Below are 55,475 nucleotides of genomic sequence, written 5' to 3'. Positions count from 1 at the left end.
GTCACAGATTCTCCTAGCCGAAAGGTGCCGGACACCTGGTCTGTGTCCGGCACATTCCGGGATGTTGCACGACGTCGTACGCCCGACGGGCCGGGAGGCCGGCGCGCCCACCTGGGACGCCGGGGTTTTCCCGTTGCTCCCGCCCTCTCACCAGGGCGGGAAGTACGATCGGGTAATGACCGAAATGACCGAAACCGCGCCCGGCTGGCTTTCTCCTGAGGAGCTGGAGTCCACCCGTGCGCGGATGCCGATCCTCTACGTCGACGCCGTGCCGGTGCGTGTCGACGACACGGGAGTGGTCACGCATGTCGGCCTGCTGCTGCGCATCGGATCGGACGGGACGGTCAGCCGCGCCCTCGTGTCCGGCAGGGTGCTTCACCACGAGCGGGTGCGTGACGCGCTGATGCGCCATCTGGAGAAGGACCTCGGCCCGACCGCGCTGCCGCGGGTTCCCGCCTCGCCGCAGCCGTTCACCATCGCGGAGTACTTCCCGACCCACGGGATCACGCCGTACCACGATCCTCGGCAGCACGCGGTGTCGCTGGCCTACGTCGTGCCGGTCGCGGGCGACTGCCGGCCCCGGCAGGACGCCCTGGACCTCGTCTGGTTCACTCCCGAGGAGGCGGCGTCGCCGTTGGTGCAGCAGGAGATGACGGGCGGTCAGGGTGTCCTGCTGAAGCAGGCCCTCGCCCACGTCGGTTGTCTGACCTGACTCGGAGAAGCGCGGCCGACCGGGGACGTCTCCGCTGATCGGCCGCGCGGGTGTGCGGCGGGTCAGGAACGGGCGCGCCGCCGGGAGAGGCGCCACCCGGCGAAGACGAGCGCGACGCCGGCCCCGGCCGCTCCGGTGTAGATCCCGGCGACGGAGCCGCGGCTGTCGTCCGTGGCGCCGGGGGTGACCGTGACGGCGGGCGACGGGGCGGTGGTCGCCGGCGCCCGCGTCGGCTTGCCGAGGGCGGTGAGGAGTGCCTTGTCCAGGCGTGCCCCGCTCAGGCCGTTCTCGTCGCGTACGACGCCGTCCCTCGGGCGGAGCGGGCGGGTGCCGGGACGGACCATCACGTCCCCGGAGCACAGGGAGGTGTGCAGCGACACCCCCGGGTCGGTGTCGAACAGGCCGCTCTCTCCCGCGGAGGCGAACACCAGGTAGCGCGAGCCGACCGTGAAGTTCACGCCGCAGGCGGCGCTGTCGGCGTTCGTGGCGACCTCGTACGTCGCGCTCGGCGCGCCCTTGTAGATCTGGTCGGCGCGGAACGTATAGACGAGTGGGGGCGGCGGCCCGAGCGGGTCGCCGCCCTCGACGCGGCGCACAGCCGCGACCGTTCCGGTGAACACGGCGGCCGCGCCCTTCATCAGCTCAGATGGAGGGCGCGGGGCGCAGGAGCAGGCGCACGCGGCCGAAGGCGTGAACGCGACCGTCCCGATGACCAGCAGCAGGACGGCGAGCAGTCGGTGTGTCATGCCCCTACCACGTACACGCTCACCCGCCGGTTCGGCGGTCGCCACGCGGTCGCCGCGGCGCGGCGGCTACGGCTTGCGCCCGACGCCGCCGAACTGGAACACGTCGCGGTCCTGGAAGCCGGTCTCCGGCTCGGGGCGCCACTTGGGCAGCGACACCAGGCCGGGCGACAGCAGCTCCATGCCCGTGAAGAACTCCTCCAACTGCTCGGGCGTACGCAGGGTGAGCGGGGAGGCGGAGCTGGCGTTCCACTTGGCGGCGGCGTCGTCCATGGACACGCTGCGCACGCTGTGCGCGATCGCCATGTAGCTGCCGGAGGGCAGGGCGTCCCGCAGCGTGCCCACCGCGGCGTGCGCGAGCTCGGCGTCCGGCACGAACTCCAGCACGCCCATCAGCATCAGCGCGATGGGGCGCGAGAAGTCGAGCGTGCGCGCCGCCTCCTCCAGGATGGGCTCGGGCTTGCGCAGGTCGGCGTCGATGTACGCGGTGGCGCCGTCGGGGGTGCTCTGCAGCAGCGCCCGGGCGTGGACCAGCACGATCGGGTCGTTGTCGACGTAGACGATGCGGGACTTGGGGTTGACCCGCTGGGCGACCTCGTGCGTGTTGTCGGCGGACGGGATGCCGGTGCCGACGTCGAGGAACTGGTCGATCCCGGCCTCGCCGGCGAGGTGGCGGACGACGCGCCCGATGAACTGGCGTTCCGCGCGGGCGTTGACCGGCAGGTCGGGCATGACCTTCACGATCTCGTCGCCGACCTCGCGGTCGGGGGCGTAGTTGTCCTTGCCGCCCAGCCAGTAGTCCCAGACCCGAGCCGAGTGCGGCACCGAGGTGTTGATGCGCGCCAGCACCTCGTTGTCGATCTCGCGGGATTCTCCACCCATCACTGCCTCCTCAACGGCGCCGAACTCGACCACGCCTTGGAGATCAACTTAGACGATCGATGCCGACTGGCGGGGCAAATTACGACATTTCACCGCATTGCCGTCAAGTTGTACGACCGGGTGCTGTCGAGAGCCGCGGGTTCCGAGTAAAGGAATCCGAAATGTGAGCATGGCGGTACGCAGGGTGAAGCGGGGAAGACGCCGGGGTACAGGTGACCTATCTTCCACAACTCGGTTGGAGGGACCATGGGTCGCTTCGGGGTTGTCCGTATCGGGGTGGCGTGTGCAGGTCTGGTGGCACTCGCCGCCTGCCAGTCCAATGAGACCAACACGGCGGCGAAGGCGACGCCGAATGCCAAAGCGGCGGCGGCGTCCGCCGAAATGACGCGGAAGGCGAACATGGCCGCCGCCGCCAAGGTGAGAGCGAACGAGCTGGGCAAGATCCCAGTGATCATGTATCACCGGATCACCGACAAACCCGGTGGCACCGACGACCGCACGCCCGCGCAGTTCCGGGCCGAGCTGGAGCGTCTCGCCTCGGAGAACTATGTACCGATCACGGCCGCCGAGTACGTCACAGGAAAGATCGCGATCCCCGCGGGCACGCACCCGGTCGTGCTGACCTTCGACGACTCCTCGCCGTCCCAGCTCACCCTGGACGAGATGGGCACCCCCAAGCCGGACACCGCGGTCGGCATCCTGCTCGACGTGTCCAAGAAGCACCCGGGGTTCCGGCCGGTCGCCACCTTCTACGTGATCCGCGACATGTTCGGGAAGTTCACCCCCGAGGAGCGCGCCCAGGTCCTCGGCTGGCTGAACGACAACGGGTTCGACATCGGCAACCACACCCGCGACCACCTGAACCTGCTCGGGAAGTCGGAGAAGGAGGTCACCGAGCAGATCGCCGCCGGCCAGAAGCTCATCTCCGATCTGGACAAGAAGGTCCAGGTCCACACGCTGGCCCTGCCGTACGGCAACCAGCCGCGGGACAAGAAGTGGGCGCTGCACGGCTCCGGGAACGGCGTGCGGTACGACTACCAGGGCGTCTTCCTGGCCGGGTACACCCCCGCGCCCTCGCCCTTCACCAAGGAGTTCGACCCGGTCGGCATCCCGCGGATCCGGTCGATGGACAAGAAGGGCGACTGCGTCAAGTTCTGCTCCACCGCGTGGCTGGACGAGCTCAAGGCCCACCCGGACGAGCGCTACACCTCGGACGGCAACGTCGCGACGGTGGCGTTCCCGAAGTTCAAGGCGCCGTTCGTGGCGAAGGGCTCCGCCGGCAACGCACTGCCGTACTAGTAGTCGTGGGCCTGGCGGCGGCCCTCCTCCAGGAACGCGGTGACCGCGTCGGCGCCTCCCAGCTCGGAGATCGGGCGGGCCGCGCCGAAGGGCATGTTCCAGAACGCGCCCTGCCTGGCCCGCCAGGGGCCCACGTAGGCGTACGGCTGCTCGATCGCGTCGTCGCCGAGGGACACGCCGTAGTTGACCTCGTCGCTGGTGACGGCCAGGTCGAAGTGCTCGGGCCACAGTACGGGGATCAGCTCGGGTTCGAGGCGGCGCAGCGCCGTCTCGCCGATGGCCAGGCAGTCCGCGATGTACTCGGCGGCGACCGGATCGACCTCCACCGGCTCGTCGGGCTCGACGCCGGACCCGTCGCGGTACAACCCCTCGGGGGCGCCCGGCCGGACCCCGGCCGCCTCCGCGAGGGCGGCGTACGTGACGTCTCGGAGGGGGAGGGTGCGGCCGCCGCCCGTCACCAGCGTGTCGCACTCGATGCGCAGCTCGGGCGCGGTGATCGTGGCGAAGCCGCCGGGGACCGGCCGGAGCCTGATGGTGCCGCTCAGCCGGTACTGCGGGCCGGCCAGCACGAGCTCGGCCACCCCGTGCAGCGCGCGCCGCGTTCGCGGAAGGTCGTGGACATGCATCTTCGGCCTCCTCCAGAGAGCGACCGGGGGAGCGTTTTCGCAGGGAGTAAGCTGAGTGGACGTCCGCGCACTCGTCCGCTCTCCGGGAGAGCGGCTCCTCGATTCCCTGGCCCTAACGAAAAACCATAACAGGGAAGTGATTCTCTGCCGGGTGAACCCGGCAGTCCCCTCGCCACACATGATGGGGGCGGGCCGATGGCGACCACTGAGCCCACGTGCGAGCTTCATCTCCGGATGGTCGGGCAGCTCCACGACCTCGTGCTGCGGGTGCACAAACCGCCGCTGACCGAGGACGAGGTGGCCCGCTGGATGCAGTCGGGCGCGGTCGTCCGGCTGGAGGTCTCCGAGATGGGCACCCAGGTCGCGCACAGCATGCTGGTGAACTTCGGGAACGTCGGGTTCGCCTGGCTGCTCCCCTATCGTGCGGGCCGCGGCCTGAACTTCTGACGGCTCACTCGCCCGCCCGGCCTGAACTTCTGACGGCTCACTCGCTCGCCCCCTTCCCGAGGTGCGCCTGTCCATGCGGGTCGGCGCAGTGCTCGGGATGCGTGTCCGCCGTACGGCCGATGGCCAAAACGTCGGGCGAGGCGTGGTCGACCTGGAGCGTCGTGTGCTCGATGCCGTACTCCTCGCGCACGAGGCGCTCGGCGGCCAGCCGTACGGCATGGCAGTCGGCGCCGGGGGCGACGAGGATGTGCGCGGACAGCGCGGGATAGCCGGAGGTCACCTCCCAGACGTGCAGGTCGTGCACCTCGACCACGGTGTCGAGCGCGGCCGTCCTGCGTCCGATCTCGGCGGGGTTGACGCCGGCGGGCGCCGCCTCCATGAACACCCGCGCGGACGCGCGGACCAGGCCCCAGCCCGCTTTCAGCATCAGCCCGGCGACGACCAGCGCGGCGACGGCGTCGGCCCGGGCCCATCCGGTCAGCCACACGATCAGGCCGGCGACCGTGGTCGCGATGAACGCGTAGAGGTCGTTGAGTATGTGCTGGAAGGCGCCCTCGACGTTGAGACTGGCCCGGTTCGCGCGGGCGAGCAGCCAGGTCGCGGCGATGTTGACCGCGATCCCGGCCAGGCCGGTGACGACGACGTAGACGCCCTCGACCTCGGGCGGCGAGATCAGCCGCCGGGCGGCCTCGTAGACGAAGTACGCGCTGAGCAGCAGCAGCGTGATGCCGTTGATCTGGGCGGAGATGATCTCCGCCCGCTTGAGGCCGTAGGTGAACCCGCCCTGGGGCGGACGCGCGGCGATCCGCATGGCGACCAGCGCGAGCATGATGGCGATGGCGTCGGTGAGCATGTGCCCGGCGTCGGTGACGAGCGCGAGCGACCCGGCCACCACGCCGACGGCCACCTCGGCGGCCATGAACCCGACGATCAGAAGGAGTGCCGCCGTCAGGAGGCGCCGGTCGGCCGTCGCGCTGACGCCGTGACCGTGCCCATGACCGTGACCGTGACCGTGCCCATGACCGTGAACCTGTCCATGTCCATGACCGTGGCCGTGGTCCGCCATCCTCCGGTCCCTCTCGTTTTGTCCGTTATGCGAGCGTAGCGCGCGAGCGGGGAAATAATCGAGCCGTTGTCAACGATATGTAAGTGACCGACTACTGAACGTGAGCATCATAGGTTGTATGGCACTCCCCAACGCGCTCGGGACCGCACTCCTGGTGATCACGATGCTGGACCCGGCGGCGGGCCGCACCCATCTGGCCACCTCGTCGTCCTGTCCCGCCCCCAGGGTGGTGTCCCATCGGGGATACGGGACGGAGAACACGCTCGCCGCCTTCGCGGACGCGCTGGACGCGGGCTCTGACCGCATCGAGCTGGACGTCCACTTCACCCGCGACCACCACCCCGTGGTGATGCACGACGCCACCGTCGACCGTACGACCACGGGGACGGGACGGGTCGCGGACATGACGCTGGCGCGGTTCCGCGCGCTGCGCACCGCCGGAGGCGAGCGGCCCCCGACCCTCGCGGACGCGCTGCGGCTGGTCCGCGACCGGGGCGGCCGCGCGCTGGTGGAGCTCAAGCAGGTGCCGGACGCGCGGGACCTGCGCGCCCTGCGCGACATCTACACCGACCTGGACGCGCGCCGGTGGGCGAGCCTGATGTCGTTCTCCGGCGCCGCCCTGCGGGCCGCCCGCTCCCTCCCGGCCGCGCGCGGGCTGCTGACGTCGTCGGCGCCCAGCCCCTCGGCCGCCGAGGGGCTCTCCTTCGTCGGCGTACGGTACGACCGGCTGACCCGGGAGCGGGTCCGCGAGTACCGCGCGGCCGGCCTCTCCGTGTACGCGTGGACCGCCAACGACCGGGACGCCTGGCGGCGCCTGGCCGGGTACGGCGTGAACGGTGTCGTGACCGACCGGACGCCCGCCTACCTCGACTGGGCGAGATCGGCGTGCGTCACGGGTTGAGCAGGACCTTGATCGCGCCGTCCTTCTTCTTCTGGAAGATCTCGTAGCCGTGCGGCGCCTGGTCCAGCGGCAGCCGGTGCGTCGCCAGGTCCATCACGCCCAGCGGGTCCGCGTCGTCGCTGATCAGCGGCATCAGCGTGTCGATCCAGCGCTTGACGTGCGCCTGGCCCATCCGCAGCGTGACGCCGCGGTCGAACATCCGCAACATCGGCATCGGGTCGGCCATGCCGCCGTACACGCCGATGATCGATATGGTGCCGCCGCGCCGCACCGTCTCGATCGCGTGGTGGAGCGCGGAGAGCCGGTCGACGCCCGCGTTCTCCATCAGCGGCGCGGCGACCCGGTCCGGCAACATTCCGGTGATGCTCTGGGCGAGCTTGGCGAACGGCGACCCGTGCGCCTCCATGCCGACCGCGTCGATCACCGAGTCGGGGCCGCGGCCGCCGGTCATGTCGCGCACGGCCTCGGTGACGTGGGTGTGGCTGCCCGCGTCCACGGTCTCGACGCCGTGCCTGCGGGCCATCGCGAGCCGCTCGGGGACGCTGTCCACCCCGATGACCCGGTGGCCGAGATGCCGGGCGATGCGGCAGCACATCTGACCGATGGGGCCGAGGCCGAAGACCGCGACGCTGCCGCCCTCGGGGATGTCGGCCCAGTCGACGGCCTGCCAGGCGGTGGGCAGCACGTCGGAGAGGTAGACGTACCGCTCGTCGGGTGGCCCCTCGGGCACCTTGATCGGGCCGAAGTGCGCCTGCGGGACGCGCAGGTACTCCGCCTGCCCGCCGGGCACCTCGCCGTACAGCTTGGTGTAGCCGAACAGGGCGGCCCCCATCCCGTGGTCGCGGACCTGGGTCGTCTCGCACTGCGCGTAGAGCTGCCGGTCGCACATGAAGCAGTGCCCGCAGGAGATGTTGAACGGGATGACCACCCGGTCGCCGGGCTTGATGTTCTTGACGTCGGCGCCGACCTCCTCGACGATGCCCATCGACTCGTGGCCGAGGATGTCGCCCTCCATCATGAACGGCCCGAACAGCTCGTACAGGTGCAGGTCGGAGCCGCAGATCCCGCTCGTCGTGACCTTGATGATCGCGTCGGTCGATTCCTTGATCGCCGGGTCGGAGACCTCCTCGACCCGTACGTCGCGCTTCCCGTGCCAGGTGAGTGCCTTCATGGGGCCCGCGCCTACCCCCGCTGTCGCCGCCAAACGGGACGCGGCGGGTTCTTTGCGAGACCCGGGCTCAGCGGTCCGCGGACGACGCGGGCTCGCCGAGCGGCGTCAGCCGGAAGCCGGTGACGACCTCGGGGCGGATCCGGATCACGTGGTCCATGTTCCCGAAGACCCACGGCCGCAACATCGCGCTGTACCGCTCGATCTCCGCCCGGTCCCTGACCAGGCGGGCGGTGCCGACCACGATCACGCTCCAGCCGAGGTGGTCGTGCGGGTCGATCGCGTCCGCCTCGTACGCGACCACGGTGCCGTCGCCGTCGGCGGCCGAGGTGATGGCCGCGCCCAGGTGGGTGCGGATGATGATGTCGCCGTCGTCGAGGATGTGGTTGACCGGTCGGATCGCGGGGAGCGCGTGCAGCGTGAAGACCACGCGGCCCATCGCCACCGAGGCGAGCAGCCGCAGAGACTCGTCCCGGGGGAGTTCCCGGAGCTCTCGTTCGTTCATGCCGGTTCGCCACGCTTCACATTCCCACCATGCCATTGGTAACGCCATGTCCCGCTAGGGACCAAAGTCCCGGAGAAGGGGGCGTTCCTCCCTGAGCGGCACGGCCGGGCCGAAGGTCCCTCGAGCGGGGGACCTCGGGTCCGCCGAGCCCGAGCCGTACGGCACTGCCGCCGATCCCGCGGAACGGATGGACTTGTGGCATCACCGAGGAACGGGAAAGGGGCTCACGATGGCGATCATGGAGCGGAGCGGCCGGCAGGAGGCGCGCGTGGTCCCGGGGCCCGGCGCGCACGCCGCGACGCAGAGGGCGCGCAGGCCGGTGGACTACGTCTGGGGGGTCGCCCGGCTGGCGATCGGATGGGTCTTCCTCTGGGCCTTCGTCGACAAACTGCTCGGCCTGGGCCTCGCCACCCCCGAGAACAAGGCGTGGATCAACGGCGGCAGCCCGACCACCGGGTTCCTCAAGGGGACGGCCGAGAACGCGCTCGGCGGCTTCTTCTCCGGGCTCGCCGGGCAGGGCTGGGCCGACTGGCTCTTCATGATCGGTCTGGCCGGGATCGGCACCGCGCTGATCCTCGGCGCGGGCGTCCGCGTCGCCGCGGTCACCGGCGGCCTGCTCCTCATGCTCATGTGGGCGGCCGAGCTGCCCCTCGCCAACAACCCCTTCCTGGACGAGCACGTGATCTACACGATCGTCCTCGCGGGGCTCGCCCTGGCGAACGCCGGCGACACCGTGGGCATCGGCCGCTGGTGGGGCGGCACCGCGCTCGTCAGGCGGTTCCCCGTCCTCAAGTGACGCGCTCGCGTGAGGTCCTCACGTGACCGAGAGCACGTCCCCCTCCGCCGCCCGTCCTCGCGAAGAGGGCGGGCGGTGTGCTATGCCCGAGTGGTATCACTTTGAGAGGGACGAGATGACGGACACCGAATCGGGATCATTCCTCCCGCGGATGCGGCTGGATGATCTCCTGGCCGAGCTGCAGAGCCGGTTGGAGGCCGTGCTCGCCACGCGTGACCGCGTCCACTCGCTGCTTGAGGCGGTCGTCTCCGTCGGCAGCGAGCTCGACCTGGAGACCGTGCTGCACCGCATCGTCGAGTCCGCCACCGCCCTGGTCAACGCCTCGTACGGCGCGCTCGGCGTGATCGGCGAGGAGAGCACGCTGGTCCAGTTCGTCCCGGTCGGCCTGAGCGAGGAGGAGATCGCCAGGATCGAGCACTGGCCGCACGGACTCGGCCTCCTCGGCCTGCTGATCAAGGAGCCGCAGTCGCTCCGGCTGCGCGACATCGCCGACCACCCCGACTCGTACGGCTTCCCGGCCGGCCATCCGCCGATGCGCTCCTTCCTCGGCGTCCCCATCCGCGTACGCGACGAGATCTTCGGCAACCTCTACCTGACCGAGAAGCGCAACGGCGAGTTCGACGAGGAGGACGAGGCCATCGTCACCGCGCTCGCCACGGCGGCGGGCGTCGCCATCGAGAACGCCCGCCTGTACGAGGAGACCCGGCGCAGGGAGGCGTGGCTGGAGGTCTCCTCCGAGGTGACGACGAGCCTGCTGTCCGGCGCCGACCCGCACGACGTGCTGGTGTCCCTGGCCAGGCGCACCCGGGAGATGACCGACGCCGACGTGGTGACGATCTCCTTCGGCGCCTCCCCCGAGACGCTGCGGGTCGAGATCGCCGAGGGGCTCGGCGCGGAGGAACTGCTCGGCATCGAGCTGTCCGCGGGGGAGACGGTGGCGGGACGGGTGCTGCGCACGGCCGAGCCGCAGATCGCGGACATCAGGGCGTGCCCGGACACCCCGTCCGGCCTGCCGAAGTCGGGCCCGTCGTTGTCGGTCCCCCTCGGCAAGGGGCGGCTCGTACGCGGCGTGCTCGGCCTGGGCAAGCGGACCGGGCGCCTGCCGTTCAGCTCCGCCGACCTGCGGATGGTCCAGGCCCTCGCCGGCCAGGCCGCGGTCGCGCTCGAACTGGCCGAGGCCAGGAAGGACGCCGAGCGCCTCGGCCTGCTCGAAGACCGCGACCGCATCGCCAAGGACCTGCACGACGTGGTGATCCAGCGGTTGTTCGCGGCGGCGATGACGCTGATGAGCGTCGTCAAGCTGGTGGAGAAACCGGAGGTCACCGGGCGCGTCCAGCACGTCGTGGACGAGCTCGACGCGACGATCAGGCAGATCCGCTCCACCATCTTCGCGCTGCACACGCCGCGAGAGGAGAAGGCCACCACGGTGCGCGGCCAGCTCATGGACCTGGTGGAGTCGGCGCGCGGCCATCTCGGGTTCATGCCGGGCGTACGCCTGGAGGGGGCGCTGGACACGCTCGTCACGCCCAAGCTCGCCGACCAGCTCCTCGCCGTCCTGCGCGAGGCCCTGTCCAACGTCGTACGGCACGCCCACGCGACCGAGGTGAGCGTGACCGTGGACGCCCGCGACGCCGTCCTCCTGCTGGAGGTGGCGGACAACGGGGTCGGCGTGCCCGAGGAGGGACGGCGCAGCGGCCTGCGGAACCTGGCGGAGCGGGCGGAGCTCCTCGGCGGCACGTTCGAGGTGCTGCCGCACGAGCCGCGGGGCACCTGCCTGTCCTGGCGGGTCCCTCTCGCCTGAACGGCCCCCTCAGCTCAGCCGCCGCCCGGTGACCAGCTCCGCGCGGATGGTGATGAGCTGGTCGCGGTGGCCCGGCGCCCACGGGACCAGCGGCAGCCGGGCCAGCCGTACGACCTCGCCGGGCTCCTCGACCACCCGCGCCGGGCCCACGGCGGTCACGGACCAGCCTTTGTGGCTGTCCGTGTCGAAATGGTCCGCCTCGAAGGCGACGATCGCGCCGCGCGCGGCGTCCGAGAGGCGTGAGCCCGCGGCGGTGCGGAACACCACGTCCTCGCCGTCCAGCATGTAGTTGACGACCTGTACGGCGGGCAGCGCGCGTTCGGTGAACACGACGCGGCCGATCGGTGTCGTGGACAACAGCGAGAGGCACTCGGCCCGCGAGAGCTTCTGGAGCCCGGCCTTGTCGAGGTTCATGCGTCCAGCGTCGCCGACGCGGTGTGCCCGCACGCAGGGACGAAGGTCCCGGAGGTGGCGGCGTTCGGCTCGTGGGCGGCCGTTCCGGCCATCAACCCCCGGCTCCCGGGTACAGGCACGGTCATGGATGAAATCGCGCAGATCGATGCATTCTGGCGTGCCGCGAACTACCTGTCGGTCGGGCAGATCTACCTGCTCGACAACCCGCTGCTCAAGGAGCCGCTGGCTCCGGCGGACATCAAGCCGCGCCTGCTCGGCCACTGGGGGACCACCCCCGGACTGAACTTCTGCTTCGCGCATCTCAACCGGGTCATCCGGCAGCGCGACCAGGACATGATCTACATCGCGGGCCCCGGGCACGGCGGCCCCGCCGCTGTCGCGCTCGCCTGGCTGGAGGGCACGTACAGCGAGGTGTACCCCTCGGTGTCGCAGGACGCCGACGGCATGCGCCGGCTGTTCCGGCAGTTCTCCTTCCCCGGCGGCATCCCGAGCCACGTCGCGCCGGAGACGCCCGGATCCATCCACGAGGGCGGCGAGCTGGGCTACGCCCTCGCGCACGCGTACGGCGCGGCGTTCGACAACCCGGACCTGGTCGTGGCGTGCGTCATCGGCGACGGTGAGGCGGAGACGGGACCCCTCGCCGCGAGCTGGCACTCGAACAAGTTCCTCGCCCCGGCCCGGGACGGCGTCGTCCTGCCGATCCTCCACCTGAACGGCTACAAGATCGCCAACCCGACGGTCCTCGCCCGCATCCCCGAGAGCGATCTGGTCAAGCTCATGGAGGGGTACGGCTACCGCCCGTACATCGTCTCCGGCGACGACCCGGCGGTCATGCACACCCTGATGGCGGGCACGCTGGACGAGGCCTTCGACCGGATCGCGGCGATCAAGGCGGGGGCGGACGAGCCGCTGCCGATGATCATCCTGCGTACGCCCAAGGGCTGGACCGGCCCCCGCGAGGTGGACGGCCTGCCGGTGGAGGGCACCTGGCGGGCCCACCAGGTGCCGCTCACCGACGTTCGGGACCGCCCCGACCGGCTGGCCGCCCTGGCGAAGTGGATGCGCTCCTACCGGCCGCAGGAGCTGTTCGACCTCGACGGCCGCCCCGTGCCCGAGGTCACCGCCGGAGTGCCGCGCGGTCCCCGCCGGATGAGCGCGAACCCGCACGCCAACGGCGGCGAGCTGCTGCGCCCGCTGGTGTTGCCGGACTTCCGCGACTACGGGGTCGAGGTGAAGTCGCCGGCCACCGCCACCAGCGAGCCCACCCGCATCTTCGGCACGTTCCTGCGCGACGTGATCGCCGCCAACCCGCACGACTTCCGGCTGATGGGGCCGGACGAGACGGCGTCCAACCGGCTGCAGGCGGTGTTCGAGGTGACCGACCGGGCGTGGGACGCCGAGCGGCTGCCCACCGACGAGCACCTCGCGCCGGGCGGCCGGGTCATGGAGGTGTTGTCGGAGCACCTGTGCCAGGGCTGGCTGGAGGGCTACCTGCTGACCGGACGGCACGGCCTGTTCAACTGCTACGAGGCGTTCATCCACATCGTGGACGCGATGTTCAACCAGCACGCCAAGTGGCTGGAGTCGTCGCGCAAGATCCCGTGGCGGCGTCCGGTGGCGTCGCTCAACTACCTGCTGTCCTCGCACGTATGGCGCCAGGACCACAACGGCTTCAGCCACCAGGACCCCGGGTTCCTGGACGTGGTCATGAACAAGAAGGCCTCGGTCGTCCGCGTCTACCTGCCGCCGGACGCGAACACGCTGCTCTCGGTGGGGGACCACTGCCTCCGGTCGCGCGACTACGTGAACGTCGTGGTCGCGGGCAAGCAGCCGACGCTCGACCTGTTCACCATGCCGGAGGCGGTGGCGCACTGCACGCGGGGCCTCGGCATCATCGAGTGGGCCTCGAACGACGACGGCCTCCAACCCGACGTCGTCCTCGCCTGCGCCGGCGACGTGCCCACCATGGAGACCCTCGCCGCCGCGGCGCTGCTGCGCGAGTTCCTGCCCGAGCTGCGCGTCCGCGTGGTCAACGTCGTCGACCTGATGCGCCTCCAGCCGCCGAGCGAGCACCCGCACGGCATGTCGGACGCCGAGTACGACACGCTGTTCACCGCCGACCGACCGGTGATCTTCAATTTCCACGGCTATCCCTGGCTGATCCACCGGCTCACCTATCGCCGGAACGGCCACGACAACCTGCACGTGCGCGGATACAAGGAGGAGGGCACCACGACCACGCCCTTCGACATGGCGATGCTCAACGACATCGACCGGTTCCACCTGGTCCTCGACGTGATCGACCGGGTCCCCGGCCTCGGGTCGCGGGCCGCCCACCTGCGCCAGCGGATGGCCGACGAGCGGCTCCACTGCCGCGCCTACACCAGGGAGTACGGCGAGGACGCGCCGATGATCCGCAACTGGGTCTGGCCGTACTGACGGCCCGCTCCCGGTCCCGCCTCCGGTCCCGCTTCCGGCCTGCTTCTAGCTTGCTTTGGGGTCTGTTCCTGAGTCCGCTTCTGATCTCGTCAGCACGCGCAGGGCCAGGGACGCGATCTCCCATTCCTCGTCGGTGGGGACCACCAGCACCGCGACCTCGGAGCCGGGCGGGGAGATCGTCCGCGCGGCCTCCCCGCCCCGGTTGCGATCCGGATCGACGGCGATGCCCAGCCGTTCGAGCCCGCTCATGGACCGCGCCCTGGTCCGCGCGTCGTGCTCGCCCACCCCGGCGGTGAACACGACCGCGTCCAGCCGGCCGAGCACCGCGTAGTACGCGCCCACGTACTTGCGTATCCGCTGGCAGTAGACGTCGAGGGCCAGCCGGGCGTCCTCGTCGCCGGCGTCGGCCTTCTCCCAGACCTCGCGCATGTCGCTCGCGCCGGCCAGGGCCAGCATCCCCCCGGCACGCATCAGCGCCTCGTGGCTCTCGGCGACGCCCAGCCCGGCCGCGCCGTACAGGAACGAGGGCAGCGAGGGGTCCACGTCGCCGGAGCGGGTGCCCATGACCAGGCCCTCGAGCGGCGTCAGGCCCATCGAGGTGTCCACGCTGCGCCCGCCCCTGATCGCGGTCGCGCTCGCGCCGTTGCCGAGATGGAGCACGATCATGTTCGTCTCCTCAAGGGGACGGCCCAGAGATTCGGCCGCCAGCCGCGAGACGTAGGCGCACGAGGTGCCGTGGAAGCCGTACCTCCGCACGCCCAGCTCGCGCGCCCAGGCGCGCGGCACCGCGTACGTGTACGCGTGCGGGGGCAGCGTCTGGTGGAACGCGGTGTCGAACACGGCCACCTGCGGGACGCCGGGGAACGCGGCGCGCGCCACCCGGATCCCGTCCAGGTTGGCCGGGTTGTGCAGCGGCGCGAACCTCGACAGCTCGTCGATCGCGGCGATCACGTCGTCGTCGACCAGGACCGGCCCGGTGAACCGGTCGGCGCCGTGGACCACCCGGTGCCCGACCGCCCGCAGCGGCACCCGCGCCAGGTCGGGACCGGCCCGCTCGAACGCGTCGAGCGCCGCCCGCAGCCCCGACTCGTGGTCGGGGAAGGCCCGGCGCAGCTCGTACGGCTCCGCCCCCGGACGGGTGTGGGTGAGCGCGCCCCGCTCCTCGCCGATCCGCTCGACCAGGCCGACGGCGAGGCGGCCCCCGGACTCCGTGTCGATCAACTCGTATTTGATCGACGAGGAGCCCGTGTTCAGCACCAGGACACATCTGTCCACAGTTTCCACAGCCCTGTCCACAGACTTTTCCACAGACTTTTCCACAGGGTTTTCCCCACCTGTGTCCCCACCTGTGTCCCCACTCCCGGCCACCACCACGGATGCCTCCAGATCGGCGGAAACTGCCCGTGATCACCCTCCTTCCCCCGGCGGCACGGCACATGCTTTGGGAAAGATCTCCGAAGTTTGCGTTCTCGTCACGGGGAAGGCGGAAGGTCCCGTCCCATGAGGACCAGCGGCTCTGGAACCGCTCCCGCCGCGGTCGTCTCATGGATGTGCCGGGGACGAACGAGGAGGACCAAATGATCATCGTTGCGACCGACGGCTCCCCCGCCGCCACCGCCGCCGTGGAATGGGCCGCCGACGACGCGGCGCGCAAGAAGCTGCCGCTGCGTGTCCTCCACGTCGTCGACCGGCTGCCGTACGAGATCCCGCGCTATCCGATCCCCGGCGTGCAGGAGTCCATCGTGCAGTCGGGCGAGCGGATCCTCCGCGACGCCCGCCAGGCCGTACGGGCCCGGCAGCCCGACGTCGAGGTGACCACCGAACTGGTCTACGGCGTGCCCGCGCCCGTGCTCCGGCAGGAGGCTGAGCACTCGTCCGAACTGGTCGTAGGCAGCCGCGGCCGGGGCGGCTTCGCCGGCATGCTCCTCGGCTCGGTCAGCTCGCACGTCGCCGGGCACGTCCACGCGCCGGTCGTCGTCGTACGGCCCGCGCCCGCCACCGCGCACGGCGAGATCGTGGTCGGGGTGGGCGAGTCGGAGGAGTGCGACCCGGCCCTCGCCTACGCCTTCGAGGAGGCCGCCCTGCGCGGCGCCCGGCTGCGCGCGGTCAGCGCGTGGGAGCTGCCGGTGCACATCCTCGGCCCCGAGGTCGTCTACGACGTGGACGAGATCCAGCACGCCTTCCGCCAGGCCGCCATGGACAAGCTCGGCGACCTGCAAGAGCGGTTCCCCGACCTCGAGGTCACGCTGGACATCGTGCGCGGGCACCCCGTCGCCGCCCTTGTGGACGCCTCGGAGAAGGCCGACCTCGTCGTCGTCGGCTCCCGCGGGCGCGGCGCGATCGGCGCCGCCGTGCTCGGCTCGGTGAGCCGGGGCGTGCTGCACCACGCCCGCTGCCCGGTCGCGGTCGTCCGGTGACCACCCGCGGGTGCGGTGGGTTGTAGGGGGATGGGCGGGGTGCTCGCCAGGTCTCCGGTTCTCGCCGAACGGTGCGCGCCGGTGAACAGTGACCGCTGCGCTGCGGCGGGCGGTTGCTGGGCGGTGCTGGAGGTGGATCGAAGCCGTATCCGGTTCTCGTCGCTTCATGGTGACCGCTGCGCTGCGGCGGGCGGCTGCTCCGGCGCGCCGTGATAGTTGCGCTCTGGCGATTCCCCGCTTCGCGGTCTCGGGCGCGGTGGTACAGGGCACGGTCCTACGCGCGCCGGAGGCCCCACCCGCCTCCGCTCCGCTTCCCCGCCGCCCCTTGTCCCGCTTCCGCTGTTCCGCTTCCTCTGTCCCGCCGTTCTGGCTTGCTGTCGTATGGGCTCTGTGGTTCCCGGTGTCGCCGTCGGTTCTTCCGGGAGGAGCCCTGGCGCCTGAGGTCAGCATGTGACCCTGGGTCGCCGCGACCAGCGCCGCACGGTGCGTAGGGTTCGGGGTGTGAAGGTGCTGATATCTGTTGATATGGAGGGCATCTCGGGGATCGTCCATTCCGCCGAGACGAATCCGGGGCGGCACGATTACGAACGCGGTCGGGCCTTGATGACGGCCGAGGCGAACGCCGTGATCGCCGGTGTACTGGATGCCGAACCCACTGCGGTGGTTTGGGTCGCCGACGCTCACGGGCCTTTCCGCAACATATTGCCGGAGGAGCTCGACCGGCGGGCACACCTGGTCCGTGGCAAGCCGCGCCCGCTGGGCATGCTCGGCGGGCTCGATGAGCACACCGATGCGGTTATGTTCGTCGGCTACCACGCCCGAGCCGGTGGGGGGCCGGGCGTGCTGGCACACACCATGAGCGATGACATCCTCGACGTGCGTGTGGCCGGACGTTCCCTGGGCGAGATCGGTCTCAACGCCGCCATGGCCGGTCATCTGGGCGTGCCGGTCGTGCTGCTCAGTGGCGATGACACCGCCTGCGCCGAACTCCGTGATCTGGTTCCCTCGGCCTCCACCGTCGCGGTCAAGCAGGCCCTCGGGCAGGCCGGCGCGATCGCCCTGCACCCTGAGGAAGCCCGGGAGCGGCTGCGCAAGGCGGCCGCCGACGCGATCACGCGGCGTGCACTGGTTTCGCCTCTGACCATTGCCGGGCCGCTTGACATCGAAGTCGATCTCCACAACCCGATCACGGTTGATCTGGCGACACTCGTGCCGGGTGTTTCACGTGCCGAAGGCGCCCGTACGGTCACGTTCACCGCCGCCGACTTCAACGACGCCTACCGACTGGTCCTGCTGCTTGTGCAGCTCGCCACCATAAGGCCCAGCTAGAGGTCGTCCCGGACCGCCCCACGGCCCGCTGTGTGCGGCCGGCCTCCATGCCGATGGGCGGATGTGACGCCCCGATCTGCCGGGCCTGCGGGGTCAGCGTCGGCCGAGGCCGAGTCGGTGGGCGGTACGCGCCATCAGCTGGGACATCTTGGAGGGAAACGCGTCGGGCTCGGGAACGGTCACGGGGCGGACGCGGCCGTTGTGGATGGCGCCGATCTTCCAGCCGGCTTCCGTTCTCACCACGACGATGGTCTGCCGCGACAGCCGTCGCCTGGGGAGCGTAAATCGCCAGGGCATCAGGACGGAGGCCGTGCCGTGCACGATCGCCACGCCCGGCGGCCACCACCACGGTCATCGACCGACTGGAACGTGCGGGCATGGTGGTCCGTTCCACCGATCCGGGTAACCGCCGCCGCGTCCTGGTCGCCGCGACCGACACCGCCCGCTCCGCCGAGGCCGAGATCTTCTTCCCGGTCGGCCAGGCGGGCGCCCGGGCGTTGCAGGGGTACGGGCCGGACGAGCTGGCCGTCATCCTCGATTTCCTGCGTACTGCCCGAAGAGTCCAGGAGGAGCAGGCCGCCCGCGTCAGGGCCTTGTAACGCCGCCCCTTTCGTGCGCGCCCTGTATGCCGGAGCCGGCGATCGTCCTCGAAGCTCCGTTTTCGGGCTCGGGGAACCGTCGCCATGCGCGTCCAGGGCTACTCGTCGCGGGATTCCGTGCCCCAGTCCCAGAGGGCTTGCAGGACCGGGCCGAGGGAGCGTCCACGTGGGGTGAGGCTGTACCGGACCCGAGGCGGCCAGTCGGGGAGGCGGTGACGGTCGACGACCCCGACTTCCGCGAGGTGGGCCAGCCGTTCGGATAGGACCTTGTCCGAGAGGCGGGGCAGCGTCCGGCGGAGTTCGCTGAAGGTGCGGTCGCCTCGGAGGAGTTCGCGGATCACCAGTGTCGTCCACCTGCCGCGGAGCGCCGCGAGGGTGATCTCCACAGGGCAGGACGGGGAGGGCTCGGCGACCTCGCCCATCGGGCCGGCCGGAAGGCCCGGCGCGGCGATGCGAACCGTTTGGTTAGCCACGAAACCGCCTCCTAGCGTTCCTCGCGGTTCTTTTACGACCGGAGGGATGAAAGCCGATGAGTGGAGAGATAGCACGCCGTCCTGAGGACGTTCCCGCGGTGTTCGCCGCACGCTTCAACAGCGGTGTGCCGGCCGCCGTGACGGAGATGTACGAGGACGGCGCGGTGTTCGTGCCGCGTCCCGGCACGGCCGTGAGCGGGGACGGGATCGGCCGGGCCAACGCGGAGTTCCTCGGCCTCGGGTTGCCGATCACGGTGCGGCCCCGGCACACCTACGTGTCCGGCGATCTCGCGCTGCTCGTGGTGGACTGGGTCATCGACGGCGTGGACGTCCGAGGTGAGCGGGTGCGCGTCGAGGGGACCGCGACGGATGTCGCCCGTCGGGGTCCGGACGGCGGCTGGCGGTACGTGATCGACAACCCCTTCGGGGTGGCGGCCCCCGCCTGAGTCGCGCGCGTCACCGCGTGGGCGCGGCCGGGGATCGTACGGCGGCGGCGGTGACGGCCGCGACCAGGCCGAGAGCCGCCAGGGCCGTCGTCGCGCCCCGGTGCCCGCCGTCGAAGAGCGGTCCGACGGCGAAGCTCCCGGCCAGGGCGACCAATCCGGCGAGGAAGTTGAGCAGGCCGGTGTAGCCGCCGAACCGCCCCGGCGGCGCGCAGCGGGTGACGGTCTGGAACAGCGCCGCCTGCGTCAGCCCGGAGGCCAGCCCGTGCAGTACGGCGGCCACCGCCAGCACGGCGATCCGGCCGCCCGCGCCGGGAGGGAGCACGACCAGCATCAGGTAGCGCCCTGCGCGCGGCGGCGTTCGCGCTGCTGGGCGTCGCGAACGGGGTCGGCGGGCTGAGGCGAACAGGACGAAGCCCCGGTCCCGGAGCACCGCCGACACCCCCGCGACGAGCCTTCGCGGATCCGGCCGGGCCGCTCCGGTTTCCGTACGGGGAGCGGCGCCGGGCGCGCGGCGGAGCAGCGTGAACAGCACGGCGCCGGCCGCCCACGCGCCCGACGTCACCGCCGCCAGCAGCCCGAACCCGCCGGTCAGCAGGAGGAGGAGCCCCAGGGGCGGCCCGACGACGGCGGCCAGCTCACCCGTGACCAGATAGGCGGCGAAGCCCCGGGCACGGCGTGCCGGCGCCACCCCGGCGAGCAGGGACTGCGCGGCCGGGTGGAACAGCGCGCCGCCCACCGCCATCACCACGGCCGCGCAGAGACAGGCCAGGAATCCCGCGCGTGCCGGGCCGATCACGTCGGTGAGCGCTCCGACGGGCAGGAACAGCATGTACTGCACCGCGACCCGCACGCCGAGGACCGCGGTGACGGTCCCGGCGAGTATGCCGAGGTCACGGTGCAAGTGTGCGACCAGGTGGGCCATCATCGCGTAGTAGCCGAGCGAGATGGCCAGTTGTGTCCCCACGACGATCACGATCACCCTGCGATCGGAGACCGCCCGCCGCCCTCGGGGCGCGAGCCCGGGGGAGGCGGGTTCCACGTGTGGCGAGGTCATGGCAGCGGACTGTCTCACGGGTCGTGACGCGGGTCGAACCCGGTCACGCCTTCGGGAGGACTCCGAGAGCCGTCAGCAGGTCGCGGGTGAGGGGGATGCGCTTCCCGGTGTCCTGGGCGCCGTCCATGTCGATGTTGAGCGCGAAGGTATGGAGGCGGTCGCCGCGCTCGACCCAGCCCACCCACCAGCCGAGGCTGGGCGTGGTCGACATGCCCCAGCCGGTCTTGGCGAACAGCGCGTAGCCGTCCTTCTCCTCGATCTTCAGCATCTCGCGTACCTTGAGCTGGTTCTTCTTGGACGCCGGGAGTTGCTGCCGGGCCAGCCGGGAGAGGAAGCGGGTCTGCTCGACCGCGGAGATCTCCAGCGGGCCGTCGAGCCAGAAGCGGTCCACGACGGGGCCGATCCGCCGGTTGCCGTAGCTCAGGCGGTTCACCCACTGGTTCTCCCGCTTGAGGCCGATCCGGCGGGCGAGTGTCTGGAACACCGGGACGTTGGACGCCGCGATGGCGTCGCGCAGGTTCATGTCGTGCTCCCACTCGGGGAACTGCTGCGGCTGCCCGCCGTACGGGATCACCTCGTTCTCGTCCTTCACGGCACCGGTCTCCAGCGCGATGAGGCTGTGCGGGATCTTGAACGTGGAGGCCGGGATCATCCTCTGCTTCGCCCGCGCGGCGTCGACGACCGTGGTCTGCCCCCGCTTCACGTCGAGGAGCGCGAACGTTCCGCGCACTCCGGCCTTGCGGAACAGCGCCTGCAGGTCGTCGCGGACGACCGTGCCGTGGACGACCGCCTGCGCGGCCGGGCTGTGCCGGACGGTGGCGGTGGCGCCGTGGGCGGTCCCGCCGAACAACGCGGAGGCGGTCAGGACGGCCGCGCCGAGCGCCGCGCCCAGCCGTGTCCTGGGGGAGTTTCGCATGTCCTGCTCCTCGTCTTTGACGATCTTCTGGCAGGAGCAGACCAGAACCCGTCGCATCATGTCCAATATCGATATCCTGGGACTGTCGATATCGAGAGCGATATCTCCGCTGGTCACGCGGCGCGGGTGAGGCGGTATTCGCGGGGGGAGACGCCGTACGCGCTCTTGAAGAGGCGGCTCAGGTGGGCGGCGTCCACGAGGCCCCAGCGCGCTCCGATGGCGTTGATGGCGGTGGAGCTGTGCCGCGGGTCGGTCAGCTCCCGCCGGATGTGCTCCAGGCGCCGCTCGCGGATGAACCGGCCGACGGTGGTGTTCTCCGCGCGGAACAGCTTGTGCAGATATCCGGTGGAGATGTGCACGCCGGAGGCCACGGACTCGGGGCCGAGGCCGGGGTCGCCGAGGTGCTGCTCGATGTACGCCTTGATCCGGGTCATCAGCGTCGTGGGGGAGGCCGCGTCGGAGGAGCCGGGCTCGCCGAGTTGTTCGGCGTACATGAGGGAGACCAGGTCGATGACGTTGTCGGCGAGGCGGCAGGCGTACGGCCGGTCGATCTCGTCCACGTGCTCGGAGAGGCCGGCCAGCATCGGCCCGAGCAGCCCGCCGAGGCCGTGGCCGCCGGAGACCCGCCGCGCGGTGACCTCGGCCAGCGCGGCGCGCGGCAGCCGCAGGGCGGCCTGCGGGAACATCAGCACCAGCATGGTGCAGGCCCGGTCCACGGAGATCGTGTACGGCCGGGTGGTGTCGTAGACGGCGATGTCGCCGCGCAGCAGGGGGGCCTCCCGGCCGTTCTGCCTGATCGTGACGTGGCCCCGCAGCGGCATGCTCAGCTTGACCATCGGCACGTCGGTGCGGGAGATCAGCCGGGCGGTGCGCTCGGCGCGGTGCGCTCCCGCGCTGACCGTGCTCAGCACGGTGGCGCCGAGCCGGTGATCGGTGAGGCGTCCCTGGAAGGCCGCCGGGTCGGGGAAGGAGAAGTCGAGGGGCACGAAGGAGCCGGCCACCATGGCCCGCCAGAACTCCGCCCGCTCGGACGGCGCGACGTCCGAGGTCCGGACCAGCGTCGCCATCGGCCCTCCTCCCGCTGAACGGACGCGATGTGCTGGAGATCCTAATCCGCGGGGGATCGGGACCGTTCAGTCACGGTCAAGCACTGTCGCCTGGCGGACAAGCGCCCCCGGGGCCGCGGGCCGGAGACTCGGACGCAGCCCAGGCATGAGAGGCGACGCATGTCCGTTTCACCACTTTCATCGCTCACCTTCCCCGGTACGGCCGCCGGCCTGTTCGTCGGCGGGTCGTGGCGGCCCGCCTCGGACGGAGGGGAGTTCACCACCGTCGACCCGGCGAACGGCCGCCCGCTGGCCCGGGTGGCGACCGCGTCGGCGGCCGACGTGGACGACGCGGTGGCCGCCGCGGCGGAGGCGTTCGGCCCGTGGGCCGGCGTGGCCGCCCCCGGGCGGGCGCGCCTGCTGTGGCGGCTCGCCGACCTGATCGAACGGGACGGGGACGAGCTGGCCCGGCTGGAGACCCTCGACAACGGCCAGCCGTACGGCGTGGCCAGGCAGGTGACCGTGGCGGGCGCGGCGGAGCACTTCCGCTACTTCGCCGGGTGGGTCACCAAGATCGAGGGCAGCACGGCTCCGCTCGGGAACCCGGAGGTCTTCCACTACACGCGGCGCGAGCCGGTGGGCGTGTGCGCGCTCATCACGCCGTGGAACTTCCCGCTGATGATCGCGGCGTGGAAGCTCGCGCCCGCGCTGGCCTGCGGGAACACCGTCGTGCTGAAGCCCGCGGAGCAGACGCCGCTGACGACGCTCCGGCTGGCCGGGCTGGTGCGCGAGGCGGGGTTCCCGGGCGGCGTGGTCAACGTGGTCACCGGCGGCCCGGAGGTCGGCCGGCTGCTCTCCCGGCACCCGGGTGTGGACAAGGTGTCGTTCACGGGGTCAACGGAGGTCGGCCGGGAGATCCTGCGCGCCTCCGCGGACGACTTCCGCCGGGTGACGCTGGAGCTCGGCGGCAAGACTCCGATGATCGTCGCGCGGGACGCCGACATCGACGCGGCGGTCGCCGGGTGCGTGCAGGGGGCGCTGTTCAACTCGGGCCAGGTGTGCGCGGCGTACTCCCGCTTCTACGTGGACCGGGCGCGGGCGGCCGAGTTCGTCGACAAGGTCGCCGCGGCGGCCGAGGGCATGCGGCTCGGGCCCGGCATGGACGAGGCGACCCAGATGGGGCCGCTGGTCAGCGAGGAGCACCTGGGCCGCGTGGACGGGTACGTCCGGGCCGGCGTCGAGCAGGGCGCCACCCTGGTCACCGGGGGCGGCAGGGCCGGAGGCGCCCTGGAGGAGGGGTACTTCTACCACCCGACCGTCTTCTCCGGCGTCACCGACGACATGACGATCAGCAGGGACGAGATCTTCGGCCCGGTCATCCCGGTGCTGACGTACGACGACCCGGAGGAGATCGTGCCCCGGGCCAACGACAGCCGGTACGGCCTGGCCGCCTCGGTGTGGACCCGGGACGTCGCGACCGCGCACCGGATGGCGGCGGCGATCAGGGCCGGCGCCGTGTTCGTCAACATGCCGCACACCCCCGACCCGGCCGCCCCCTGGGGCGGTTTCAAGGCGAGCGGCCTCGGACGGGAGATGGGCCGCTACGCACTGGACGCCTACACCGAGACCAAGGGCGTCTTCATCAACCTCGCGGAAGGAGCCTGACATGGCCACACCCCTGGAGATCGTCGAAGCGCACTACGCGGCGTCCGCGCGGGGCGACCTCGACGGCATGCTCGCGTCGTTCGCGCCGGACGTCGAATGGACCGAGATGGCGGGCTTCCCGCTGGCCGGGACGTACGTCGGGCCGGACGCGATCCGCGCGGGCGTGTTCGGGGCGCTCAAGGCGGACTGGCCCGATTTCGCGGCGGAGCCGTACGAGCTGGTGGCGGCGGACGGCAAGGTGATCGCCTTCGGGGAGTACTCCGGCACGTACGCGCCGACGGGCAGGGCGATGCGGGTGAAGTTCGTCCACTACTGGCAGGTCCGCGACGAGCGGGTGGTGCGGTTCGAGCAGTTCACCGACACCCACCTCGTCCGGGCGGCGATGGCGGAGTGACCCGGGCCCGCGTCAGTCGCGGGTGAAGCGGCGGAGCGCGCCGCGGAGGCGGTCGAGCAGCAGGGGCTGGGAGCGCGCGGGATAGCCGGCGGTGAGCCGGGTGTCGCGCGCCTGACGCAGCTCCGTGAGGGCCTCGGCCGCCTCGGGGCGTTTGCCCGGCGTCTCGTCGCGCATCCGGCGCAGCAGGTCCATGATCTCGGGGGCGACGCCCGCGGCGGCGGTCTCGATGTCCGTGCCGGGGGTGGGGAGCTGTCCGGTGAGGATCTGGAACGCGATGACTCCGGCGGCGTACACGTCGGAGGCGGCGGTCATCCGGTCGGGCCGCAGGCGGCACTCGGGGGCGACGTAGTGCGTGTCGAGGACGTTCGGCAGCTCGTTGGCCACGGTGTGCTTGCGCGGCCCGGGCTTGGCGTAGTCGAAGCCGGTGAGCACCGCCTGCCCGCTCTCGGTGACGAGCACGCAGGCGGGGCTGAGCGCGCGATGGATGACCTGGTTGGCGTGGACGTGGGCCAGGCCGGCGAGGATGTCGTCCACCATGTCGAGGCGGGCGGCGGTGGCGGGCATGCGCCCGGCGAGGCGCAGGTGCAGGGCCTGCCCGTGGACGTCGTCGAGCACCAGCACGAAGCGGCTCTCGTCGTCGATGGCGAAGAAGTCGCGCGAGCGGGCGACGCACGGATGCGCCGGGATCTTGGCGAGCGCCTGGTAGGCGTTGGCGATGCGCCGCTGCTCGGCGACCCGCTGCTCGCGGTCGGCCAGCGGGTCGGCCTGGTAGACCCGGAGCAGGACCGTCTCGCTGGCCGGGGCGGTGGCGTTGACCGCGCGGTACTCGGTGACCCGGGTGTCGCCGCCGAGCTGCTCCTCGACCTTCCAGTTGCCGAACCTGGGCGGCGCGGTCGAGCGGCGCACGGTGCCGTTCAGCGCCTCGATGAGCGCCGTGCGGTACGGGGTGGCGTCGGGGCTGCAGCCCTGCCGGACCCGGGAGGCGTCGCCCAGCATCCCGACGAGGCCGTGCAGGTTGGTGACGTGCCGGGCGTCGCGCCCGCTCGGGTCGACGAGCACGGCGTCGGGCGCGGTCAGCACCACCACGCTGTCGACGTAGACCCGGTCGAGCCCCCGGTGGATGTCGAGGAGCACTCCCTTGAGCGCCCGGGCGGTGCCGCGCAGCTTGGCGACGGGCGAGCCGAACGCCTCGCCGCCCCGCTGCGGGAACCAGCGCGTGCCGGAGACCTCGAAGCGGCCCCGCGCGCCCTTCACGTCGATCACGCACAGCGAGTGGCCGGTGATCACGATCACGTCGACCTCGAACAGGTCGGCGCCGCGCGGCACCTCGATGTTGTGGAGCAGCAGCCAGTCGTCCGGGGCGTGGTCCCGGAGGTGGGCGATGACCCGTCGCTCCGCGTCATTGACGGGGCTTCCGCCACCGACGATCTGAGCCATCTCCCCGTGCCGCCTTTCTCACCAGCATTCCCGGAGGTCATCCTTCTGGATCCGGTGCCCACGCGCCAGGCCGCATCCAGTCTTCATGATCCAGTCTTCATGATCCGGGTTCTGTGACCACTGCCGGGTGTCGTGGAAACTCGCGCCCATACCGAGTGTAATCGGACAGTCGCCGTACGTGTCGTCCGAGGGTGTGTCGAGCGGGATGAGCGTGAGCCGCACGGCCGGTTCCTCTCGTTCACAGGGTGATGAAGGTCAGTCCCCGGCCCTGGAGCGTGGGGATCACGGTGGTGAGGGCGCGGAGCGTCTGGGCGCGGTCGCCGCCGCCGTCGTGGCACAGCAGGATGCTGCCCGGTTTGGCGTGCAGCAGTTCGGCCTCGATCGCTCCGCTGCCGGGGCGGGCCCAGTCCCTCGGGTCGATGTCCCAGTCGAGCGGCTGCATGCCGCTCCCCGCGATGGTCTCGAGCACGGCGGGCGACCAGGAGCCTCCGGGCGCGCGGAACAGCCGCGAGGTGACGCCGGTGGTGTTCCAGATCTCGCGGAGCGCGCCGGTGACCTCGGCGCTCATCCGCTCGGAGGACAGCCCGGCGAAGGGCTGCGGGTGGCTCATCGTGTGGTTGCAGATGGCGTGGCCGGCCGCCACGATGCGTTTCAAGAGCTCCGGGTGCTCGCGTACGGCGTCGCCGACCACGCAGAAGGTGGCGACGACGTGGTGTTGCGCGAGGAGGTCGAGGACCCGCGGCGTCCACTCGGGATCGGGCCCGTCGTCGATGGTCAGGGCGATCGAGTTCGGCGGGGCGGCCGGGTTGAGCTCGCTTATCTGGTGGATGGGCTTGCGGGACGGGACGGCGACCGGCTGGAACGTCGGAGTCGGTGACGGGCTCGGCGAAGGGCTGGGCCTGTTCGGTCTCCCGCCCGCCCCGGGCGTGCGGCCGCGCTTGTCGGCGACGTTCCGGGTTCCCGGGGCCTGCGTGTCCGAGCAGGCCGCCAGCGCTCCTTCGACGGCGACCAGAACCGCCAGGTAGATGGCCCGGCGTCTCCCTATTTCATCCATATTGTCGTCTTTTCCGGTGGGGGGTCAGCTCAGAACCAAGGCCGTCTCACTTCTCGGGTGCCTGACGAACTCCCTGGCGTGACGGGCGCGGAAATAAGATCATTCGTGCGTCGGGGAACGGGACGAAGCACCGCACGAGAGGGGCGGCACGGTGGTCACCGGAGAGGTTTCGTTCGAGGAACTGGCCGACGGTCTGATCCAGGCGCTGGAGGACGTCTCCGCGGCACTGAGCCGCATCCTGGAGACCGGCGGCTGGCCGCAGAAGGTGCTGGCCAACAGGAAGGTCGCCGACCAGGGCACCGTGTCGCGGTGGCTCAGCGGAGGCGAGCAGCTCGCCCAGGGGAACAAGCTCCCCGGCGCGGCCGTCGTGCACAAGATCATCGCCGCGCTGGACCTGTCGAGCGCGGACGCCGAGGAGCTCCTCGCCCTGGGACGCCGGGTGGACGCGCTGCGGGAGCGGATGCAGGCCGTGGAACGGGCCTGGCGGGCCCGCGCCGCCAAGCACTACGCGGAGCGGTCGGGAACGCCCTCTTTCATGCCGGGACTCTCACCGGGCCCGGCCGGCGGTACGGCGGCGCCCGGCGGCGCCGTGGAGGCGGGCGGGGACTGGCGGCGCAGGGCCCTGGTGTTCGGCGCCGGCGGGGTCGCCGCGCTCGCGGTGAGCTGGGCCATCTGGCAGTGGTGGCCCCTGACGGGCGGGTCCGGCGGGCCCGGGGCGGGACGCCCGATCTCCGTGACCGCCCTGCCGACGTCCGCGCCGCCCGACGTGGTCCCGGGGTACGGCATGCATCTGGTGACCAAGCGCATGGCCGTACGGCTGCCGTCTCGCTCCTGGAGTCAGGACGCCCGCGGCGACATCGAGATCTGGGCGAACAAGACCTGCCCGCCGGGTGTCGCGGCGTACTGGATCGCCCTGCGGCCGAACGGTGAGACGGTGCGGTTCGCCTGCGGCTCGTGGCAATACCACAAGTGGGCCGGGGTCACCGCCGGAACGCACTTCCTCGAGATGTGGAAGGCGGACGACGGGCTGGCGATCGCGGGCGAGAGCGTGGTGCGCTCCAGCGTGCCGATCGTCGAGCATCCCAAGACGCCCCTGCCGAGCCCCTGAGATAAACCCGGAAAGAGCGGGGGAACGACCCTCCGGAGACGATGGGGGGTCGGGCGATGAGACTTGCGGGCGCCCGCGTACTGATCACCGGCGCGTCCTCGGGCATCGGGGCCGCGACGGCGCGGGCCATGGCGGAGGCGGGCGCCGATCTCGTGCTCGCCGGCCGCGACCGGGAGCGGCTCGCCGCCGTCGCGGAGGAGACCGGCGGGCTGGCCGTCGCCGGGGACCTCACCGCCGGGGTCGCGGCCCTGGCCGGGCGGGCCGGGCCGGTGGACGTCATGGTCGGCAACGCGGGCCTGGGGTGGGCGGGGCCGTTCACCACCATGCCGGACGGCGTCGCCGAGGAACTGGTCGCGGCCAACCTGATTGCCCAGATCGCGCTGACCCGGTCGCTGCTGCCCGGGATGGCGGAGCGCGGCCGGGGCCACCTCGTCTTCGTGTCCTCGATCGCCGGAGCGGTCGGCGTCCGCGACGAGGCGGTGTACGCGGCGACCAAGGCGGGCCTGATCGCCTTCGCCGAGAGCCTGCGGTACGAGGTGCCCGGGATCGGCGTCTCGGTCGTCCTACCCGGCGTGGTGGACACGCCGTTCTTCGCGCGGCGGGGGGCGGCCTACGGCCGCCGCTGGCCCGCGCCGATCCCGCCCGAGCGGGTCGCCCGGGCCATCGTCGCCGCCGTCGAGCGCGGCCGCGCCGAGTCCTTCGCGCCGGGGTGGCTGCGGCTGCCCGCCCGGATCCGCGGCGCGGCCCCCGGCCCCTTCCGCGCGCTCGCGGGGGTGTTCGGCCGGCCGGTCAGCCGCCGCGCACGGCCCGGAGCGACTCCTTGAGCGAGGAGAGCGTGGCGAACACGGCGGTGGGCTCGTACCCGCAGTGGGCCATGCAGTTCGCGCAGCGGGGGTCGCGTCCCCGGCCGTAGGAGTCCCAGTCGGTGTCCTCGACCAGCTCCCGGTAGCTCGCCGCGTACCCGTCGGACATCAGGTAGCAGGGGCGCTGCCAGCCGAACAGCGAGTACGACGGGATGGCCCACGCCGTGCACGGGAAGTCGACCCTGCCCTCCAGGAAGTCGAGGAACAGAGGCGTGTGGTTGAACCGCCACCGCCGCCGGTTCCCCCCGGCGAACGCCTTGCGGAACAGCTCCCTCGTCTCGCGCACGCCGAGGAAGTGGTCCTGGTCCGGGGCCTTCTCGTACGCGTACCCGGGCGAGATCATCATCTCGTCCACCTGGAGGTCGTCGTTGAGGTAGTTGAGCACGTCGATGACGGTCTGCGGGCTGTCGGTGTTGAAGAACGTGGTGTTCGTGGTGACCCGGAACCCGCGCCGCCGGCACTCGCGCACGGCGGCGACCGCCTCGTCGAACACGCCCTCCTTGCACACCGACGCGTCGTGCCGCTCGCGCAGCCCGTCGAGGTGGACCGTCCACGCGAAGTACGGCGACGGCTCGAACTGGTCGATCTTCTTCGGGATCAGCACCGCGTTGGTGCAGAGGAACACGTACACCTTCCTGTCGACGAGCTCGCGCACCATCTCGGCGATCTGGGGATGCATGAGGGGCTCGCCGCCGGCGATCGACACCATCGGCGCCCCGCACTCCTCCACGGCGGCCACGGCCTGCTCGACCGGCATCCGCCGCTTGAGCACGTCGGCCGGGTGCTGGATCTTGCCGCATCCCGCGCATTTCAGGTTGCAGGCGAACAGCGGCTCCAGCTCCACCAGGAGCGGGAACTTCGTCCGCCCGCGCAGTTTCTGGCCGAGGATGTAGCCGCCGATGCGCAGGGCCTGCCGGACCGGCATCGTCATGGTGTCCGCACCTCCTTGGGCAGGGTGAACCGGATCGTCTCCTCGGCGACCCGGTGCTCCTCGACGGTGACCGGGCCGAGCCCGCGCAACGCGGCGACGACCGCGTCCACCAGGGCGGGCGGGGCCGAGGCGCCCGCGGTCAGCCCGATCGTGCGGGCTCCGGCGAGCCAGTCGAGGGCGATGTCGCCGGGGTCGTCGACCAGGTGCGCGGGCGCGGCGCGGCCCGCCACCTCGGCGAGCCGCCGGGAGTTGGACGAGTTGGCCGAGCCGACGACGAGCACCAGGTCGGACCCTTCGGCCACCTCGCGCACGGCGTGCTGCCGGTTCGTGGTGGCGTAGCAGATGTCGTCCTTCTGCGGGCCCTCGGCGTCGGGGAACCGCCGCCGGATCGCGGCGGCGATGTCGGCCGCCTCGTCCACGGCGAGCGTGGTCTGCGTCAGGTAGGAGACCCGGCGGCCGTCCGGCAGCTTCGCCACGTCGCCGACGTCCTCGACGAGCACGGCGGAGCCGGGGATCTCGCCCAGCGTCCCCTCGACCTCCTCGTGCCCGGCGTGCCCGATCAGCGCCACCAGGTCGCCGCGCGCGGCGAACCTGCGCGCCTCGGCGTGCACCTTCGTGACGAGAGGGCACGTCGCGTCGATCACCCGCAGCCCGCGCGCCGCCGCCTCCTCGCGTACGCCGGGGGCCACGCCGTGCGCGGAGAAGACCGTGACGGCCCCCTCAGGCACGTCGTCCAGCTCGTCCACGAAGACGGCCCCGCGCCCCTCCAGATCGCGTACGACGTGCAGGTTGTGCACGATCTGCTTGCGCACGTAGATCGGGGGGCCGTACTGGTCGAGGGCGCGCTCCACGATCTCGATCGCCCGCTCGACCCCGGCGCAGAAGGAGCGCGGCGCGGCGAGCAGCGCGCGGCGCGGTCCGCACGCCGCCGCCCAGCGGGCCAGCGCGGGGCCGGCCCGGCGCAGCGTGCGGCAGGCGAGGACGCCGCCCCGGATGGTGGCCGGGCGCAGCAGCGGCACCGCGGGGGTGTCCACGATGACGCGCACCGCCACGAAGGGGCGGCCCGCCGCGACGGCGGCCACCGGTCCCGACTCCATGTCGACGGCCAGCGCGCCCTCCTCCGCGAGCCGGCGCCGCTCCGCGCCCGTCACGATGTGGTCGGAGGTGGCCAGCGGCCCGGTGCGTACGGGCAGCCCGGCGCGGGCCAGCTCCCCGGCGAGGAGCGGCGCGGACGGGCAGGGCAGCGTCCGGCCGCCGAACCGGACCTCACTCGCCACCAGCACGTCGCCGGGCCGCAGATCGTCGCTGAGCGCGCCGCCGAAGCCGGCCACGGCCAGCGCCGCCGCGCCGCGCAGGCGGTCCTCGGCGCGTCCGGCCGGTCCCGGCCCCATGCCGGTCCTGATCACCTCCACCCCCCCGGCCGCGCGGGGCAGGCCCTCGCGTACGGCTCTCGCCTCGATGCCGAGGGCGGTGCAGATGACGGCGTTCACCACAGGGTCGGTCACGGCGAGGCCCCTTCTTCACCCGCCCGCACGTACCGCCCCAGCGCGCTGACGGGGAAGACGAGCCGGTAAAGGTGGTAGTTGATGTAGAAGTCGCCGGGGAACCCGGTGCCGGTGAAGTACGGCTCGTCCCAGGTGCCGTCCGGGCGCTGGGCGCCGACCAGCCACGCCACGCCGCGCTCCACGGCGGGCGAGCGGATCTCCCCGGCGGCGAGCAGGGCGAGGAGCGCCCACGCGGTCTGCGAGGGCGTGGATCTCCCCCGGCCGATCCACGCCGGGTCGCGGTAGGACCGCATGTCCTCGCCCCAGCCGCCGTCGTCGTTCTGGTGCGCCTCCAGCCAGGAGACCGCCCGCCGCACGCACGAGGCGCCGGGCCGCACCCCGGCCGCGACGAGCGCGGGCACCACGGCGCCGGTGCCGTACACGTGGTTGGCCCCCCAGCGGCCGAACCAGGACCCGTCGGCCTCCTGGTGGCGCAGCAGCCAGACGACCGCCCGCCGTACGACGTCGGAGGCGGGCTCCTCGACGGCGAGCGCCTCGACGACGTGCGCGGTGACGTCGGCGGACGGCGGGTCGATGACCGCTCCGAAGTCGCAGAACGGCAGCCGGGTGCACAGCTCGCGCGTGTTGTCCGCGTCGAAGGCGCCGAAGCCGCCGTCCCGCGACACCATGCCGTTGACCCAGCGCAGGGCGCGGTCGACGGCGGGGCGGGCGTCCGGATGCTTCACCCGGCGCAGGGCCAGGATCGCCTCGGCGGTGTCGTCGATGTCGGGGTAGGCGTCGTTGTCGAACTCGAACGCCCAGCCGCCCGGGGCGAGCGACGGCCGCCGCACGCTCCAGTCGCCCGGCCCCGTGATCTCCTCGCGGAGCACCCAGTCGGCGGCGTTGACGAGGGCGGGATGGTCGTCGGGCAGGCCGGCGTCGAGCAGCGCGTTGACCGCGAGGACGGTGTCCCACACCGGGGACTGGCACGCCTCCAGCCTGCGCCCCTGCTCGTCCCTGATCGTGAACCGCTCCAGGCCCTCCAGGCCCTTGCGCATGACGGGGTGGTCCAGGCGGTAGCCGTACAGGTCGAGGGCGATCAGCGAGTACACCCACGGGGGCTGGATGCCACCCCACGAGCCGTCCAGCTCCTGCCGGTTCACGATCCACTCGGCCGCCCGCCGCTCCGCCGCGCGGCGCAGCCCCCGGATCGGCAGCCGCTCGTACTGGTGCAGCATCCGGTCGAGCGTGTGGAAGAAGCCGTCCCAGCCGGTGCGCGGCCCGCGCGGCGCGGGCCGGCCGGTGCGCAGCTCGGCCAGCCCGAACGGCAGCGGCCGCACCGGGCGGCGGGCGCTCACGATGGTGAGCGGCACGATCGTCTGCCGGGCCCAGCACGCGAAGTCGTAGACGTTCAGCGGGAACCACGGCGGCAGGAAGATCATCTCGGGTGGGAGGACGGGCAGGTCGCGCCACCGCCACTGGCCGAACAGCGCCAGCCAGATGCGGGTGAACACCCGGGACGCCTCGATCCCGCCCGAGTCCCGCACGAACGCGGCCGCCGTGCGCATGTGCGCCGCGTCCACCGGGTCCCCGGCCAGCCGCAGCGCCGCGTACGCCTCGATCGTGGTGGACAGGTCGCCGGGGCCCGCGTGGAAGTTGGCCCAGGTGCCGTCGGAGCGCTGCTGCGAGCGGATCCAGCGGGCCGCCTCCGCCGTGTCCTCCTCGGTGCGTACGCCGAGGAACTGGCGCAGCAGCAGGTCCTCGGCGTCCATGGTCACGTTGGTCTGCAGCTCGGCCTTCCACCACCCCTCGGGCGCCTGGAGGCCGAGCAGGTGGTCGCAGGCGGCGTCGAGGGCGAGCGAGGCGGAGCTGGGAGCGGCGACTGTGGTCATCTCAGTGTCCCCGGGACGTCAGGAAATGGGCGATGTCGAGGAACTCGGCGCGGACCGCCGAGGGCATGTCGGCGTCGGCGAGGTGGCGTTCGGCGGCGTCGAGACGGTGCTTGGCCTCGGTCTCGCCCCAGGAGCGGCCGCCCGCCTCCTCCACCAGCGCGGCGGCGTCGCGCAGGTCGGACTCCGAGAGCGGCTCGGTGCCCGCCATCAGGACGGCGAGCCGCTCGCCCGCGCGGGTGCCGCTGGTGAGCGCGGCGACGATCGGCAGCGACTTCTTGCGGGCCCGCAGGTCCGACAGCACCGGTTTGCCGGTCGCGGCCGGGCTGCCCCAGATGCCGAGCAGGTCGTCGGCGAGCTGGAAGGCGAGCCCCGCCTCGGCCCCGAACGCGGCGAGGGAGGCGATGAGCGGCTCGGGGCCGTCCACCGCCATGGCACCGATCGAGCAGGCGCAGGCCAGCAGCGCGCCGGTCTTCTGCGTGGACATCTCGCGGCACTCGTCCAGCGTCACGTCGGAGCGCCGCTCGAACTCCAGGTCGAGCGCCTGCCCGGCGATCAGCCGCCGGGTGGCCGCGGCGAGGCAGCGGGTCGCCGGGACCCGCCCCGGGCAGCCGTCCTCCAGCAGCAGTTCCCCGGCGAGCGACAGCAGCGCGTCACCGGCGAGGATGGCCGCCGACTGGCCGAAGACGGCCCACGCGGCCGGCCGGTGCCGCCGCATCCGGTCGCCGTCCATGATGTCGTCGTGGAGCAGCGAGAACGCGTGCACGAGCTCGACCGCCGCGGCCGCGGCCGGCGCCTGCTCCGCGCCCGCCGCCCGCGCCGACAGCACGGCGAGGGCCGGCCGCAGGGCCTTCCCCCCGGGCGTGACGGGACGGCCCTCGGGGTCGGCCCAGCCGAGGTGGTAGGCGGCGACGCGCCGCGTGATCGGGTCGAGCCGGGCCACGGCGTCGCGCAGCACGGGCTCCACCAGCCCGCGGGCGGCCATGACGGCCGGCGGGATGACCGCCCTCACCGGGCCGCCCCCGTGGTGAGAGTCCCCGCGTCCAGATGACGCCTGGCCAATCTGGCCGCGTTGAGTCCGCTGCGCACGGCCGCCTCCATCGTGTCGGGCCAGCCCGTGTCGGTCCACGCGCCGGCGAGGAACAGCCCGGGCCACCGGGTGGCGGCCTCGGGGCGGAGCGCGCCGCTGCCAGGCCCCTGGCGGAAGGTGGCGCGACGCTCTCTGGTGACGAAGAAGTCCGTGACCCGGGCCCGTCGCGCGCCGGGGAAGAGCCGTTCGAGCGCCGGGACGAACACGGCCCGGGCCTGGGCGGTCGGCCGGTCGATCCAGCGGTCGGCGGCCGATACGGAGACCGCGAGGTACTGGCCGTCGCGCAGCCCGGCGACCCGCGTCTTGTCGAACACCCACTGCACGGGCGAGTCCACGACGGCGGCGAACGGCAGGCCGGTCACCCGCCGGTCGTAGACGACGTGGACGTTGACGATCGGGCTGGCCGACAGGCCGCTCCAGCGGTCCCGGTCCGGCGCCGCGTCCGGAGGGACGAGCCCGGCGGCCTGCTCGTGCGGGGTGGCGACGATGACGGCGGACGCGTTCACCCGCGCGCCGTCCACCACGACCACCGGCCCCGGCTCGATCGCCTTGACCTTCGACGACAGCAGCACGCTGCCGCCGAGCCGGGTGATCGCGGCCCGGGCGGCCGTGCCGTGCAGCTCGCCGAGCGGTACGGCCGGCACGCCGATGTCGGCGGCGTCCGCCCGGCCGAACAGCGCGGTGCGGAACACCATCGCCGCCGGCCCGAGCGCCGCGTCGCCCGCGCACACGTTCAGCGCGGCCACCGCGAACAGCTCCCACAGGGCGCGCCGCGCGGCGTCGCGCTGCCCGTGCGCGGTGAGCCAGGTCGCGAGGTCCACCCGGTCGAGCGCGGGGTCGGCCGGGTCGAGCCGCCGCAGGGCGAGCGAGCCGCGCATCGCGCGCAGCCGGTCGGCCGGCGCGAGCAGCGGGTACCGCGCCAGCGCCGGCATGAGGTGGAGCGGCCCCGGCAGGGCCGAACGGCGCAGCCGCGCCGACCGCCCGTCCGGGGTGAGCACCCGTACGTCGAACCGGTCCTGCAGGTCTACCCGGGACGCGCAGCCGAGCCGGTCGAGCAGCCCCCGGTAGGCCGTGCAGCAGCGCAGGAACACGTGCTGCCCGTTGTCCACCACGAGCCCGTTGCGGGTGAACGAGTGCGTCGCGCCGCCGAGCCTCGGCCGGGCCTCGTACAGCGTCACCGGGACGCCGGCCTCGCCGAGCGCGACGGCGGCGGCGATGCCCGCGAGGCCGCCGCCGACGATCGCGACCGGATCCCGCGTCATCGGCCCGCCCCCGCGAGAGCGCGCGCCGCCACCATGGCCTTCGCCCACGGCGGCAGCGATAACCGGGCGGTCAGCGCCACGGTCGGGTCCGCCGCGATGCGGTCGAGCAGGCAGCGGTAGATCCCCGCCATCGCCGCGGTGCAGGCGGCGCTGCGGGCGTCGAGCGCGGGGAGCAGGCGCATCCCGTCCGCGAACCACTCGCGGGCGCGTACGGCCTCGTAGCGGACGAGCGTGACGAGCCGGTGCGGCGGGTCGGTGAAGCGGCCCGCCCCGTCGAGCTCCAGGGTGCAGCCGAACCGTTCGAGATCCTCGATCGGCAGGTAGATCCGCCCGGCGAGGCGGTCCTCGCGCACGTCCCTGAGGATGTTGGTGATCTGGAGCGCGACGCCGAGCGCGTCGGCGAGCGGAGTCGCCGCCTCGGGGTCGTCGGAACCGAAGACGCCGAGCGAGAGCCGTCCGATCGACCCGGCGACGCACCGGCAGTAGGCCACCAGCTCGTCGAATCTCGCGTACGTCGTGCCGCGCACGTCGGCGGCGCATCCGTCGATCAGCTCGCCGAACGCGGCCAGCGGCAGCGGGTAGCGCCGGGCGGCGTCGTGCAGCGCGACCAGCACGAGGTCCGGGCCGCCGGGCGCGCCGGGGAGCGGCGGGGCGTCGAGCGCCTCCCGCGCCGCGTTGAGCCGGGCCAGCCGCGGCCCGGTCGGACCGGGTCCGTCGGCGATGTCGTCGATGCGGCGGGCGAACGCGTACACCGCGCTCAGCGCGCGCCGCTTGGGCGCCGGGAGCAGGCGCAGGCCGTAGGAGAAGTTGCGCGCCTTCTTTCGCATGATCTGCTCGCAGTGCTGGTACGCCTCAGGGACGCCCACGGCCCAACCCCCTTCTCGCCAGGATGCGCAACCACGCCGTCGCGAGGCGCGTGCCGCGCGGCCGTACGGCGCGCCCGAGAACGTCGTAGCCGGCCTGTCGCAGGGCGGCGATGGTGGCGTGGCCCCCGGCGAGGTAGCCCGCGATGGCGAAGCGGGCCAGCCCGCTCACCGAGGCGACGAGCGGGTCGCCCTCGTGGAGCAGCCCTTCGGCCCGTTCGGCCTGGAGCGCGACCACGTCGCGCAGCCGCCCCGGGGTGCTCGCCCCGACGAGGTCGGCCTCCGTGCAGCCGAACCGCTGGAGGTCCTCCTTCGGCAGGTAGATCCGGCCCCGGGCGTAGTCCTCGCCGACGTCCTGGCAGTGCTCGATGATCTGCAGCGCGGTGCACACGCGGTCGGAGAGGTCGAGGCGGTCGGGGGCGGCCAGACCGAACACGTGCAGCACGATGTGCCCGACCGGGTTGGCGGACAGCTCGCAGTAGTCGAGCAGCTCGTCGAACGTGGTGTACCGGGTGACGGTCTGGTCGCGCCGGTTCGCCTCGACCAGGCGGTGGAAGGGCGCCGCGGGGATGGAGCAGAGGGTGACGGTCTCCTCCAGCTCCCGTACGGCGGGCAGGTAGGGGTCCCGTCCGGTGTAGAGGCGGTGGAGGTCGGCCTCGACGGTGTCGAGCAGGCGCAGCGGGTCGCCGTTCCCCGGTTCGTCGCCGATGTCGTCGACGAACCGCGCGAAGCCGTACACCGCGAGGAGGTGACGGCGGTAGCCGCGTGGCAGCAGCCGGGAAGCGACCGGGAAGTTTTCCCGGCGCGCTTTGAGTGCGACGTCTCGTGCGTCGTCTCCCCCCGATGACATAAATTGAGGCTGTCCGTCGTGGGCGGCCATAAACGCGGAGTCCCGGGTCATTGGGATTTGCCGGGCGTGAGCTGGGCGAATATTTGTTGTCCGGACGTGCCGCCGCATTTCTGATAATTCACCGGCGATTTGTTTGCCGGGTGGTCCGTTTAAACCGGCGGGCGAGGAAAGAGTGGAAATTCGGAGGTAAATCAGCGGTGCGATCAGTGGAGGCCGTGGTCCCGCAGCGGCCCGACGCGCAGGCCCGCCGCGCGGCAGGCGGCGACCAGCCGGGGCAGGGCGCCGAGCGCCGACCGCCAGCAGCCGGGCGCGGAGGTGTGGTCGGTGTCGTGCAGCAGGAGGGTCGCGCCGCCGCGCAGGCCGGGGGCCAGGGCGGCCACCACGGAGTCCGGGCTGGCCGCGGGGGTCCAGTCCCGGCCCCACGCGGTCCACAACACCGGCCGCAGCCTCCGGAGCCGGGCCGCGGCCAAGGTCTCGGCGCTGAGCACGCCGTACGGCGGCCGGTACCAGCGGGGTGCCGTCCCCGTCACGGCGGCGACCAGGTCGGCGGCCCTGGCCAGCTCGGCCGCCATGCGTCCCGGCCGGGCGAGCAGCGCGTTGTCGTGCCGCCACCCGTGGACGGCGATCTCGTGGCCGTCCCCGGCGATGCGGCGGCCGAGCCCGGGGTGGCGGTCGAGCATCTCGCCGAGCACGAAGAACGTCGCCCGGCAGCCGAGCCGCTCCAGCTCGTCCAGGAAGCGGGGCGTGGAGCGCGGGTCGGGGCCGTCGTCGAAGGTCAGCGCCACGTGCCCGGCCGCGCCGACGCCCGCGAGGCGGGGCGTCAGACGGCGTACGGCGGGCAGCCAGGTGGCGGCGGGGCCGGCGTACAGCAGGGCCAGCCCGGCCAGGGCGGCCGCTCCGGGGCTTCCGATTCTCACATTTCCCGTGTTTCCCATGTTTTCCCAGGTCACGCCGTCGGACGCGCGGCAGGAGAGGCACGGCGATGCCGGCGCGGCGCGCGGTACTGATCCTCAGCGCGAGCATGGGCGCCGGGCACGACGCGGCGGCCGCCGAGCTGGCCAGGCGGCTCGGCGCGCGGGGCGTGACCGCCGAGGTGACGGATGTGCTCGACCTGCTGCCGCTCCGGCTCGGGGCGGCGCTGCGCGGCTGGTACGGCTGGATGGTGGGCAGCGCCCCCTGGTCGTACGAGCTGATCTACCGGGGTTTCTTCACGCCGCGCGGCGGGACCGCGCGTCTGTCGCCCATGACCGCCCTGGTCGCGGCCCGGCTGCGGAGGCTGCTGCTGAACCGGAGGCCGGACGAGGTCGTGTCGGCGTTCCACCTCGCCGCGCAGGCGGCCGGGTACCTGCGGGCGCGCGGCCTGCTGCCGGTTCCGAGCACGGTGCTGCTCACCGACTTCGCGGCGCACCGGCTCTGGCTGCACGCGGGGAACGACCGCTATCTGTGCCCCGACCCGGCGACCGCGCGGGCGGTGCGGGAGGCGACGGGGCGGCCCGCGTCCTGGCACGCCCCGCTCGTCCGGCCGGAGTTCCTCGGGGCCGGGTGGCCGGACGGAGCCGAGCGGCGGGTCCTGGTCTCCGCCGGGGCGTGGGGGGTGGGCGGTGTCGAGCGGACCGCCCTGGTGCTGGCGGGCTCCGGGCGCTATCGGCCCGTCGTCCTGTGCGGGCGCAACGACGCGTTGCGCCGCCGCCTCGGCCACCGCATCGGGGCCTCGGGTACGGTGCTCGGCTGGTGTGACGACATGCCCGCCCTGATGTCGGGGGCGTACGCGCTGGTCGACAACGCGGCTGGGCTGACCTGCAGGGAGGCGATGGCGGCGGGGGTTCCGGTGATCTCCTACCTGCCGATCCCGGGGCACGGGCGGGACGGCGCGCTGGCGATGGCGCGGGCGGGGCTCACCGTGTACGCGCGGGACGCGGCGGAGCTGCTCGCCGCACTCGACCGGGTCGGGACGCCGGCCGGCCGGGAGCGGCACGCCGCGCCCGGGGCCGCCCTGTTCGCCGCCGCGCCCGCCGAGTCGTTCTTCACTCCGAATGGCCCGCCGCCAGGTCCTGGCGGATCAGCGGCGACTGGGCCAGCCTGACGCTGCCGTAGAAGATGAGGCCGATGCCGATCAGCTCGGCCACGATCCAGGCGCCCAGCCGGATGCTCTCGCCGAAGAGCGCGACGCCGAGGCCGATGCTCGCCACGGGGTCGGTGACGTTGAGCGTCGGCTGGACGACGACGAGGTTGCCGCTCTGCAGGGCGTTCTGCAGCAGGAACACGCTGAACACGCCCGCGGCCACCATGGCGTACACCGGCCAGGTGGTCAGGACCTCGGCCTGCTCGGTGTCGAAGAGGCGGGTGCCCTCCTTCATCAGCGCGGCGGTGAACGCGAACCCGAGTCCGGAGGCGGTGCCGAGCAGCGCCGCCCGGTGCGAGCCGCTGCTGATCTTGGCCGCCACGATCAGATACGTCGCGATGGCGCCGCACACGATCGTGACGATGATCCAGTCGGCGGGATCCGGGGCCCGGGTCCCGTGCCCGGGGCTGGCGGCGGCGAGCAGGACCCCCAGCCCGACGGTGACGGCGATGATGGCCTGCCACAGGTTCCAGGTCAGCTTGATCCGGTACATCAGCCAGATGATCAGCATGGTGAAGGGCAGCTCGGTGATGAGCAGCGGCTGCACCAGCGCGAGCGTCCCGAAGTTCAGCGCGCTCGCCTGGAGGAGGAAGCCGCCGATCAGGGCGCCGATGCCGCCCAGCCACACGGGCTTGCGCATCATGTCCCAGAGCAACGTCAGCTTGAAGGCGTCGCTCTCGGGCGCGGTGCGCGCCGCACGGCGCTGCAACACCGAGGAGAGGGCGTTGCAGGCCGCCGCGAGCACGGCCAGGATCACCGCGATCACCGGCGCCCGGCCTTCCGGGGGGCGTGCCGCCCGTCAGTGGTGGTCATAGGGCCGAGCATCGGGGAACCGGCACCGCGCGCAAGCGCTCCACGCCGGTTCCGGCGGGGCCGCGACCGGGCCTTGCCTGCCGCTTGGCCGATCTTCCCTCGCGCCATCAGGTGAGGCTAGGTTAGCCTAAACAAAGTTAGGCGTGCCTAAGTTCAGGGAGTGCTCGATGTCCGTCGCCTACCGGCCGTTCCGTCTGCACGTCGCCCGCACCGAGCGGCTCAGCCCGACCTTCGTTCGGGTCACGCTCGCGGGCGACGATCTCGCCGGGTTCGGGCACGACGGGTTCGACCAGCGGGTCAAGGTCGTGGTGCCGCTGCCGGAGGTCGGGCTGGACGGTTTCCCCGGGGGCCCGGACTGGTACCCCGTCTGGCGTGAGCTGCCCGAGAGCAGGAAGAACCCGATCCGCACCTACACCGTGCGCGCCCTGCGCGGAGGCCGGGGCGAGCCCCGCGAGCTGGACATCGACTTCGCGCTGCACGGGCCCGTCGGCGTCGCGTCCCGGTGGGCCGCCGAGGCCCGGCCCGGCAGCCCCGCCCTCGTCGTCGGCCCCGACGCGACGTACTCCGGCCCGCCGGTCGGGCTCGAGTGGGCGCCCCCGGCCGGCGCGACCCGGCTGCTGCTGGCCGGCGACGAGACGGCCGTGCCCGCCGTGTGCGCGATCGCCGAGACGCTCGGCGACTCCGCCGCCCGGGTGCTCCTGGAGGTGCCCGAGCCCGGCGACGTGCTCGACCTGCGGGTCCCGCCGAACGTGGAGGTCACCTGGCTGCCCAGGGGTACGGCGCGGCACGGCGAGCTGCTGATCCCCGCCGTCCGCGAGGCCGTACGGGAGCTGGGGGTCGGGGCGGAGGAGAGCGCGCCCGCCGACGTGCCGGACGACGAGTCCGCCGAGCTCCTCTGGGACGTGCCCGAGCGGGCCTCCGGCGGCTTCTACGCCTGGCTGGCCGGCGAGATGGGCGTGGTCCGCGAACTGCGCCGCCACCTCGTACGGGAGCTGGGCGTGGACCGCTCGTGCGTCGCCTTCATGGGCTACTGGCGTCAGGGGGCACCCGAGCACGACTGAGCCGGGGGTCGCCTTGCTATGTTCCTGGTGATCGGATCCGCGCCTTTTGGCGTGGTTCTGGGAGGGGACGACGGGCGGACGGCGGGAGCGTGACGGGTGCGGGTGAGCAGGTGCGGGTGAGACTGCGGACCCGCCTGCGGTACTGGTTCGACGGCACGATGGATCGGGGCACCCCCGCCCTGATCGGCTGGCTGGGGCTGGCCTCGGTCGCCCTCATCGCGGTGGTCACGATCCTGGTCGTGATCCTCACGGACAAGGACGCCGAGGACAACAACGGCTGGATCGGCGTGGCCTGGATGAGCCTGCTGCGCACCCTCGACCCGGGCACGATGGGCGGCGACACCGGCCATCCGCTCTTCCTCGGCCTGATGCTCACCGTCACGATCGGCGGCATCTTCATCGTGAGCGCCCTCATCGGTGTGCTCACGACCGGCCTGGAGGCGCGGATCGCCGAGCTGCGCAAGGGCAGGTCGCAGCTCGTCGAACGCGGGCACACGATCATCCTGGGCTGGTCGGAGCAGGTCTTCACGGTGATCGGCGAGCTGGTGAAGGCCAACCAGAGCGCCCGGCGCTCGTGCGTGGTGATCCTCGCCGACCGCGACAAGGTCGGCATGGAGGACCAGATCCGGATGCGTGTGCCCGACACCGGCCACACCCGGGTCATCTGCCGCTCCGGCAACCCGCTCAAGGGCGCGGACCTCGAACTCGTCAGCCCAGACACGGCCAAGGCGATCATGGTGCTGCCGCCGCAGGGCGAGGACGCCGACATCGACGTCATCAAGGTGCTGCTGCTGCTCAACAACCGGTCGTGGCGCGGCGCCAGGCCGCACATCGTCGCCGCCGTACAGGACTCGGAGAACCTCGCGGCGGCCCGGCTCGCCGCCGGCGACTCGGCGCTGGTGATCGACGCCGACGACATCACCGTACGCATGGTCGTCCAGTCGCACCGCCAGGCCGGCCTGTCCACCGTCTGCACCGACCTGCTCGACTTCGCGGGCAACGAGATCTACTTCCGGCCCGAGCCCGCGCTCGTCGGCAGGAAGTACGGCGAGGTGCTCAACGCGTACGAGCTGGGCGTTCCGATCGGGGTGCACAAGGCCGACGGGCCGGTGCTGGTCAACCCGCCGCCCGACACCCCGATCGAGGCCGGCGACAGCATGATCGTGGTCGCAGAGGACGACCTGCTCATCCGCCTCGCCGACGCCCCCCACCCGGTCATCGAGGACGTCGTCACCACGGCCCCCGACCGGGAGCCGGTGCCGGACCGGACGCTGCTGATCGGCTGGAACGCCCGCGCCGCCAAGATCATCGACCTGCTCGACCGGCTCGCCCCGCCCGGCTCCGTCGTGGACGTGGCCGCGCCGCGCCGCCCCGCGTACGCGGTGGAGAGCGAGCGGCAGAGCCTGGTGGTCGGCTACAAGGTGTGCGAGCCGACCAGCAGGCGATCGCTCGAGGCCCTCGACCTCGGGACGTACCAGCACATCGTGGTGCTCTCGAACGACGGCGTCGCCCCGGACCGGGCCGACGACCGCACGCTGGTCACGCTGCTGCACCTGCGCGACATCGAGGTGCGGCTGGGCGACCCGTACTCGATCGTCACCGAGATGAACGACGACAACAACCGCGAGATCGCCCAGGTCACCAAGGCGGACGACTTCATCGTCAGCAGCAAGCTGATCTGCCTGCTGCTGACCCAGCTCGCCGAGAACCGCAACCTGTACGCGGTCTTCGCCGACCTGTTCGACCCGGCGGGCTCGGAGATCTATCTCAAGCCCGCCTCGGACTACGTGCGGCCGGGCGCGGAGGCCAACTTCGCGACCGTCATCGAGTCGGCGCGGCGCAGGGGCGAGGTCGCGATCGGCTACCGGCGGGGCCGGCACAGCGACGAGCCCCCGGCGTACGGCGTGACGCTCAACCCGCCCAAGGGCATCCCCCTGGTCCTCGGCGAGGGCGATCACGTCATCGTCGTCGCCGAGGACTGACGGGGGTCACATCGGGGTCAGAACTTCGCGCCCGTGACGGTCCAGGTGATCGACGTGCTCAGGGGGCCGTCCTGGTAGGCGGGGTCGCGCACGAAGTCGGTGGAGTCGGCGACCACGGCCGTGTAGACGCAGGTCCGCTCGCCCTTGACCTTGACCTTCAGGTCCTTGCGGCCGCACCACGGCTGCTCGGCCTGCCCGTGCGACATCTTGGGCTTGCGGTCGAAGACCTCGACGGAGGTGCGCCCGGCCCACTCGGCGATCTCGTGGCCGTTGACGAGCCAGCGGGTGGACACCGTCGGCACCGGGACCGGGGTGACCGACAGCGTGCCGCCCGCCCGCACCGGAGCGGAGCTCGGCGTGGCGTCGTCCACCAGCCCGGTCGTCTCGTAGAACTTGCGGGTCATCTCCTCACGGCCGACCAGGTTGAACGGCTTGACCAACGATCGCATCAGCGAGTTGTCACTGGGCCGGTAGATGCCGAGGTTGTAGTAGGCCGCGCCCTCGAACGTCCCGATCACGCCGCCGTCGGGGGTCTCGGCGCCCAGCCAGCGCCACCACTTGTTCCGCTGGGCGGTCTGCCGCGCCGCGTCGTACGTCGAGGTGTTGCGCTCCACCGGCTCGTCGCCCGTGTACGTGCTGCCGTCGTCGGGATAGGCCCAGTACGGGTACTCGTCGGCCAGGTCGCCGAGCGAGTGGCCCAGCTCGTGCGGCAGGATCTCGGGGCCGGAGGGGTGGCCGCCGGAGAAGGTGACCAGCTCCTCCTCGGTGTAGCCGGCGCCGCCGTACGTCGAGCTGTTGACCACCACGGCGATCTGGTCGAAGCCGGGGGCGAGCCCGGCGTAGGCGTAGGCGGCGTCCACGTCCACGCAGATCAGGCGGGCCAGGCCCTCGCAGTAGTACTCGCCGCCCAGCGCGGTGTCCTTCCGGACCCCCGGCTCCGGGTCGTTGTCGGAGCCGGACTCGTTCGAGACGACGTTGACCTGCCAGACGTTGAACAGCTTGCGGTAGCTCTTGAACGGCTCGCGCTGGGCCAGGATGTTCCAGCTGTTGGCCACCTGCGCGGTGTAGGCCGCCATCTCGCCCTCGGTGAAGCCGTCCCCGAGGTAGACGAGGTCGATGCGCTTGTCGCTCGGCCCGTTCACCTCGATCGGCGTCACCGTGGCGGACGGCGGGGCCAGGCTCCGCGATCTGGGGCCGTCGCTCACCGGCACGTCGACGTACCCCTTGGGGGCGTCCTGGTCGAACACCTCGACCTTCCGGGTGCCGTCGGGACCGGCGGCGTGTGCGGGCCAGGCCGGGAGGAGCGTCAGGGCCAGGAGCGCGCCGGCGAGCACGGGAAATCTGCGCACAAGGATCTCCTTGTCGGGGGAATTGCGCAGATTGTGGGGGCGGTGTGATCACAGCCCGATCACGCGCGGGGGTCGGATCCGGCCGGCCCCTTGACGTCCGCCGCGATCCCGCAGGTCGACGCCGCACATAACCGGCGGGTTATCCCGCTTTGGGATGCCGGGCCCCGGGATCGACCCCGGGCCGGGGGGCTCAGAGCAGGCCCATCGCGTCCTGTTCGCCCCGGCTCTCGATGACCTTGTTGATGGCGTCCACCATCTCCTGGCGGCTGTAGCTGCGGTCGGGCATCTCGTTCAGGTGCGCCAGCATGTCGGCCGGCAGGGCCACCCGGGCGGACGCCGAGGCGTAGACCTCGCGGCGGGTGGCCCGCTCACGATCGCGGAAGACCTCGTCCAGGACCTTCTGCATCTCCTCAAGCGCGGCACGGTCAGCCATGTCCACCCCTCCTTCGATCGCATGCAGCGCCCCTACCCGCACAGGTGCCGAGCACTCGCGGGGGCGGCTCAGTAGGACTTGAGGGAGATGGCGGTCGCCGCCTTGTGGATCTTCGCCGTGACGCGCTCGGCCATGCCGGAGGAGCCGGGAAGGTGGGGCAGCAGGCGCAGCATGAACATCTGGAACCGGATCTGGAGCCTCGACTTCATGACCATGCCCTTGAGGTTGCCCTCGGCCAGGGCCTGGTTGGCGGCGACGAAGGGCCGCAGCTCGCGCTCGTACGCGGCGAAGGCGGCGGCGTGGTCGCCGGACGCGGCGGCCAGCTCCCCGGCCAGCACGTACGCGCCGACGAGGGAGAGGCTGGTGCCCTGGCCCGAGGCGGGGGACGCGCAGTAGGCGGCGTCGCCGACCAGGACGACCCGGCCCTTCGACCAGGTGTCCATGTGGATCTGGCTCAGCGAGTCGAAGTAGAAGTCGGGTGCGTCGGCCATCGCGTCGAGCAGCCGGGGCACCTCCCAGCCGAAGCCGGCGAACCGCTCGGCGAGGGTCTTCTTCTGTCCTTCGACGTCGTGCCGGCCGGGGGCCGGGCCGTCCGAATCGAAGAGGAACATCGCCCGGGCGTCGGCGGCGCGGGAGGTGGCGTACATGAGCGCCGACCCGCCCGGCTCGGCCCGGCCCATCTCGACGCGGTCGAGGTTCAGGTGGTTGGGCACCGTGAAGATCGAGATGTGGTGTCCGAGGTCGCGGGTGAACCGGCCCTCGTCGCCGAAGGCGAGCCCGCGCACGTTGGAGTGCAGCCCGTCGGCGCCGACGACCAGGTCGAACACCCGCGAGGGGCCGCGCTCGAAGGTGACGAGCACGCCGTCCTCGGTCTCGGTCATCGAGGTGATCGAGTCGTCGAAGATGTACTCCGCCCGGTCGGCGGTCGCCTCGTGGAGGAGGCGGCCGAGGTCGCCACGCATGATCTCGACGTCGGTGTTCTCCCGGCCGCCGAACAGCTCGGCGTCCATGCTGGCGAGCCGCTCGCCCCGGGCGTCCACGAAGTGGGCGACCCGCATGTCCGTGCTGAGCGCCTCGATCCGGGGCAGCAGGCCCATCCGCTCGACGACGTCGAGGGCGGCACCCCGGATGTCGATCTTGTAGCCGCCGTCGCGCGGGGCGGGGGCGCGCTCGACCACCGTCGGAGCGAAGCCGTACTCGCTCAGCCAGTAGGCGAGCGTGGGGCCGGCGATGCTCGCACCGGAGATCAGGACCGTCTTCATGGGGGACTCCTCGGGGGTTCGTGGCGGCGTTCCCGCCGTCGGTGAATCCGACTGTACAGATGTCTCAGAAGTCTGTCTAGTACAAGCGTCTCAGACTTCCGTGTTAGGGTGACGGCATGGGAAATCGCGAAGATCTGCTCGCCGGCGCCAAGCGCTGCCTCTACGAGAAGGGGTATACGCGCACGACCGCGCGTGACATCGCGGCGGCGTCCGGCACCAGCCTGGCCTCCATCGGCTACCACTTCCGGTCCACCAAGGCCCTGCTCAACGAGGCCCTGTTCGACGCGATGCGGGAGTGGGGCGACGAGTTGGAACGGGCCCTCGGCCCCGACACGGGCATGCGGCCCGGCTCGCAGGAGCGGTTCGAGGCGATCTGGGAGCGGGTGGCCGGCTCGTTCACCACCCAGCGGCCGCTGTGGAGCACCCAGTTCGAGGTGATCACACAGCTCGACCACCTGCCCGAGATGCGGGCGGTGTTCGGCACCGGGCTGGAGGAGGCGCGCCGCGGGCTCGCCGAGATCTTCGACCCGGAGGCCGACCCCGAGACGCTCCGCGCGACCGGCCGGCTCTACCAGACCCTGCTCAGCGGCCTGCTGTCGCAGTGGCTGATCGACCCCGAGAACGCGCCCACCGGCGGCGACCTCGCGCGGGCGATCAGGGCCGTCGCCGCCGGCTTCGACCGCTGAGCCGCCCGTCCGAGCATCCGGTCCGGGCCGCTCCGGCGACGCCTGCCGGCCGCCGCCGGGGTCGGCGTGGCCGCCATGGTCGCCACCAACGTGCCGCTGACGTCGCCGCGCCTGACCGACCCGCGCGAGCTCGATAACGTATTTCGTAAATGGGATGTTCGAGGCGGTTGTTTCTCCGGCTCGGCGGTGCCGCCATGGCCGGAGCGCTGGTTTCGGGATGCGCCGAGGAGCGCGCCGGGCACGCGTGGGACGACGCCTTCGCCCTCGTACGCCGCCGGTGGCGCGACGTCACCGCCGGGTCGGGGTTCGACCCGCGGGCGGAGCCGTACCGGACCCGGCTGGCGGCGCTGGGAGCGGCGGTGGCCCGCAGTCACGCCGGCATGGCGCCGACCCGCCGGTCGCTCTGGCCCGACCTCCCGTTCCCCTCGTTCACCGCCACCCCGGCGCGGCTGCGGGCCATGGCCCGCGCGTACGCGCTGCCGGGCACCGGCGTGACCGGCGATCCGGGCTTCGGCGCGGCCGTCGCGGCCGGGATCGACCACTACCGGCGGCACGTGTACGCCGAGGACGCCGACGCGGACGGCAACTGGTGGACGTGGCGGATCGGCGTCCCGAAGGCGCTGCTCGACGCGGCCGTGCTGATCGGCCCGTGCCTGACGGAGCGGCAGGGCGCCGCGCTGCGCGACGCGGTGGACCGCTTCGTCCCCGAGTGCCTCTTGGACGACTACGACGGCACCAGCACCGGGGCCAACCGGGTGGACCTGTGCGTCGTGACGCTGCTGCGCGCGGTGCTCGGGGCCGACCCGGACAAGGCCACGCTCGCCGTCACGGCCCTCGCCCCGGTCTTCCCGTACGTCAGGGAGGGCGACGGGTTCCACCGGGACGGCTCGTTCGTCCAGCACACGTCCGTGCCGTACCAGGGCGGGTACGGAGCGGTGCTGCTGTCCGGCCTGGCGACGATGTCCGCGGTGCTGCGCGGCACGCCGTGGGAGATCGCCGACCCGCGCCGTCAGGTCGTGCTCGACGCCGTCGAGAGGTCGTTCGCGCCGTTCGTGTACGACGGCTTCTGCATGGACCTCGTCCGGGGCCGGGGCGTCGGCAGGAGGCCGTACGGCGACCACGAGAAGGGACGCGAGATCGCCGCGTCGATCCTGCTGCTGGGCGAGACGGCCTCCGCCGCCGAGCGCGCCCGCTGGCAGGCTGTGGTCAAGGGGTGGGCGGTGCGCGAGACCTCCGTCCCCATGCTCCGCGCGGCCGAGCGCGCCGATCTGGGGTTCCACGCCCGCCTGGCCGCGATCCTGGACGACGACACGATCCCGGCGGCGGGCGAGCCCTCCGGACACCGGCTGTTCCCGATGAGCGCCCGCGCCGTCCACCGCCGCCCCGGCTGGTGCGCGGCGCTGAGCATGGCGTCTCACCGGATCGGCCACTACGAGCACGGCAACGGCGAGAACCCGCGCGGCTGGCACACCGGCTCCGGGATGCTCTACTGGTGGGCCGAGGGCCACGGCGACCAGTACTCCGACTCCTTCTGGCCGACCGTGGACCCGTACCGGCTGCCCGGGACGACCGTCTCCACCCGGCGGCTGCCCGACGGGGCGGGGGAGGCGTGGGGCGACACCCGCCCGCCCGGCCGCTGGGTCGGCGGCGCCGCCGACGGCGTGTACGCGTCGGTCGGCCAGCATCTGAACGGCTTCGAGAGCACGCTCGACGCGTTCAAGTCGTGGTTCTTCCTCGACGACGCGGTCGTCTGCCTGGGCGCCGGCATCACCGCCGAGGACGGCGTGCCGGTCGAGACCGTCGTGGACAACCGCCGGACCGACGCCGTCCTCACCGTCGACCCCGAGGCGGGCTGGGCGCATCTGGAGGGGCACGCGGGCTACGTCCTGCCCGGCGGCGGGCGGCTGCGCACGCTCCGCGAGGAACGTGTCGCCGGCCCGACGGCCAGGAGATATGTGACGTTGTGGCTCGACCACGGCGTGGATCCCGTCTCGGCCGGATACGCCTACCTGCTCCTGCCCGGAGCGAGCCGGGAGCTGACCCGGGCCCGCGCCGCCGACCCCGGCTGGGTGCGGGTGCTCGCCAACACCACCCGGCAGCAGGCCGTACGGGTGCCGTCCCTGGGGATCACCGCAGCCAACTTCTGGAACGACGGAGCGGTCGCCGGTCTGGCCGCCTCCGCCCCGTGCGCGGTCCTCGTCAGGGAACGCGGCGACGGGACGGCGATGCTGACCGTGGCCGATCCCCGCTGCGACCTGGACGAGCTGACCCTGACCTGGGACCGGCCGACGGACGGGCTGCTCGGCGGCCATCCGCTCCTGGACGACGCCGTGGTCGGAGCGCGGCTCACGCTCGCCTTCGGGCGTCTCGCCGACCTGGACGGCGGATCCGTCACCGTGACCGTCCGTCTCGCGGACCGGTAGGCGGGGCCTCTCCGTAGATCGCTTCGTGATAGAAGAGCACGCACATCTCATGTCTCTTCTTGGGGTATTCGTGAAGAAACTCGCACGACGCGCCGCGGCACAGACGCTCGCCGCCGCCTTCCTCCTCACCGCCTTCGCCGGTCCCGCCCGCGCCGACGCGCAGGACGCCGACGCCGCGATCGCCCAGGAGTGGCAGACCACGTGGGACACCTACAACTTCTCCGACACCACGCCGCCCGCCGAGGGCTCCGGACGCAGCCGGGTCACGACCAGCATCTCGGTCGAGATCGACGCGCCCGCCGCGCGCGTCTTCCCGGCGTACTCGAACTTCAATAACCACATCGGCATGAACCCGTTCCTGCGTCGGGTCGTCACCCACAAGGACTGGTGGAACGCGGGCACCCGCTCCATCAACCTCACCGCCATCGAGGAGATCCCGTACGAGGGCACGGTGGTCGTCAGCAAGACCCACGCGCAGCAGCGCCTCCACCCGGACCAGCTCTACTACGAGACGGACAGCTGGTCCTTCCCCGGCGTCGTCACCCACCAGAAGATCGTTTTCACGCAGCTGAAGGGCGGCAAGACCCAGGTCACCGAGCGGCTCACCTTCGAGGCGGACAACGACATGATCGACTTCGCCGCCACGAACGGCGTCGCCGCCCACCAGCAGTTGCAGGGAGCTCTCAAGCAGGCGATCGAGAGCGGCGCGCTCTGATCCACGCCACCGCTGACGCCGGACCGGTCCGGCGTCAGCGGGGTCACCAGGCGAGGCCGCTCACCCGCGCCTCTCCCCACCACACGCGCTGCCGCGGCAGGCCCAGCGGCGGCGCGTCGGATGGATAGCCGGTCGCCGGCGTCGCCGTTCCCGGCGCGGGGCGCAGGTCCACGCGGAACAACTCGTACATGGCGCCGGCGCCGTACGGGCACGCCTGCTCGTTCACCGAGATCAGCAGGTAGCGCCCGGAGGGGTCCGCGGTGAAGGCGTCGATGTCGCGACAGGGAAGGTTGAAGGCGCTGCCGGCCGGCTTCCTCGCGGGCGGTTCGACGATGACGATGCGCTGCTCGCCGCCCCCGAATTCGGCCCCGGAGACCGCCATCCGCGTCTCACCGGCGAGGCTGAGCCCGGTGCCCTCCTCGAAGACGTTCATCACGAAGAGCGTCGCGGCCGCGTAGAGGTCCGATCCCGGGCGGCGGGTGTCGAGCGCGAGCAGCCGGGCCGAACGGGCGCGCGGCGGTCGTGCGCGGAACACCAGGGTGTCCGCGTCCCGCCAGTGCAGGCCGAGGCTCCTCGTCTGGAACGGGTCGCCGCCCTGTCCGCCGGGCGCGGACCACTCCCGCCGCTCCTCGGCGAGGCCGACCTTCGTCGCGGCGATCTCGGTCGGGTCCGCGGGGTCGCCCACGACCAGCGAGTAGGCGATCCGGCCGCCCGGCGAGACGGCCAGATCCCTGATCATCCCCTCGTGGTCGCCGCCGACACGGTCGCCGATCGACGCCTGGCCGTCCTCGTCCAGGACGACCCGGTAGATCCGCGACGACCGGCCGCCCATGGCACCGTCGCCCATAGTCGTGACGGCGGCGAGGTAGGACCCGGGCACGACGTCCCTGGCGACAGCCGTGAACTGGTAGAACTCCCGGTCGGGCGCGCCGACGAAGTCCGGTCTCCCGCGTCCGGCCAGGTCGAGCACCGCCAACCGGTCTTCCGTCAGGGCCAGGGCGTACCGCGGGGTGCCGTCCGCGGTGAGGACCCGTGCCGGCCCCGGCGCGAGTCGCAGGGCGGCCAGGGCCGCCAGGACCGCCCCCGCGCCGATGGCGATCGCCCCGGCGTGGATCGCGATGGCACGCCAGGGGACGGCGCGGCGCGGTCGCGCGGTCGCGGGCCTCGTCCCGGTCCAGGCATCGTCTCGACGAGGTCGAGGGAGGGGATGTACAGGGCCAGCCACATCAGGGCGTGGTCCCAGACGGTCAGCAGCGCGGCCAGCGACCACCAGAACAGGGGGTACGCCTCGCGGGAGGGCGGAAGGGAGGCGGAGGGGGGCAACCGGCGTTCCCATGGTCGGTTCGGACATCGGGCCGGATGATGGTGACGGTCCGCCTCCCCCGGGTCAAATCGGTCCTCTTCTCTCGGATCGGACCGGGCCCGCGACGACCGCCTTTCGTCAGCCGGCCGACCAGAGGGCCTTGCCGTCCTTGGAATAGATCACGATGTTGCCCTGGTTCTGCACCGCCAGGTAGGCGCCGGAGTTGCCCGCCGTCTTGGTGGTCCACACGCCCTGCTTGGACGCGTTGTAGATCACCAGGTTGCCCTCCTTCTGCATCGTGGCGCTCGCGCCCGGCTGGTTCGCCGTCGGCGTGGTCCACAGGGCCTTGTTCGCCCGCGCGTAGAGGACGAGGTTGCCCTCCTTCTGCATGAGCAGCTTGTACGCGCCGTTCGGCGACTGCACCCACTGCCCGGTCTTCAGCGTGTGCCCGGAGGGGAGCGACCCGACGTAGGCGTGCCTCGACCACAGGAACCGGTTGTCGGCGGAGTAGATGACCAGGTTCCCGTCATCCTGCACCGTGAGGTAGGCGCCGGGGTTGCCCGCGGTGTTGGTGCTCCACAGCGGCTGCTTCGCCGAGTTGTAGATCACCAGGTTGCCCTCGCGCTGCATGGTCGCGTACGCGGGAGCGCCCGAAGTGGGCGTCGCCCACATCGCCTTGTTGCCCGGGCCGTACAGGACGAGGTTGCCCTGCGACTGCTGGATCAGCTTGTACTGGCCGTTCCGGGACTTCACGGACTCGGCCGGCTTGAGGACCTCACCCGCGGTCAGCTTGTTGTCCGTCTTGTCGGGGGCGTCGGCGTGGGCCGCCGTCCCGAACGACAACGGCAGCGCCAGCGCGGCGGTGATGAGCGCGCTCGCCCCCAGGCCGCGCCCAGCCTTCCGCTTGAGTGAACGCTTGGAAACTCGCGTCACGACACAGACTCCGAATCTTCTCGTGCTTGCTCGGCCACCCGCGTCCCGGCACCGGCCTCGCGCCGGCGGGCCGATCGGCGGTGTGGGGGAGACACCGGACGGACGCGGAATGAAGGGCCCGCGGCCTGTGCCCCCTGGGAGCGCATGGGGCTCCCGTCGCCGCGGGACCACCACCTTAGGGAACGGAGATCGTCGTGGGTGACGGTCGTTCGACCCACAATGCGATCGGTGATCGAGCGATCACAGGTCGTCCACCTGGATGAGCCCGTCCTGAATGGCCCGCGCGACGAGCTTCGCCTTGGTCCTGGCCTCCCGGCCCACGCTCGCGTACTTGATCCGCACCCGGTCCAGATAGGTGTTGACCGTACGCGGTGTGATGCCCAGCCGCTCCGCGACGAGCTCCTTCGACTCGCACTGGAACCACTCGATCAGCACCTCCTCCTCGCGTACGGAGAGCCGCGGCCGCTCCGTGGCCGTGTTCGCGCCGAACGCGCCCGCCAGCGCCGGCGGCGTGTACGGCAGGTCGCGGGCGGCGGCGACCGTGGCCGCGACGAGGTGGTCCTCTCCCTCGGCCTTGGTGAGATAGGTGAACGCCCCGATGTCCAAGCAGGTCAACGCGGTCCGCTCGTCGTCGCGCATCGTGTAGACGATCACCTGCCGGCCGGCGTCCACCAGGCATCGCAGATCGTCGTACGCCAGGCGGGACCCCGACAGTTGCAGGTCGAGCACGACGACCGCCGCTGAGTCCCCGGGCCGCGTCCACGCAGTCTCCGCGGTCGCGCCGGAGGCGACGACCTCGATCGGCGGGTCCGCAGTGGAGTACCAGTGCTCCACGCCCGCAAGGACCACCGGGTGATCGTCGATCACCGCCACCGTGATGGCATCGTCCGCCGCCACACTGCCTCCACCCACAGCCGGTCTTCCGTCACCACATGTTCGACTTCGACGTGACCGGACTCGTACTCCGGACACGCCCGTCCCGGCGCGTCCCCGACCGCGCTGACCCGGACCCGCTCCGGCGTGCGGACCACGGTGACCCGTGCCGTCGAGACCGCCGCGGCCAGCACGGCCGACACCGGGTCGATCAGGTCGCGCCTCACCTCCTTCGGCACGTACCGCGGCTCGCCCCGGGCCGCGAACCTGACCGCGACCCCGTTGCGCTCGGCGACCTCGATGACCGCCCGCAGCTCGTGCGCCAGCCGGTCGGACACGTTGTCGCCCTCCGCGAAGAGGCGGCGCATCCTGGCGGCCTCCTGCGCGCACCGGCGCCGCGTCTCCGGATCGGACGGGTCGAGAGAGCCGTACCCCAGCCCGGCGAGCAACGGGATCGTCGTGCTCAGCAACGCGACGTAGCGCTGCCGGTGGTCGCCGTGCATGTGCTCGGCCACGGCCTCCTCGGTGCGGATCCCTTCCTCCTCGGCCGCCGCCGCGCTGGCCCGCGCGGCGATGCGCTGGACGCCCCGGACCAGCAGGCCGAGCGCGAGCTGGAAGCCGTAGACCGACACCGCCGACACCGCCATGGCCGCCCACGTCTCAGGCTCGGGCACATCGGGCACGACCGCCTTGGCGACCGCCGGCGCGAGGAGCACGGCGAGGAACGCGGTGAGGAACACCCACGGCAGGTCGAAGAGCAGCAGCACGCCGTACCAGCCGACCAGCCCGAAGTGCCAGTGGGCCGGATCCAGATGGTTGCCCGGCGGGGCGGCGAGGGACGCCGCGCCGGCCGCGAGCAGCACCAGCGTCGCGCCGGCCGACCGTGCCGCGATCGGGATGCGCCCGCCGCGGACCAGGAACGCGGCGGCGGCGGCCGCCACCCCCGCCAGCAGGACGAAACTCGCGACCTCCAGCCACAGCGGACGGTAGCGGTCGATGTTCCCGACGAGAGCCGTCAGGCAGAGGCCGAACTGCACGGTCACCGTGACCGCGAGGATCGAGACGCGGATGCCGCGAAGCAGCCGGTCCTCGATCCGGCCGGCGGATCTGTCGCGGGGCTCAGCCGTCGCGGTCATCCGGCCACGTCCAACGCACAGTGGTTCCCCGGCCCGGCCTCGACGTCACCAGCGCCCGGCCGCCCGCGGCCGCCATCCGCTCGATGATGGAGCCGGAGACGCCCCGCCGATGCGGGGACACTTCGTCCGGATCGAAGCCGCGGCCGCGGTCCCGCAGCTCGACCACGATCCTGCCGCGCTCGTCCACCTCCGCGCGCAACGCCGCCTCCGCCGCCTCCGCGTGCCGCTCGACGTTGGTCAGCGCCTCGCGTACGCCGTGGAAGACGGCGAGCGCCGGTCCGGCGGGCAGCGGCGGCAGGCGGCCGATCTCGGACCGGACGAGCACCGCCCGGCGACGGGTCGCGGTGGCCAGCAGCCGGCCCAGGTCCACACGGCTGACATCCGAGCCGGGCACCCTGGCGAGCTCCTCCAGGTCCTGGCGCGCCCGCTCGGCCACCCGCCGCGTCCCGTCGCCGGTGCCCGCCGCGACCATCAGCAAGGTCGCGCTCGCCGTGTCGTGCAGGGTCGCCAGGTACTCCCGTTCGCCCGCGCGCCTCGCCGCCGTCACCGCGGCCTCGCGCCGCCGGGCCGCCACCCGCCCGGTGAGCCGATCGGCCCGGCGCGCCTGGGAACGGACCAGCACGTACGACAACCGGGACAGGGTCAGTTCCGTCAGCACGCGTACGGCGGGCGGCAGCATCGGCCACCATTCACCGGAGTACGCGACCGAGCCGGCGACGTACGCGCCGAGCCCGAGGACGGCCAGGGCGCCGCCGACCAGCGGCTTCGTCGGCCACTCGTACGGGAACGTGACGGCGGTTATGGAGACCACCGCCAGCACCCAGCTCCCCGAGTCCGGGGTGCCGGCGACCGGCTGGCCGAGCCCGATCGAGACGAGGACCACGCCGTCCACGGCGGCGACGCTCCACGTGTCGCGGCGCGACCGGCTCCTGGGCCGGACGAGGTGGAGGGCGCACCATCCGATCGCGACGCCCGCCAGGGCCGCCGCCACCGGTTCGCGCCCGGAGGGCGCCGCGAAGAACCCGAAAACCGCGCAGGGCACGATCACCGCCGTGCGCAGCCAGACCGCGTAACGCTCGGCCGCCCGGTTCAGCTCGCGCTCGGCGGCTCCCGGTCCCGCCCTGGCGCCGCCTTCCCCGGCGACCGCCGCCCGGAGTCCCCCGACCATTCGCCGAAGACTATCGACCTCCCACAGGCCGTCAACTCCACAAGTCAGACGATCCGGTCGGCGATGAGACGTGCAGGCGTGGGGCGGGCGGGCCCGCCCCACGCCTTGGGATGGGTCACGTACGGGACGTACGGCGGCGGCGCAGCTCGCCCAGCGTCAGCGCCGCGGCGACGAGCCCGGCCCCGGCCGCGAGCCACCCCGCGGCCCCGTGCGAGGGCTCCGGAGCGGCGGGCGCGCCGGACGACGG

The 55,475-nt window shown here is 72.4% G+C and carries 54 protein-coding genes (1 of these 54 running past the window's edge); 21 read left to right on the top strand and 33 right to left on the bottom strand.

Annotated features, from left to right (window positions below; genetic code table 11):
* Positions 1–5, bottom strand: partial view of an RNA polymerase sigma factor gene (locus AWQ70_RS32810; RefSeq protein WP_067185081.1) — the 5' portion only. The gene continues 508 nt to the left of window position 1, outside the view; the window shows 5 of its 513 coding nt (coding positions 1–5); its start codon is at positions 3–5; its stop codon lies beyond the left edge, outside the window.
* 170 nt (positions 6–175) lie between these two features.
* On the opposite strand from AWQ70_RS32810, the gene AWQ70_RS32805 reads away from it, so the two are divergent.
* Positions 176–712, top strand: coding sequence for an NUDIX hydrolase family protein (locus tag AWQ70_RS32805; protein ID WP_218004743.1), 537 nt, complete (start codon positions 176–178; stop codon positions 710–712).
* 62 nt (positions 713–774) lie between these two features.
* On the opposite strand, the gene AWQ70_RS32800 is transcribed toward AWQ70_RS32805, so the two are convergent.
* Together AWQ70_RS32800 and AWQ70_RS32795 are read right to left on the bottom strand one after the other, a co-directional pair.
* Entirely contained in the window at positions 775–1,458 is a 684-nt protein-coding gene (locus tag AWQ70_RS32800; RefSeq protein ID WP_067185077.1) for a hypothetical protein, read from the bottom strand.
* Between the two features lie 66 nt (positions 1,459–1,524).
* Positions 1,525–2,337 (bottom strand): SAM-dependent methyltransferase, encoded by an 813-nt coding sequence (locus AWQ70_RS32795; protein WP_067185128.1) that lies wholly within the window; start codon positions 2,335–2,337, stop codon positions 1,525–1,527.
* Positions 2,338–2,583: 246 nt separating this feature from the next.
* On the opposite strand from AWQ70_RS32795, the gene AWQ70_RS32790 reads away from it, so the two are divergent.
* Positions 2,584–3,636 (top strand): polysaccharide deacetylase family protein, encoded by a 1,053-nt coding sequence (locus AWQ70_RS32790; protein ID WP_067185074.1) that lies wholly within the window; start codon positions 2,584–2,586, stop codon positions 3,634–3,636.
* Here AWQ70_RS32790 and AWQ70_RS32785 read toward each other — a convergent pair.
* Complete coding sequence (locus AWQ70_RS32785; RefSeq protein WP_067185070.1) at positions 3,633–4,262, bottom strand: hypothetical protein; 630 nt, start codon at positions 4,260–4,262, stop codon at positions 3,633–3,635. The genes AWQ70_RS32790 and AWQ70_RS32785 overlap by 4 nt on opposite strands.
* 195 nt (positions 4,263–4,457) lie before the next feature.
* Between AWQ70_RS32785 and AWQ70_RS32780 the strand changes: the two genes are divergently transcribed.
* On the top strand, positions 4,458–4,709 hold the full coding sequence (locus AWQ70_RS32780; protein ID WP_067185067.1) for a hypothetical protein: 252 nt from the start codon (positions 4,458–4,460) through the stop codon (positions 4,707–4,709).
* Positions 4,710–4,746: 37 nt separating this feature from the next.
* Here the strand turns inward: AWQ70_RS32780 and AWQ70_RS32775 are convergent, their stop codons facing one another.
* Positions 4,747–5,628 carry a cation diffusion facilitator family transporter gene (locus AWQ70_RS32775; RefSeq protein ID WP_245647257.1) on the bottom strand — a complete coding sequence of 294 codons (882 nt, stop codon included), beginning with the start codon at positions 5,626–5,628 and terminating at the stop codon, positions 4,747–4,749.
* 265 nt (positions 5,629–5,893) lie between these two features.
* Between AWQ70_RS32775 and AWQ70_RS32770 the strand changes: the two genes are divergently transcribed.
* Positions 5,894–6,676, top strand: coding sequence for a glycerophosphodiester phosphodiesterase (locus tag AWQ70_RS32770; protein ID WP_084518066.1), 783 nt, complete (start codon positions 5,894–5,896; stop codon positions 6,674–6,676).
* On the opposite strand, the gene AWQ70_RS32765 is transcribed toward AWQ70_RS32770, so the two are convergent.
* Together AWQ70_RS32765 and AWQ70_RS32760 are read right to left on the bottom strand one after the other, a co-directional pair.
* Entirely contained in the window at positions 6,666–7,847 is a 1,182-nt protein-coding gene (locus tag AWQ70_RS32765) for a zinc-dependent alcohol dehydrogenase (protein ID WP_067185058.1), read from the bottom strand. The genes AWQ70_RS32770 and AWQ70_RS32765 overlap by 11 nt on opposite strands.
* Before the next feature lie 67 nt (positions 7,848–7,914).
* Positions 7,915–8,349: a pyridoxamine 5'-phosphate oxidase family protein gene (locus tag AWQ70_RS32760; RefSeq protein ID WP_174552444.1), complete on the bottom strand. Its 435-nt coding sequence runs from the start codon at positions 8,347–8,349 to the stop codon at positions 7,915–7,917.
* Positions 8,350–8,578: 229 nt separating this feature from the next.
* Between AWQ70_RS32760 and AWQ70_RS32755 the strand changes: the two genes are divergently transcribed.
* Both AWQ70_RS32755 and AWQ70_RS32750 read left to right on the top strand, forming a co-directional pair.
* Complete coding sequence (locus tag AWQ70_RS32755) at positions 8,579–9,145, top strand: hypothetical protein (RefSeq protein WP_067185052.1); 567 nt, start codon at positions 8,579–8,581, stop codon at positions 9,143–9,145.
* Between the two features lie 151 nt (positions 9,146–9,296).
* The gene (locus AWQ70_RS32750) at positions 9,297–10,946 is read left to right on the top strand and encodes a GAF domain-containing sensor histidine kinase (RefSeq protein ID WP_281197159.1); all 1,650 of its coding nucleotides are present in this window, start codon (positions 9,297–9,299) and stop codon (positions 10,944–10,946) included.
* A 9-nt stretch (positions 10,947–10,955) separates the two neighbouring features.
* On the opposite strand, the gene AWQ70_RS32745 is transcribed toward AWQ70_RS32750, so the two are convergent.
* A complete protein-coding gene (locus AWQ70_RS32745; protein WP_067185046.1) occupies positions 10,956–11,360 on the bottom strand; it encodes a pyridoxamine 5'-phosphate oxidase family protein in 405 nt (134 codons plus the stop codon).
* Between the two features lie 123 nt (positions 11,361–11,483).
* On the opposite strand from AWQ70_RS32745, the gene AWQ70_RS32740 reads away from it, so the two are divergent.
* Positions 11,484–13,799, top strand: a complete 2,316-nt coding sequence (locus AWQ70_RS32740) for a phosphoketolase family protein (protein WP_067185123.1) — start codon at positions 11,484–11,486, stop codon at positions 13,797–13,799.
* Positions 13,800–13,844: 45 nt separating this feature from the next.
* On the opposite strand, the gene AWQ70_RS32735 is transcribed toward AWQ70_RS32740, so the two are convergent.
* The gene (locus AWQ70_RS32735; RefSeq protein ID WP_067185042.1) at positions 13,845–15,074 is read right to left on the bottom strand and encodes an acetate/propionate family kinase; all 1,230 of its coding nucleotides are present in this window, start codon (positions 15,072–15,074) and stop codon (positions 13,845–13,847) included.
* A gap of 302 nt (positions 15,075–15,376) precedes the next feature.
* Between AWQ70_RS32735 and AWQ70_RS32730 the strand changes: the two genes are divergently transcribed.
* Both AWQ70_RS32730 and AWQ70_RS32725 read left to right on the top strand, forming a co-directional pair.
* The gene (locus tag AWQ70_RS32730; protein WP_067185040.1) at positions 15,377–16,216 is read left to right on the top strand and encodes a universal stress protein; all 840 of its coding nucleotides are present in this window, start codon (positions 15,377–15,379) and stop codon (positions 16,214–16,216) included.
* Positions 16,217–16,717: 501 nt separating this feature from the next.
* A complete protein-coding gene (locus tag AWQ70_RS32725) occupies positions 16,718–17,545 on the top strand; it encodes a M55 family metallopeptidase (RefSeq protein ID WP_067185120.1) in 828 nt (275 codons plus the stop codon).
* A gap of 93 nt (positions 17,546–17,638) precedes the next feature.
* Here AWQ70_RS32725 and AWQ70_RS32720 read toward each other — a convergent pair whose 3' ends face one another.
* On the bottom strand, positions 17,639–17,875 hold the full coding sequence (locus AWQ70_RS32720; RefSeq protein WP_218004742.1) for a hypothetical protein: 237 nt from the start codon (positions 17,873–17,875) through the stop codon (positions 17,639–17,641).
* On the opposite strand from AWQ70_RS32720, the gene AWQ70_RS32715 reads away from it, so the two are divergent.
* Positions 17,830–18,144: a MarR family transcriptional regulator gene (locus AWQ70_RS32715; protein ID WP_281197160.1), complete on the top strand. Its 315-nt coding sequence runs from the start codon at positions 17,830–17,832 to the stop codon at positions 18,142–18,144. The genes AWQ70_RS32720 and AWQ70_RS32715 overlap by 46 nt on opposite strands.
* Before the next feature lie 98 nt (positions 18,145–18,242).
* Here AWQ70_RS32715 and AWQ70_RS32710 read toward each other — a convergent pair whose 3' ends face one another.
* Positions 18,243–18,617, bottom strand: coding sequence for a winged helix-turn-helix transcriptional regulator (locus AWQ70_RS32710; RefSeq protein WP_067185037.1), 375 nt, complete (start codon positions 18,615–18,617; stop codon positions 18,243–18,245).
* 56 nt (positions 18,618–18,673) lie between these two features.
* Between AWQ70_RS32710 and AWQ70_RS32705 the strand changes: the two genes are divergently transcribed.
* Positions 18,674–19,063: a YybH family protein gene (locus AWQ70_RS32705; RefSeq protein ID WP_067185034.1), complete on the top strand. Its 390-nt coding sequence runs from the start codon at positions 18,674–18,676 to the stop codon at positions 19,061–19,063.
* A 10-nt stretch (positions 19,064–19,073) separates the two neighbouring features.
* Here the strand turns inward: AWQ70_RS32705 and AWQ70_RS32700 are convergent, their stop codons facing one another.
* From AWQ70_RS32700 to AWQ70_RS32690, 3 genes are read right to left on the bottom strand one after another with little or no spacing between them, the layout of a single operon-like run.
* On the bottom strand, positions 19,074–20,117 hold the full coding sequence (locus AWQ70_RS32700) for an MFS transporter (RefSeq protein ID WP_157530752.1): 1,044 nt from the start codon (positions 20,115–20,117) through the stop codon (positions 19,074–19,076).
* 43 nt (positions 20,118–20,160) lie between these two features.
* The gene (blaOXA, locus tag AWQ70_RS32695; protein ID WP_245647256.1) at positions 20,161–21,093 is read right to left on the bottom strand and encodes a class D beta-lactamase; all 933 of its coding nucleotides are present in this window, start codon (positions 21,091–21,093) and stop codon (positions 20,161–20,163) included.
* A gap of 53 nt (positions 21,094–21,146) precedes the next feature.
* Positions 21,147–22,100 (bottom strand): AraC-like ligand-binding domain-containing protein, encoded by a 954-nt coding sequence (locus AWQ70_RS32690; protein ID WP_084518063.1) that lies wholly within the window; start codon positions 22,098–22,100, stop codon positions 21,147–21,149.
* A 159-nt stretch (positions 22,101–22,259) separates the two neighbouring features.
* Here AWQ70_RS32690 and AWQ70_RS32685 point away from each other — a divergent pair, with 159 nt between their 5' ends.
* Together AWQ70_RS32685 and AWQ70_RS32680 are read left to right on the top strand one after the other, a co-directional pair.
* Complete coding sequence (locus tag AWQ70_RS32685; RefSeq protein WP_067185029.1) at positions 22,260–23,744, top strand: aldehyde dehydrogenase family protein; 1,485 nt, start codon at positions 22,260–22,262, stop codon at positions 23,742–23,744.
* A gap of 1 nt (position 23,745) precedes the next feature.
* The gene (locus tag AWQ70_RS32680) at positions 23,746–24,138 is read left to right on the top strand and encodes a nuclear transport factor 2 family protein (RefSeq protein WP_067185026.1); all 393 of its coding nucleotides are present in this window, start codon (positions 23,746–23,748) and stop codon (positions 24,136–24,138) included.
* Between the two features lie 12 nt (positions 24,139–24,150).
* On the opposite strand, the gene mads6 is transcribed toward AWQ70_RS32680, so the two are convergent.
* Together mads6 and AWQ70_RS32665 are read right to left on the bottom strand one after the other, a co-directional pair.
* A complete protein-coding gene (gene mads6 / locus AWQ70_RS32675) occupies positions 24,151–25,575 on the bottom strand; it encodes a methylation-associated defense system protein kinase MAD6 (RefSeq protein ID WP_067185023.1) in 1,425 nt (474 codons plus the stop codon).
* A 238-nt stretch (positions 25,576–25,813) separates the two neighbouring features.
* A complete protein-coding gene (locus tag AWQ70_RS32665) occupies positions 25,814–26,629 on the bottom strand; it encodes a polysaccharide deacetylase family protein (RefSeq protein ID WP_067185018.1) in 816 nt (271 codons plus the stop codon).
* Between the two features lie 151 nt (positions 26,630–26,780).
* Here AWQ70_RS32665 and AWQ70_RS32660 point away from each other — a divergent pair, with 151 nt between their 5' ends.
* Complete coding sequence (locus AWQ70_RS32660; protein ID WP_067185015.1) at positions 26,781–27,737, top strand: hypothetical protein; 957 nt, start codon at positions 26,781–26,783, stop codon at positions 27,735–27,737.
* A 56-nt stretch (positions 27,738–27,793) separates the two neighbouring features.
* Complete coding sequence (locus AWQ70_RS32655; RefSeq protein WP_067185012.1) at positions 27,794–28,561, top strand: SDR family NAD(P)-dependent oxidoreductase; 768 nt, start codon at positions 27,794–27,796, stop codon at positions 28,559–28,561.
* Here AWQ70_RS32655 and hpnH read toward each other — a convergent pair.
* The 8 genes from hpnH to AWQ70_RS32615 all read right to left on the bottom strand — a co-directional run bounded on the left by hpnH (position 28,527) and on the right by AWQ70_RS32615 (position 37,886).
* Positions 28,527–29,531, bottom strand: a complete 1,005-nt coding sequence (gene hpnH, locus AWQ70_RS32650) for an adenosyl-hopene transferase HpnH (RefSeq protein ID WP_067185009.1) — start codon at positions 29,529–29,531, stop codon at positions 28,527–28,529. The genes AWQ70_RS32655 and hpnH overlap by 35 nt on opposite strands.
* The gene (gene ispH / locus AWQ70_RS42225; protein WP_067185006.1) at positions 29,528–31,036 is read right to left on the bottom strand and encodes a 4-hydroxy-3-methylbut-2-enyl diphosphate reductase; all 1,509 of its coding nucleotides are present in this window, start codon (positions 31,034–31,036) and stop codon (positions 29,528–29,530) included. Before ispH ends, hpnH begins: the two co-directional genes overlap by 4 nt.
* Entirely contained in the window at positions 31,033–32,907 is a 1,875-nt protein-coding gene (shc, locus tag AWQ70_RS32640; protein ID WP_067185003.1) for a squalene--hopene cyclase, read from the bottom strand. The genes ispH and shc overlap by 4 nt, the downstream gene beginning before the upstream one ends.
* A 1-nt stretch (position 32,908) precedes the next feature.
* The gene (locus tag AWQ70_RS32635) at positions 32,909–33,916 is read right to left on the bottom strand and encodes a polyprenyl synthetase family protein (protein ID WP_245647255.1); all 1,008 of its coding nucleotides are present in this window, start codon (positions 33,914–33,916) and stop codon (positions 32,909–32,911) included.
* A complete protein-coding gene (gene hpnE / locus AWQ70_RS32630; RefSeq protein ID WP_067185002.1) occupies positions 33,913–35,256 on the bottom strand; it encodes a hydroxysqualene dehydroxylase HpnE in 1,344 nt (447 codons plus the stop codon). Before hpnE ends, AWQ70_RS32635 begins: the two co-directional genes overlap by 4 nt.
* Entirely contained in the window at positions 35,253–36,122 is an 870-nt protein-coding gene (gene hpnD / locus AWQ70_RS32625; protein ID WP_245647254.1) for a presqualene diphosphate synthase HpnD, read from the bottom strand. Before hpnD ends, hpnE begins: the two co-directional genes overlap by 4 nt.
* Positions 36,109–36,969: a squalene synthase HpnC gene (gene hpnC / locus AWQ70_RS32620; protein WP_067184999.1), complete on the bottom strand. Its 861-nt coding sequence runs from the start codon at positions 36,967–36,969 to the stop codon at positions 36,109–36,111. Before hpnC ends, hpnD begins: the two co-directional genes overlap by 14 nt.
* 203 nt (positions 36,970–37,172) lie before the next feature.
* Entirely contained in the window at positions 37,173–37,886 is a 714-nt protein-coding gene (locus AWQ70_RS32615) for a polysaccharide deacetylase family protein (protein WP_245647253.1), read from the bottom strand.
* A gap of 65 nt (positions 37,887–37,951) precedes the next feature.
* Here AWQ70_RS32615 and AWQ70_RS32610 point away from each other — a divergent pair, with 65 nt between their 5' ends.
* Entirely contained in the window at positions 37,952–39,052 is a 1,101-nt protein-coding gene (locus AWQ70_RS32610) for an MGDG synthase family glycosyltransferase (RefSeq protein ID WP_067184993.1), read from the top strand.
* Here the strand turns inward: AWQ70_RS32610 and AWQ70_RS32605 are convergent.
* Positions 38,994–39,857, bottom strand: coding sequence for a DMT family transporter (locus AWQ70_RS32605; protein WP_067184991.1), 864 nt, complete (start codon positions 39,855–39,857; stop codon positions 38,994–38,996). The two genes, AWQ70_RS32610 and AWQ70_RS32605, sit on opposite strands and share 59 nt — an antisense overlap.
* A 214-nt stretch (positions 39,858–40,071) precedes the next feature.
* Here AWQ70_RS32605 and AWQ70_RS32600 point away from each other — a divergent pair, with 214 nt between their 5' ends.
* Together AWQ70_RS32600 and AWQ70_RS32595 are read left to right on the top strand one after the other, a co-directional pair.
* Entirely contained in the window at positions 40,072–40,965 is an 894-nt protein-coding gene (locus tag AWQ70_RS32600) for a siderophore-interacting protein (protein ID WP_067184988.1), read from the top strand.
* Between the two features lie 116 nt (positions 40,966–41,081).
* A complete protein-coding gene (locus AWQ70_RS32595) occupies positions 41,082–42,947 on the top strand; it encodes a CASTOR/POLLUX-related putative ion channel (protein ID WP_306303425.1) in 1,866 nt (621 codons plus the stop codon).
* Between the two features lie 17 nt (positions 42,948–42,964).
* Here the strand turns inward: AWQ70_RS32595 and AWQ70_RS32590 are convergent, their stop codons facing one another.
* From AWQ70_RS32590 to AWQ70_RS32580, 3 genes are all read right to left on the bottom strand, one after another.
* Positions 42,965–44,296, bottom strand: a complete 1,332-nt coding sequence (locus AWQ70_RS32590) for a M64 family metallopeptidase (protein ID WP_157530750.1) — start codon at positions 44,294–44,296, stop codon at positions 42,965–42,967.
* Between the two features lie 190 nt (positions 44,297–44,486).
* Entirely contained in the window at positions 44,487–44,729 is a 243-nt protein-coding gene (locus AWQ70_RS32585; RefSeq protein ID WP_067184982.1) for a hypothetical protein, read from the bottom strand.
* A 68-nt stretch (positions 44,730–44,797) separates the two neighbouring features.
* On the bottom strand, positions 44,798–45,991 hold the full coding sequence (locus AWQ70_RS32580; protein WP_067184979.1) for an FAD-dependent monooxygenase: 1,194 nt from the start codon (positions 45,989–45,991) through the stop codon (positions 44,798–44,800).
* Between the two features lie 116 nt (positions 45,992–46,107).
* Here AWQ70_RS32580 and AWQ70_RS32575 point away from each other — a divergent pair, with 116 nt between their 5' ends.
* The 3 genes from AWQ70_RS32575 (at position 46,108) to AWQ70_RS32565 (ending at position 49,815) form a co-directional block, all read left to right on the top strand.
* On the top strand, positions 46,108–46,677 hold the full coding sequence (locus AWQ70_RS32575; RefSeq protein WP_067184977.1) for a TetR/AcrR family transcriptional regulator: 570 nt from the start codon (positions 46,108–46,110) through the stop codon (positions 46,675–46,677).
* A gap of 194 nt (positions 46,678–46,871) precedes the next feature.
* Positions 46,872–49,100, top strand: coding sequence for a polysaccharide lyase 8 family protein (locus AWQ70_RS32570; protein ID WP_245647252.1), 2,229 nt, complete (start codon positions 46,872–46,874; stop codon positions 49,098–49,100).
* 70 nt (positions 49,101–49,170) lie between these two features.
* On the top strand, positions 49,171–49,815 hold the full coding sequence (locus tag AWQ70_RS32565; protein WP_067184972.1) for an SRPBCC family protein: 645 nt from the start codon (positions 49,171–49,173) through the stop codon (positions 49,813–49,815).
* Between the two features lie 43 nt (positions 49,816–49,858).
* Here the strand turns inward: AWQ70_RS32565 and AWQ70_RS32560 are convergent, their stop codons facing one another.
* The 5 genes from AWQ70_RS32560 to AWQ70_RS32540 all read right to left on the bottom strand — a co-directional run bounded on the left by AWQ70_RS32560 (position 49,859) and on the right by AWQ70_RS32540 (position 55,228).
* Complete coding sequence (locus tag AWQ70_RS32560; protein ID WP_157530746.1) at positions 49,859–51,040, bottom strand: hypothetical protein; 1,182 nt, start codon at positions 51,038–51,040, stop codon at positions 49,859–49,861.
* A gap of 216 nt (positions 51,041–51,256) precedes the next feature.
* A complete protein-coding gene (locus tag AWQ70_RS32555; protein ID WP_067184967.1) occupies positions 51,257–52,051 on the bottom strand; it encodes a hypothetical protein in 795 nt (264 codons plus the stop codon).
* A 240-nt stretch (positions 52,052–52,291) separates the two neighbouring features.
* Positions 52,292–52,948, bottom strand: coding sequence for a response regulator transcription factor (locus tag AWQ70_RS32550; RefSeq protein ID WP_218004741.1), 657 nt, complete (start codon positions 52,946–52,948; stop codon positions 52,292–52,294).
* Positions 52,915–54,060 carry a hypothetical protein gene (locus tag AWQ70_RS32545; protein ID WP_067184965.1) on the bottom strand — a complete coding sequence of 382 codons (1,146 nt, stop codon included), beginning with the start codon at positions 54,058–54,060 and terminating at the stop codon, positions 52,915–52,917. Before AWQ70_RS32545 ends, AWQ70_RS32550 begins: the two co-directional genes overlap by 34 nt.
* Positions 54,044–55,228, bottom strand: a complete 1,185-nt coding sequence (locus tag AWQ70_RS32540; RefSeq protein ID WP_084518059.1) for a sensor histidine kinase — start codon at positions 55,226–55,228, stop codon at positions 54,044–54,046. The genes AWQ70_RS32545 and AWQ70_RS32540 overlap by 17 nt, the downstream gene beginning before the upstream one ends.
* Positions 55,229–55,475 lie beyond the last annotated feature (247 nt).

Origin of the sequence: Microtetraspora niveoalba (genome assembly GCF_001570405.1) — a bacterium.
Lineage (GTDB): Bacteria > Actinomycetota > Actinomycetes > Streptosporangiales > Streptosporangiaceae > Microtetraspora > Microtetraspora niveoalba.
Note: the sequence above shows the minus strand (reverse complement) of the source record. Positions and strands in the feature narration are given on the sequence as shown.

What these genes read in the sequence shown, in the direction of transcription:
- AWQ70_RS32780 (WP_067185067.1), top strand. Translation starts at nt 4,458, where the DNA reads ATGGCGACCACTGAGCCCACGTGCGAGCTTCATCTCCGGATGGTCGGG.
- AWQ70_RS32700 (WP_157530752.1), bottom strand. Translation starts at nt 20,117, where the DNA reads ATGACCTCGCCACACGTGGAACCCGCCTCCCCCGGGCTCGCGCCCCGA.
- AWQ70_RS32770 (WP_084518066.1), top strand. Translation starts at nt 5,894, where the DNA reads ATGGCACTCCCCAACGCGCTCGGGACCGCACTCCTGGTGATCACGATG.
- AWQ70_RS32790 (WP_067185074.1), top strand. Translation starts at nt 2,584, where the DNA reads ATGGGTCGCTTCGGGGTTGTCCGTATCGGGGTGGCGTGTGCAGGTCTG.
- AWQ70_RS32545 (WP_067184965.1), bottom strand. Translation starts at nt 54,060, where the DNA reads ATGACCGCGACGGCTGAGCCCCGCGACAGATCCGCCGGCCGGATCGAG.
- AWQ70_RS32685 (WP_067185029.1), top strand. Translation starts at nt 22,260, where the DNA reads ATGTCCGTTTCACCACTTTCATCGCTCACCTTCCCCGGTACGGCCGCC.
- AWQ70_RS32665 (WP_067185018.1), bottom strand. Translation starts at nt 26,629, where the DNA reads ATGGATGAAATAGGGAGACGCCGGGCCATCTACCTGGCGGTTCTGGTC.
- AWQ70_RS32680 (WP_067185026.1), top strand. Translation starts at nt 23,746, where the DNA reads ATGGCCACACCCCTGGAGATCGTCGAAGCGCACTACGCGGCGTCCGCG.
- AWQ70_RS32690 (WP_084518063.1), bottom strand. Translation starts at nt 22,100, where the DNA reads ATGGCGACGCTGGTCCGGACCTCGGACGTCGCGCCGTCCGAGCGGGCG.
- AWQ70_RS32740 (WP_067185123.1), top strand. Translation starts at nt 11,484, where the DNA reads ATGGATGAAATCGCGCAGATCGATGCATTCTGGCGTGCCGCGAACTAC.
- AWQ70_RS32610 (WP_067184993.1), top strand. Translation starts at nt 37,952, where the DNA reads ATGCCGGCGCGGCGCGCGGTACTGATCCTCAGCGCGAGCATGGGCGCC.
- AWQ70_RS32745 (WP_067185046.1), bottom strand. Translation starts at nt 11,360, where the DNA reads ATGAACCTCGACAAGGCCGGGCTCCAGAAGCTCTCGCGGGCCGAGTGC.
- AWQ70_RS32580 (WP_067184979.1), bottom strand. Translation starts at nt 45,991, where the DNA reads ATGAAGACGGTCCTGATCTCCGGTGCGAGCATCGCCGGCCCCACGCTC.
- mads6 (WP_067185023.1), bottom strand. Translation starts at nt 25,575, where the DNA reads ATGGCTCAGATCGTCGGTGGCGGAAGCCCCGTCAATGACGCGGAGCGA.
- AWQ70_RS32795 (WP_067185128.1), bottom strand. Translation starts at nt 2,337, where the DNA reads ATGGGTGGAGAATCCCGCGAGATCGACAACGAGGTGCTGGCGCGCATC.
- AWQ70_RS32575 (WP_067184977.1), top strand. Translation starts at nt 46,108, where the DNA reads ATGGGAAATCGCGAAGATCTGCTCGCCGGCGCCAAGCGCTGCCTCTAC.
- AWQ70_RS32760 (WP_174552444.1), bottom strand. Translation starts at nt 8,349, where the DNA reads ATGAACGAACGAGAGCTCCGGGAACTCCCCCGGGACGAGTCTCTGCGG.
- AWQ70_RS32705 (WP_067185034.1), top strand. Translation starts at nt 18,674, where the DNA reads ATGAGTGGAGAGATAGCACGCCGTCCTGAGGACGTTCCCGCGGTGTTC.
- hpnC (WP_067184999.1), bottom strand. Translation starts at nt 36,969, where the DNA reads ATGTCATCGGGGGGAGACGACGCACGAGACGTCGCACTCAAAGCGCGC.
- hpnH (WP_067185009.1), bottom strand. Translation starts at nt 29,531, where the DNA reads ATGACGATGCCGGTCCGGCAGGCCCTGCGCATCGGCGGCTACATCCTC.
- AWQ70_RS32805 (WP_218004743.1), top strand. Translation starts at nt 176, where the DNA reads ATGACCGAAATGACCGAAACCGCGCCCGGCTGGCTTTCTCCTGAGGAG.
- AWQ70_RS32755 (WP_067185052.1), top strand. Translation starts at nt 8,579, where the DNA reads ATGGCGATCATGGAGCGGAGCGGCCGGCAGGAGGCGCGCGTGGTCCCG.
- AWQ70_RS32765 (WP_067185058.1), bottom strand. Translation starts at nt 7,847, where the DNA reads ATGAAGGCACTCACCTGGCACGGGAAGCGCGACGTACGGGTCGAGGAG.
- AWQ70_RS32585 (WP_067184982.1), bottom strand. Translation starts at nt 44,729, where the DNA reads ATGGCTGACCGTGCCGCGCTTGAGGAGATGCAGAAGGTCCTGGACGAG.
- AWQ70_RS32730 (WP_067185040.1), top strand. Translation starts at nt 15,377, where the DNA reads ATGATCATCGTTGCGACCGACGGCTCCCCCGCCGCCACCGCCGCCGTG.
- AWQ70_RS32540 (WP_084518059.1), bottom strand. Translation starts at nt 55,228, where the DNA reads ATGGTCGGGGGACTCCGGGCGGCGGTCGCCGGGGAAGGCGGCGCCAGG.
- AWQ70_RS32600 (WP_067184988.1), top strand. Translation starts at nt 40,072, where the DNA reads ATGTCCGTCGCCTACCGGCCGTTCCGTCTGCACGTCGCCCGCACCGAG.
- AWQ70_RS32750 (WP_281197159.1), top strand. Translation starts at nt 9,297, where the DNA reads ATGCGGCTGGATGATCTCCTGGCCGAGCTGCAGAGCCGGTTGGAGGCC.
- shc (WP_067185003.1), bottom strand. Translation starts at nt 32,907, where the DNA reads ATGACCACAGTCGCCGCTCCCAGCTCCGCCTCGCTCGCCCTCGACGCC.
- AWQ70_RS32775 (WP_245647257.1), bottom strand. Translation starts at nt 5,628, where the DNA reads ATGGCCGCCGAGGTGGCCGTCGGCGTGGTGGCCGGGTCGCTCGCGCTC.
- hpnE (WP_067185002.1), bottom strand. Translation starts at nt 35,256, where the DNA reads ATGACGCGGGATCCGGTCGCGATCGTCGGCGGCGGCCTCGCGGGCATC.
- blaOXA (WP_245647256.1), bottom strand. Translation starts at nt 21,093, where the DNA reads ATGATGCGACGGGTTCTGGTCTGCTCCTGCCAGAAGATCGTCAAAGAC.
- AWQ70_RS32570 (WP_245647252.1), top strand. Translation starts at nt 46,872, where the DNA reads ATGGCCGGAGCGCTGGTTTCGGGATGCGCCGAGGAGCGCGCCGGGCAC.
- AWQ70_RS32800 (WP_067185077.1), bottom strand. Translation starts at nt 1,458, where the DNA reads ATGACACACCGACTGCTCGCCGTCCTGCTGCTGGTCATCGGGACGGTC.
- AWQ70_RS32655 (WP_067185012.1), top strand. Translation starts at nt 27,794, where the DNA reads ATGAGACTTGCGGGCGCCCGCGTACTGATCACCGGCGCGTCCTCGGGC.
- AWQ70_RS32785 (WP_067185070.1), bottom strand. Translation starts at nt 4,262, where the DNA reads ATGCATGTCCACGACCTTCCGCGAACGCGGCGCGCGCTGCACGGGGTG.